The following is a 57,054-nucleotide window of genomic DNA, read 5'->3' on the forward strand; positions in this document are numbered from 1 at the left end:
TGACAGGCCGTCCAGGCCGGGCAGCATCAGGTCGAGCACGACCAGGGAAGGCGGCGCATGGCGGATCGCCGCCAGCGCCTCCAGGCCGTCGCCGCACACGGCGGGGACATAGCCCGCGGCGCGCGCATAGTCGGCAATGACGCTGGCCAGCTCCGCTTCGTCCTCGACGATCAGGATCGTGGTGCTCATGCGGCATCCTTTTCCGCCGATGGCATCGACACGGTGACGCGCAGGCCGCCGAGCGGCGAGTGGGCGAAGGCGAGGGTGGCGCCTTGCGCCTCCAGCAGGCGCCGGCACAGCGCGAGGCCGAGTCCGGCGCCGCCGTGGTCGCGGCTGCGCGAGGCGTCGACCCGGTAGAAACGCTCGGCCAGCCGCGCCAGCGCCGCATCCGGCACGCCCGGCGCGCTGTCGTCCAGCACCAGGTCGATCTTGCCGGCATCGCGCTGCGCATGCAGGCACACCGCGCCGCCGGCCGCGGTGTAGCGCAGGCTGTTTTCGAGCAGGTTGGCGACGACCTGGCGCATGCGGTCGGGGTCGGCCATGACGGTCGCCGGCGCGTCGGCAGGCTGGAGTTCGAGCGCGATCCCCGCCGCCTGGAAGCGCGCCGCGAAGGCGCCGGCCTCGGTGGCCGCCAGCGTCCACAGGTCGAGCGGCTCGCGCCGGCAGGCGAGTTCGCCCACGTCGGCGCGCGCCAGCGCGTACAGCTCGTCGATCAGCTTGCTCAACGCCAGCACCTGGCGCCCCATGGCGTCGATGGTTTCCGGCGTCGCCTGGCGCACGCCGTCCTGGATCGCTTCCAGCTGCGCGCGCAGCACGGCCAGCGGGGTGCGCAGCTCGTGCGAGGTATCGGCCACCCATTGGCGGCGCGCCGCTTCCGCCTGGTCGAGGCGTTCGGCCAGCACGTTGAAGTGACGCGCGAGGTCGCCCAGCTCGTCGCTGCGCCCGAGCGGCAGGCGCACGCCGTAATCGCCCGCGGCCAGCGTGGCGGCGCCGCGCGCAAGGCGATCGATCGGGCGCCGGAAGTGGCGCGCCAGCAGGATCGCGGCCAGTGCGCTCAGCGCCACGGCCACGGCGCCGATCAGCCACAGGCTGTGCTGCAGCCGGGACAGGAAGGCATAGGCCATCGCATCGCTCGGCCGCTGGCTGCGCGCCACGCCGAGAAAGCCGACGGTGTCGCCGTCCACCGCGATCGGACGGCGCGCCAGCGGCAACGTGCCGGGCATGCGTCCGGCCAGGTAGCGGCCATCGGCATCGAGCAGGGTGATGCGTGCATGCAGGTCCTGGGTGAATCCTTCCTGGCCGGCGGGCGTGCCGGGAGGGGAAATGACAGGCGGCGGCAGCGGTGGCGCCGGCGGTGCGGGTGGCGCCGGTGGGGCGGGTGGGAGCGCCCCTCGGGCGGTGCGGCGGGTGCGGCCGGCGCTGCGGGCGCGACCGGTGCGACTGGCGGCACAGGCACGCTGCGCGCGGCTTGCAGGCGCGCCAGCTCGGCCGATATCCAGGCGCGCCGCCCGAAGGCCGGGATGAACGTCCAGTCGCCGCGCCGCCCATATTGGCGCGCGAGCGACGCCGACAACTCGTCCAGGCGGTCGAGTTCGATGGCTTGCGCATAGTCGCCAAAGTGCTGCATGACGTTTTGCCGCAGCAACAGAACTCCCGCTCCCGCCACTGTCAGAATGGCCAGCAGGACGGCGCCGAACAAGCGGTACCCGATACCAATGTTCATGTATTCGAGTGGAAATTCGACTCGACTAAAGTAGCCGATTCATACTGTTCAAGTTCTATTTTCATAATTATTATTCTATAAATTGATCGATTTATAATAGATTTTTCTTTCAGGATGACGGCCGATGCCGGTAGTCCGGCAAGGCCCGGTCCTACAAGCCGACTGCCGTATTTTGGTGTTCAGACCGATATTGGCGGCCTACCATGAAGTCCTTCGAGTCAGCTTACTGCTGGCACTTTTTCATCATGTAAGGAGGCAATCATGGCAAACAAGTCGCAAAACAACAACCCGCAAGGTAACAACCAGTTCACCAAGCAAGGTAGCCAGCAGAGCGGCAACCAGGGTAATCAGGGCAACCAGGGTGGCAGCGGCAACCAGGGTTTCGCATCGATGGACCCGCAGCGCCAGCGTGAAATCGCCAGCGAAGGCGGCCGCGCGGCGCACGCATCGGGCAATGCGCACGAGTTCAATTCGCAGGAAGCACGCGAGGCCGGTTCGATGAGCCACAAGAACGACGGCAACAAGCAGAGCGGCAATCAGGGTGGCGGCAACCAGGGCAGCAACCAGCAGAGCGGCCAACGCGGCGGCTCGTCCGAGCAGCATGCCCAGGCCGGCCGTCAAAGCCACAAGAACGACAACCGCTGACCGCCTTGAGGCGCCAGCTTGATCGATCCGCCGGCATTGCCGGCGGTTCTGTTTTACGTCTAGTAGACGTCGCGCCGGTAGCGGCCATCCGCTACCATGGCGTCGACCGTGTCGAGCCCGAGCGCCGACACGAGCGCATCGTGCACGCCGCCGGCCATGCCTTGCAGGCTGCCGCAGACATAGACCGCCGCACCATCCGCGACCCAGCGGCGCAATTCTTCCTGATGCGCATCCACCAGGTGCTGCACGTAGCGCGCCTTGCCCTCGTCGCGTGAAAACGCCAGGTCGAGCCGCGCCAGCATGCCGCCACCGCGCCATGCTTCCAGTTCCTCCCGGCACAGGAAATCGTGGGCCGCATTGCGTTCGCCGAACAGCAGCCAGTTGCGGTGCATGCCGGCATCGATGCGCGCCTTGAGCAGCGAACGCAACCCTGCCAGGCCGCTGCCGTTGCCGATCGCAATCAGGGGCCGCCCCGCATTCGTGCCCAGCCGGAAGCGCGCATGCGCGCGTACGCGCAGGCGGATCGTGTCGTCCTGGTCCGCGCACACGCACAGCCAGCCGGATGCCGCGCCAGGCGTGCCGTCCGCGCGCGTCTGCAGACGCACCAGCAGTTCGAGCCGGCCTTCGCCCGGCACCGACGCGATCGAATATTCGCGCGGATGGCTCGGGTCGAGCGGCGCGCTGACCTGGGCCAGGTCGCCCGCTTCCCAGGCGGGCAGCGCGCCGGCGCGCGGCGTCAGGGCGATGCGGTACAGCGGCGCGCCGGCGCTGCCGGGATTGAGGTGGATGCGGCTGGCGATGCGCCATTCGCCGTAGGCCGGCGCTTCCCAGTCGGGCGCATCGCTGGTGCCGGCCAGGTGGCTCAGGTGGTGCTGCCATGCGGCCAGCGCCTCGGGCGCGCCGCGGTCGACGTCGATCCGGTCGAACAGCGCCGTAGCGCCGCGCTCGCGCAGCCAGGCATCCAGCGCGCGGCCGAAGCCGCAATAATGGGAATACGTCGCATCGCCCAGCGCCAGCACGCCGTAGTGCAGGTGCGACAGCGCTAGCGCCTGGCCCATCGTGTGGCCGGCGAAGCGCGCGGCCGTGTCGGGCGCATCGCCTTCGCCGTAGGTGCTGCAGATGAACAGCACGCGCGAGGCGGCCGCCAGCTGGGCGCCGTCCAGGGTCGACATGCAGACGGCGCGTGCGTCAAGGCCGCCCAGGGCCAGGGTGGCGGCGGTGCGTTCGGCCAGGAATTCGGCGCTGCCGGTCTGGCTGGCGTGGACCACGAGCCAGTCGGCCGCGCCACCGGCCGCCCGGGTGCGCACCAGGCGGCTGCGCCAGATGCCGAGGCACATCGCCAGATAGACGCAGGACAGCGCGAGCGCGCCGCCCAGGCGCAGAGGGTCGATCGTCAACATCATTGCAGCAGGGCGCGCCAGTCGCTGGACGTGGTTTCGAGCAGGCCGCCAGGTGCGCGCACCAGGAAGCGCGCCGCGATGCCGCGCGCCTCGGCGAAGGCCAGGCCGTCTTGCGGGCCCAGCACGGTGAGCGCGGTGGACAGCGCATCGGCCGCCATACAGGTCGGCGCCAGCACCGTCACCGAAGCGACGCCATTGGCAACCGGATAGCCGCTGCGCGGATCGAGGGTGTGCGCGGCGCGCCGGGCGCGGTGTTGAAAGTAGCGGCGGTAGTCGCCCGAGGTGGCGATCGCCAGGCCATGCAGGGCGACCACGGCCTGGGTGGCGCCAGCGTCGGCATTGTCGGCATCCGGAACCCCTTCGATCTCCACCCACCACGGTTCGCCATTGGCCTTGGCGCCGGCGCCGCGCAGCTCGCCGCCGGCTTCGACCACATAATGGCGCACGCTGCGCTGTTCGAGGCAGCGTGCCATGCAGTCGACCGCATAGCCTTTGGCGACGGAAGAGAAATCGAGGAGGGCGCCGCCCGGCTGCAGCAGGCGGCGCGTGGCGCGGTCCAGCAGCGGTTGACTGGCGCCGCGCTGCGCCAGCGCGGCCCCGATCGCTGCCGCATCCGGTGCGTAGAAGCCGGCCTGGTCGTAGCGCCGGGTGGCGCCGAAGCCCCACAGGTTCACCAGCTGGCCGCCGGCCGGGTCGTAGGCGCCGCCGCTGTCTTCATGCACCCGCAGCGCGTAGTCGGCGACGTCGAAGAAGTGCGGCGGCAGCGCATGCCAGCTGCCGGCCGGGGCCTGGTTGTAGCGCGACAGCAGGGAATCGGGCTCCCAGTGACTCATCTGCGCGACGATCTCATCCAGTTCACGCTGCAGGGCAAGCGTCAAGGCAGCGCCGTCGGCGCCGGGCGGCAGCATCAGCCGCGCCGACCAGCCGGTGCCCATCGCCGTGCCCGACGTCGTGTACAGGGTGCTGCCGCCGGGCGGCAGCGCCATGTCGACTTCCAGCGGAACGAGAACGTCGCGCATCCGGATTACTGCGGCAGGACTTCGAGCGTGGCCGCGTAGCTGTAGCGCTTGGCGCCCGGCTGCGGTTTTCCTTCGCCGAACGGGAAGCCGGCGCTGAGCCAGTACATATTCGCCGCCGGCACGGTGAACGACGCTTCGCCCTTGGCGTCGGTCGTCAAGCGCTGCTCGCCGGAGGCGCCGCGGTATTTGACGGTCCCCTGCACGATGCTGAACGGCAGGTTGGCGACCGGCTTGCCGTCGAGGAGGAAACGCACGCGGATCGGCTCGCCGACGCGCAGGTCGGAAGGATTGGTCAGCGGGATCATTTCCAGGCCTTCGCCGGTCGGCTTGAGGGCCGTGTCGCTGAGCTTGTTGGCCGAGACGAAAGTCTCGTTGCGCGAGTGGACCGCGGTCGTCTGCACCTCGCTGGCGCCGGCGGGAATCGCGACCGCCGGGCTGCCGGCGGCGCCGCGGAAGCGCTTGGTCTCGCCGCCCAGCTTGTAGCTGCCCATCACGTTGTTGTTGACGATCGACAGGCGATAGGTGCCGTCCTTGGGCAGGCGCAGGTCGAGCGTGCTGCGGTACTTGCCGACCACGGCGCCTTCGGCCTTGGCTTGCACGCCGTCCGGATCGGTGACCACCAGGTTGTCCAGGCGCAGCGGATGGTGGTTGAACTCGAACACCTCGTTCGAGATCGCGGCATCGATCGTGACCCAGGCTTCCTTCGAATCGACCATGGCGGTATTCGGCAGGATCCAGGCGCGGTGGGCCTGGGCGGTCAGCGAGGCGCCGGCGAGCAGCAGGCCGACGATGGCGGCTTTGTAGAATGTGTTCTGTTGCATGGGTTTCTCCTGATGGTGGTTGTCGTTATTGGATCTGGAGCGACACGGCGCCCAGTTCGTCCTTGCCGGCCGCGTTCGCCGCCAGCTTGCCCTTGCCGGCCCAGGTGAACGGCACCTTGACCACTTCGCGTCCGCCGGCTTCGCGCGCCGCCTCCACCACCAGCTTGTATTCACCGGGCGGCAGCTTGTCGATGCCATACCTGGCGCCGGCGAACTTCATGGTGTGGGTGCCGGGCGCGCGGGTGGCGCCGCTGACGCCGTCGATCGGCAGGGCGGCGTCGCGCCCCGCCTTGCGCCACCAGGTGCGCAAGTCCTTGACCCATTTCTCGCCGCCCTTGTCCTTCATCTTGACGTCGTACAGCACGGCCAGGTTGGAGGCGATGTTCTGGTCGGCATTCTCGATCCAGATCGCCACATAGGGCTTGTGATATTCGGCCACGTTCAGCTGCGGCACGTCGAACTTGACGGACAGGTCGGCGCCCATGGCCCAGCTGGACGCGAGCGGGAGGGTGAGGGCGAGCGAATGGGACAGTTTCATTCTTGGTCTTCTCTCGGTAGGTGGATCAGTGGACGAACAGGAGGGCCAGCACGATCGGCAGCACGATGCCGAAGCCGACCACCGGCCAGGTCGACGGCCGCTTGGCCGCGTGGTACTTCAGGATCAGGAAACCGGTAATGCAGAACACCACGCAGGCCACGGCGAAGAGGTCGATGAACCAGCTCCAGACCACGCCCGTGTTGCGGCCCTTGTGCATGTCGTTGAGCCACGAGATCCAGCCGCGGTCGGTCTTCTCGAATTCGGCGCTGCCGTCGACCGCGATGCGCAGCCAGGCGTCGCCGCCGGGACGGGGCAGGGCGACATACGCGTCTTCCTCGCTCCATTCGGCGCGCTTGCCGCGCACGTCGACCGGGAAGGCGCCATTGGTCCAGTCCGCGATCTCGCTCGGCAGCGGCACTTCGGCGTCGACGTGGTCTTCGGCAAAGGCCTGCAGCTGGACGCGCAGCGGCTCGGGGAGCGTCGCCTTCAGGCGCGTGACGACGGGCCTGGCCTCGATCAGCGTGGCGTTGTTCAGGGTCAGGCCGGTAAAACTGAACAGCAGCATGGCCATCAGGCAGATGGCCGAGCTGATCCAATGCCATTGATGCAACTGCTTGAGCCACATGGCGCGGCGAGCGCCGGGCAGGGCGGTCCCAGCCGCGGCGCCGGCAGGCGCGGACTCGGCCGCGATGGCCGGCTCGGTTGTATTCTTGAGAGGAGTTGCGGAAGAAGGCATCATTAAATGATAACGATTATCATTTACATGGTCAACTCAGCAATGGGCGCAATGCGGGTTTCGTGCCAAAAGTGCGACTCAGAAATACACATTTTGTAATAAATAATTTCTTGGAAGGGAGTCTGCCCTGGCCGAGATCATGCGTTACAATAATGTGCGCAAATTGGCAGGATTTTGCACACGTATTTTTTAGTACCGAACAGTCCTTCCCCCACAACTTGATGTCTTGAAGTGCAATCCGCTAACCGGTCAGGCCGTGTCGCGGAAGGTTTTAAACAACCCGCCCAAACCTCGCGAAGCGCGAAAAGAAAGGTGAGCAAGAATGATGCAACAATATAACGCCAACTCCTACCTGTTCGGCGGCAATGCCCCGTACGTGGAAGAGTTGTACGAGGCCTATCTGGATAATCCGACCTCGGTGCCCGAAAACTGGCGCGCCTACTTCGACCAGATGCAACACGTGCCGGCAGTCGACGGCTCGAACCGCCCCGATGTGGTGCATTCCTCGGTGGTGGCCTCGTTCGCGGAACGCGCCAAGCAGGGCCCGATCCGTACCGTCGTCGCTTCGGCCGACTCCGAACTGGGCCGCAAGCGCGTCGCCGTCACCCAGATCACCGCCGCCTACCGCTACCTCGGTTCGCGCTGGGCCAACCTGGACCCGCTGCAGCGCCAGGAACGCCCACCCCTCCCAGAGCTCGACCCCGCCTTCTACGGCTTCACCGAAGCCGACCTCGACACCGTTTTCAATATCAGCAACACCTATTTTGGCCAGGAAACCGCGCCGCTGCGCGACATCCTGAACATGTTGCGTGATACGTACACCCGTTCGATCGGCGCCGAGTTCATGTACATCAGCGATCCGACCGAAAAGCGCTGGCTGCAAGAGCGTCTGGAATCGATCCGCTCGACCCCGACTTTCAGCGGCGAGAAGAAAAAGCACATCCTCGAGCGCCTGACCGCGGCCGAAGGCCTGGAACGCTACCTGCACACCAAGTACGTTGGCGCCAAGCGCTTCTCGCTGGAAGGCGGCGAATCGTTCATCGCCTCGATCGACGAAGTGATCCAGCGCGCCGGTGAAAAAGGCATCCAGGAAATCGTGATCGGCATGGCCCACCGCGGCCGCCTGAACGTCCTGGTCAACACCCTGGGCAAGAGCCCGGCCGACCTGTTCGAAGAATTCGAAGGCAAGCACGCCGACGACCTGCCGGCAGGCGACGTGAAATACCACCAGGGCTTCTCGAGCGATATCTCGACCCCGGGCGGCCCGGTCCACCTGTCGCTGGCGTTCAACCCGTCCCACCTCGAGATCGTCAACCCGGTCGTCGAAGGCTCGGTCAAGGCGCGCATGATGCGTCGCGGCGACAAGAAGGGCAAGGAAGTGCTGCCGATCCTGGTGCACGGCGACGCCGCGTTCGCCGGCCAGGGCGTGGTCATGGAAACCCTGAACCTGGCGCAGACCCGCGGCTACGGCACCGGCGGCACCGTGCACATCGTCATCAACAACCAGATCGGCTTTACCACCTCGGATCCACGCGACGCGCGCTCGACCCTGTACTGCTCGGACGTCGTCAAGATGATCGAAGCGCCGGTGCTGCACGTCAATGCGGACGATCCTGAAGCTGTTGTGCTTGCAAGCCAGATCGCCCTCGACTACCGCGCCGAGTTCGGCAAGGACGTCGTGGTCGACATCATCTGCTACCGCAAACTGGGCCACAACGAGCAGGACACCCCGGCGCTGACCCAGCCGCTGATGTACAAGAAGATCGCCAAGCATCCGGGCACCCGCAAGCTGTACGCCGAGAAGCTGGCCGCGCAGGGCACCATCGAAGCCGACGGCGGCGACAAGCTGGTCGCGGCCTACCGCGACGCCATGGACGCCGGCAAGCACACGGTCGATCCGGTGCTGACCAACTTCAAGGGCAAGTACGCGGTCGACTGGGCGCCGTTCCTGAACAAGAAGTGGACCGACGCCGCCGACACCGCCGTGCCGGTCACCGAACTGAAGCGCCTGGCCGAACGCATCACCAAGGTCCCTGAAGGTTTCAAACCACACTCGCTGGTCGAAAAAGTGCTGGCCGACCGCGCCGCCATGGGCCGCGGCGAAGTGAACCTCGACTGGGGCATGGGCGAGCACCTGGCGTTCGCCTCGCTGCTGTCGTCGGGCTATGCGATCCGCCTGTCGGGCCAGGACGCCGGCCGTGGCACCTTCGTGCACCGCCACGCCGTGCTGCACGACCAGAATCGCGAGCGCTGGGACCAGGGCATCTACCTGCCGCTGGCCAATATCTCCGACAACCAGGCCGACTTCACCGTGATCGATTCGGTGCTGTCCGAAGAAGCGGTGCTGGGCTTCGAATACGGCTTCTCGACCGCCGAACCGAACACCCTGACCATCTGGGAAGCCCAGTTCGGCGACTTCGTCAACGGCGCGCAAGTCGTCATCGACCAGTTCATCGCCTCCGGCGAAGTGAAGTGGGGCCGCGCCTCGGGCCTGGTCATGATGCTGCCGCACGGCTATGAAGGCCAGGGTCCGGAGCACTCGTCGGCCCGTATCGAGCGCTTCCTGCAACTGTGCGCCGACAACAATATGCAAGTGGTGCAGCCGACCACGGCCGCCCAGATCTTCCACCTGCTGCGCCGCCAGATGGTGCGCCAGTTCCGCAAGCCGCTGGTGATCTTCACGCCGAAGTCGCTGCTGCGTAACAAGGATGCCGGCTCGCCGCTGACCGACCTGACCAAGGGCGGTTTCCAGACCGTCATCGGCGAATGCGACGACAAGATCGACGCAGGCAAGGTCAAGCGTGTGATCGTGTGCTCGGGCAAGGTCTATTACGACCTGGTCAATGCACGCAAGACGCGCAACAGCGCCGACACCGCGATCATCCGTATCGAGCAGATGTACCCGTTCCCGCACAAGTCGTTCGCCGCCGAACTGAAAAAGTTCCCGAACGCGACCGAAGTGGTGTGGGCACAGGACGAGCCGCAGAACCAGGGTCCATGGTTCCAGATCCAGCACAACATCTTCGAAGGCATGGAAGATGGCCAGCGCCTGGCTTACGCCGGTCGCGCCGCGTCGGCATCGCCGGCCGTGGGTTATGCGGACAAGCACATCGCACAGCAAAAAGAACTGCTGGAGACCGCGTTCTCGAAACTCAAGGGTTTCATCCTGACTAAGTAATTAGTCACATCAGGTAAAACCACGCCCCCCGCGTCCCGTGCGCGGGGGCACTTGCAAAGAATAATTACTGGAGTTTTAAAAAATGGCACAAATCGAAGTCAAGGTACCTGTTCTGTCGGAATCCGTTGCTGAAGCAACCCTGCTGTCGTGGCACAAGAAAGTCGGCGAATCCGTCTCGCGCGACGAAAACATGATCGACATCGAGACCGACAAGGTGGTCCTGGAACTGCCGGCGCCGAGCGCAGGCGTGATCGTGCAACTGCTGAAAGCCGACGGCGATACCGTCGTCGCAAACGAAGTCATCGCGATCATCGATACCGAAGCATCGGCGCAGACCAGCCCGATCGCCGTCAAGGCCGTTCCATCGGCAGCGCCGAACGCATCGATCGCTGCGCCGGCCGCCGCGCCAGCCGCTGATCAGTCGAAAGCCGGCGTCGCCATGCCGGCCGCCGCCAAGATCCTGGCCGACAACAATATGAGCGCTTCGAACGTCGAAGGCTCGGGCCGCGATGGCCGCGTGACCAAGGGCGATGCCCTGGCTGCCGTCGCCGGCAAGCCAGCCGCCGCAGCTGCCGCTGCACCGGCCGCCGCGCCGAAGGCAGCCCTGCAGCAAGTCGCTGCCCCTGCACCAGCCAACCTGGGCGACCGTCCGGAAGAGCGCGTGCCGATGAGCCGCCTGCGCGCCCGTATCGCCGAGCGCCTGCTGCAATCGCAGTCGACCAACGCCATCCTGACCACCTTCAACGAAGTGAACATGGCTCCGGTCATGGAACTGCGTAACAAGTACAAGGACAAGTTCGAGAAAGAACACGGCGTCAAGCTGGGCTTCATGTCCTTCTTCGTCAAGGCCGCCGTCGCCGCGCTGAAGAAGTACCCGATCCTGAACGCCTCGGTCGACGGCAACGACATCATCTACCACGGCTACTTCGACATCGGCATCGCCGTCGGTTCGCCACGTGGCCTGGTGGTGCCGATCCTGCGCAACGCCGACCAGATGTCGATCGCCGAAATCGAGAAGAAGATCGGTGAGTTCGGCCAGAAAGCCAAGGACGGCAAGCTGACCCTGGACGACCTGTCGGGCGGCACCTTCTCGATCTCGAACGGCGGCGTGTTCGGCTCGATGCTGTCGACCCCGATCATCAACCCACCGCAGTCGGCGATCCTGGGCGTGCACGCGACCAAGGACCGCGCCGTCGTCGAGAACGGCCAGATCGTCATCCGTCCGATGAACTACCTGGCAATGTCGTACGACCACCGCATCATCGACGGCCGCGAAGCCGTGCTGGGCCTGGTCGCGATGAAGGACGCGCTGGAAGATCCGGCCCGCCTGCTGCTGGACCTGTAATTCTCGTCACGTGCCGGCGCCGCCATGGCGGCGCCGGCTTGCTGTTTGCCGGAGAACGCGATGTTGTCAGACGAAATCAAGCGGCTGCACGAGTTGCACCAGGCCGGCGCGCTGTCGGATGCCGAGTTCGAGCAGGCCAAGGCGCGCATCCTGTCGGGTGCGTCGACCGTGAGCCTCAATAAGGAACCGCCGGCCACCGAGCGGATCTCCTTCGACCAGCACCGCGACGACCTGCTGAGCGGCCTGCGCCGCTCGCGGCTCGACCGCTGGCTGGGCGGCGTGTGCGGCGGCCTGGCGCGCACCTACGGTCTCGAATCGTGGGTCTGGCGCCTGATCTTCGTGCTGTTCGTCCTGACGTTCGGCTTCGGCATCCTGATATACCTGCTGCTGTGGGTATTCATTCCGGAAGAATAAAAAGGAATCAAAGTAATGAGCGATAAACAATTTGACGTCGTCGTGATCGGCGGCGGTCCTGGCGGCTACATCGCCGCCATCCGCGCAGCCCAGCTGGGCTTCAAGACCGCCTGCATCGACGAGTGGAGCAACGCCGCCGGCAAGCCTGCCCCGGGCGGCACCTGCACCAACGTCGGCTGCATCCCGTCGAAGGCGCTGCTGCAATCGTCGGAACACTTCGAACACGCCGGCCACGCCTTCGCCGACCACGGCATCAAGGTCTCGGGCCTGGAGCTCGACCTGGGCACCATGCTCAAGCGCAAGGACACCATCGTCAAGCAGAACAACGACGGCATCCTGTTCCTGTTCAAGAAGAACAAGGTCACCTTCTTCCACGGCCGCGGCGCCTTCGCCGGCAAGGCGGAAGGCGACGCTGGCTACACCATCAACGTCAGCGGCCCGACCACCGACACCATCAGCGCCAAGAACGTGGTCGTCGCGACCGGTTCGAACGCACGCCAGCTGCCGGGCGCGGAATTCGACGAGAAACTGATCCTGTCGAACACCGGCGCCCTGGCGATCGACGCCGTGCCGGGTAAACTCGGCGTGATCGGCGCCGGCGTCATCGGCCTGGAAATGGGCAGCGTGTGGCGCCGTGTCGGCGCCGACGTCACGGTGCTCGAAGGCCTGCCGACCTTCCTGGGCGCGGTCGACGAGCAGATCGCCAAGGAAGCGCACAAGCTGTTCACCAAGCAGGGCCTGAAGATCAACCTGGGCTGCAAGATCGGCGCGATCACCAAGGGCGCCAACGACGTCACCGTGGAATACGCCGACAGCACCGGCGCGGAGCAGAAAGCGACCTTCGACCGCCTGATCATCTCGATCGGCCGCGTGCCGAACACCAACGGCCTCGGCATCGAGACCGTGGGCCTGCAGCTCGATGAGCGCGGCTTCGTGGTGGTCGACGACGAATGCCGCACCAGCCTGCCGGGCGTGTGGGCGGTGGGCGACGTCGTGCGCGGCCCGATGCTGGCGCACAAGGCCGAGGAAGAAGGCGTGGCGGTTGCCGAGCGCATCGCCGGCCAGCATGGCCACGTCAACTTCAACACGATTCCATGGGTGATCTACACCTCGCCGGAAATCGCGTGGGTCGGCAAGACCGAACAGCAGCTGAAGGCCGACGGCGTGCAGTACAAGGCCGGCACCTTCCCGTTCATGGCCAACGGCCGTGCGCGTGCGCTGGGCGACACCTCGGGCATGGTCAAGTTCCTGGCCGATGCCACGACCGATGAAATCCTGGGCGTGCACATCGTCGGCCCGATGGCCTCCGAGCTGATCTCGGAAGCCGTGGTCGCGATGGAGTTCAAGGCATCGTCGGAAGACATCGCCCGCATCTGCCACGCGCACCCGTCGCTGTCGGAAGCGACCAAGGAAGCCGCGCTGGCAGTCGACAAGCGTTCGCTGAACTTCTAAGCAAACAGGAGCATTCGTCGGCGCCGTGGACGCGGCGCCGGGGAACGGTATCCCGTAATGTGGGCGGGTTTCCCCGCCCACATTACGTTTACAGCGGTAAGAATATGAATGTTCAAGAGTATTACCAGCACGCGCTGAACGAGCGCGGCTTCAAGTCAGACCCGGCGCAACAGATGGCGGTGGACCGCCTGCAACAGGCGTACGACGACTGGGTCCACTACAAGGCCCAGCGGTCGTCCGCTTTCAAGCGCCTGATCAACCGGCCCGACGTGCCCAGGGGCGTGTACATGTGGGGCGGGGTGGGGCGCGGCAAGTCCTTCCTGATGGATTCGTTCTACCTGGTGGTGCCGGTGGTGCGCAAGACGCGCCTGCACTTCCACGAGTTCATGCGCGCCGTGCACGGCCAGCTGGATGAGCTGAAGGGCGTCGCCGATCCGCTCGACGAAGTGGCCAAGCGCATCGCCAGGAAGTATCGCCTGATCTGCTTCGACGAATTCCACGTTTCGGACATCGCCGACGCGATGATCCTGTACAACCTGCTCAAGGCCCTGTTCGACAACGGCGTGAGCTTCGTGATGACCTCGAACTATGAGCCGTCGACCCTGTATCCGGACGGCCTGCACCGCGACCGCATGCTGCCCACCATCGCGCTGCTGCAGGAGAAACTCGACGTCTTGAACGTCGACGCCGGCAACGACTACCGCAAGCGCGCGCTGGAGCAGGTGGAAGCTTATTACATGCCGCTCGACGCGGCGTCCGACAAGGCGCTGCGCGACGCCTATGCCAGGGTGGCCGACACCGCCGACGAAGCGCCGGTGGTGACCATCGAAAAGCGCGAGATCCGCGCGCTGCGCCGCGCCGGCGGCGTGATCTGGTTCGACTTCGCCACGCTGTGCGGCGGGCCGCGCTCGCAGAACGACTACCTGGAACTGGCCAGCCAGTTCCATACCGTGATCCTGTCCGGCATCCCGGCGATGTCGGCGGCCCAGTCGTCCGAGGCGCGCCGCTTTACCTGGCTGATCGACGTGTTCTACGACCACAAGGTCAAGCTGATCATGTCGGCCGCGGTCGAACCGGAAGAGCTGTACACCACGGGCCAGCTGGCGAACGAATTCCACCGGACCGTATCGCGTATCATCGAGATGCAGTCGCGCGAGTACCTGCTGGCCGAACGGCGCGGCGCGGCCGACGCCATTGCATGATCGAAAGGAACACCATGACAAGACAACCGATGCTGCGCGCTACCGCAGCCGCCGCATTCACCCTGTTGCTGGCGGCTTGCTCGAGCACCGAGCTGGCGCAGCAGGAGGCGCCGTCGGCGCCCACCACGTCGCCCGAACAGGCCGAACAGCGCCTGGCCGCGGTCGCGGCCGAGCGCGCCGCGATCGAGGCCCGTTTTGCCGAGCGCGAAGTGGTTTGCTACGACAAATTCTTCGTCAACCGCTGCCTGGACGAAGCCCGCGAAGTGCGGCGCGCGGCCCTGGTGACGCAGCGCGCGATCGAGATCGAGGCCTCGCACTACCTGCGCCGCCTCAAGGTCGAGGAGCGTGACAAGGCGATCGCCGAAGCCGATGCCGCCTATGCGGAACAAGAAGCCAGGCTGGCCGCCGATCCGGCGCCGGCGAAGGATTCGGCCGCCGCGGCGCTGCCGCCGCCACGCACCAAGCCGGGCGAATCGCGCGTGGTGCGCAACCAGCAGCGGGCCCAGGAAAGCGCGGCGAACGCCGAGAAGGAAGCCGCCGAGCGCGCGGCCAATGTCGCGGCCTATGAAGAGCGCCGTCGCAAGTCGGAAGAACGCCAGAAGGAAGTGGCGCGCCGCGTGGCCGAGCGCGAAGCCAAGGCGGCCCAGCGCGCGGCCGAGGAAGCCAAGCGGACGGGCGGCAATCAGCCGGCGCCAACGAACTAGCGCTGACCGGCGAACGACCCGTCCTGGGCCGGCTTGACCAGCTTCACGATGGCCATGGTGCAATTGCCGCCTTTGCCTTGCGAACGCTCCGTGGCTTTGTTGATGAGCATTTCGGAGGCCTGGCGCGGCGTCGTCCTGGCGGTCACGGCCGCCAGCTCGGCGTCGGTGAAGAAATGCCACAGGCCGTCCGAGCACAGCAGGAAGCTGTCGCCCGCGGCCAGCCCGGTATGGCTGCCGGTCGTGACGAACGGTTCCTTGCGGCTGTTTCCCAATACATTGAGCAAGAGCTTGGAGCGGCGGTGGTTGCGCGCCGCCTCCGGCGGCAGGCGGTCGCTGGCGACCAGGTGCTCGACATAGGCGGCGTCGCTGGTGCGCACCGCGCACTTGCCGTGCTCGAAGCGGTACAGGCGCGAATCGCCCACGTGGGCCCAGACCGCCTCGCCGTGCGGGCTGATCACCAGGCCGACGAAGCTGGCGTGGATCTCGGCCTGCGTGGCCACGGCATTCATCTTGATCACCGTGTGGGTCTCGCTGATCATCTCGTGCAGCAGCTGGGCCAGGCGCTCGATGCCGGGACGGTCGCCGGGCTTGAATTCGTCGAAGACCTGGCGCGCCGTGTGCAGCACCTGGTCGGCCCCGGCCGGACTGGCGACCCCGTCCGACAGCACCGCCAGCACGTAGCCGGGGGCGCGGGCGCCGGTGAACAGGGCGGCGCGGTCGTTCTGCTGGGGGCGGTTCCCGATGTGTTGCGCGGTGCCCGCTTCGATCTTGTAAGAAGTCATAAATCCGTGTTTTCCAGGACGCTAACGCCAATCTTTGTTGGCGGCAACCTCCGCCTCGATTAAACTATGCACTGAGAAGCCACCAGCTTGCAAGTTAATCTTGTAGCAACAAGATAGCATAATCCGGAGCGCCCGCCCTGGCCGGCGCTTTTCGCCATTCTTTCCCGTAACTGCATCCAACATGACTGACGTACAGGACATCCAGCGCCGTATTATCGAACTCGATGTGGAGCACCGCGACCTCGACGCCGTCATCTCCCTGTTGACGGCGGACGGTCATGCTGACCAGTTACAACTGCGCCGCCTCAAGAAGCGTAAACTGCAGCTCAAAGATCATATTACGCTGCTGAAGATGCAGCTGGTACCCGATATCCCGGCCTGATTCAATCCCAGGCCCAACGAAACCACGTATTTTGACCGACCAACTTTCTGCTTCTCCGGATGCGGTAGAGACTATTGCTCCCGCAACACCGGAATCCCAGGCTCCCGCCGGCAAGTACGACGCCGATGTCGATCGCCTGTTCGGCGCCGGCGGCCCGCTCGCACCCGCCGTCGGCACGTTCAAGCCGCGCCAGTCGCAGACCGAGATGGCCAAGGCCGTGGCCCAGGCCATCGCCGACCAGCAAGTGCTCATGGCCGAGGCCGGCACTGGCACGGGCAAGACCTTCGCCTACCTGGTGCCGGCGCTGCTGTGGGGCGGCAAGACCATCGTCTCGACCGGCACCAAGAACTTGCAAGATCAATTGTTCCTGCGCGATATCCCGACCGTGCGCGCCGCCCTGCGCGCGCCGGTCTCGGTCGCCCTGCTCAAGGGCCGCTCGAACTACGTCTGCCATTTCCACCTCGAGCGCACCCTGCAGAACGGACGGCTGACCTCGCGCGACGACGTCGGCCACCTGCGCGAGATCTCGCGCTTCATCAAGATGACGAGCTCGGGCGACAAGGCCGAGCTGGCCAAGGTGCCCGAGACCGCCACCGTCTGGAACCTGGTTACCTCCACGCGCGACACCTGCATGGGCGCCGAATGCCAGTACTACCAGGATTGCTTCGTGATGAAGGCGCGCAGGGAAGCGCAGCAGGCGGATGTCGTGGTGGTCAACCACCACCTGTTCTTCGCCGACGTGGCGCTGAAGGATACCGGCATGGCCGAGCTGCTGCCGTCGGCCAATACCATCATCTTCGACGAGGCGCACCAGCTGCCCGACGTCGCGACCCTGTTCTTCGGCCAGTCGGTCTCGACCTCGCAAGTGCTGGAACTGTGCCGCGACGTGCTGGCCGAGGGCCTGGCCCATGCGCGCGGCGGCCCGGACTGGGCCAAGGTGGTGACCGTGGTCGAGAAGGCCGCGCGCGACCTGCGCCTGTCGTTTGGCGACGGCAACCTGCGCCTGTCGCTGCCGCAGATCATGCCCACTTCACAGTTTTTCCCGGCACTTGAAAATCTCAAAGAACAAATCGCCGGCATGATCACGGTGCTGGAAGAAAATTCCGCGCGCGCCGAGACGATCGAAGCCTGCCGCGTGCGCGCGCACGAGCTGGCCGCCGCCTTCGACGCCTGGAAGCCGGACCACAAGGCGCCGGCCAACGAGCAGGCGGTGTTGTGGGCCGAGGCTTTCTCGTCTTCGCTGCAACTGCACAAGACGCCGCTGTCGATCGCGCCGATCTTCGCCAGCCAGAGAGAAGGCACGCCGCGCAGCTGGATCTTCACTTCGGCGACGCTGGCGGTGAAGAACGACTTCAAGCATTTTTCCGACCAGCTGGGACTGACCGGCGAGCCGGCCAAGACCTGGCCCAGCCCGTTCGACTACCAGAACCAGGGCATCCTGTACGTGCCGACCGGCCTGCCCGAGCCGCAGGCGGCCGTGTACACCGACGCCGTGGTCGATGCCGCCTTGCCGGTGATCGAGGCGGCCGGCGGCCGCACCTTCTTCCTGTGCACGACGATCCGCGCCGTCAACAAGGTGGCCGAGCGCCTGCGCGCTGAGTTCGCCGAGCGCGGCTGGGATTTCCCATTGTTCGTGCAGGGCGAGCGCGGCCGCACCGAACTGCTCGATTCCTTCCGCAATGCCGGCAATGCGGTGCTGGTCGGCAGCCAGAGCTTCTGGGAAGGCGTCGACGTGCGTGGCGATGCGCTGTCGCTGGTGATCATCGACAAGCTGCCGTTCGCGCCGCCCGACGATCCGGTGCTGGCCGCGCGCATCGAGGTGATGGAAAAGCAGGGCATGAACGGCTTCATGCACCACCAGTTGCCCGAGGCGATCATCACCCTGAAGCAGGGCGCCGGACGCCTGATCCGCGACGTCGAGGACCGCGGCGTGCTGATGATCTGCGATCCGCGCATCATCACCAAGCCGTATGGCCGCCGCATCTGGCAGAGCCTGCCGTCGTTCAAGCGCACCCGGGTGCAGGAAGAGGTGATCCAGTTCTTCCGGCCGGTCGAAGAGGCGGACCAGAGCGCGGCCTGAGCGCGGCCTGAGCGGCGTCAGGGCACGATGATCACCTTGCCGATGACCTTGCGCGCCGCCATGTCGTTCAGGGCCTGCGCGGTGTCGGCCAGCGCATAGCGCCGCGACACCAGCGGCCGCAGTTTCCCTTGCGCGATCCAGCCGGTGATGCGCGCCATCGCCGCCAGGTGCGCATCCTGCTCCTTGCGCGTGAAGTCGCCCCAGAACACGCCTACCACCGACGCCCCTTTCAGCAGCATCAGGTTCCACGGCAGGCGCGGGATCTCGCCGGCCGCGAAGCCCACCACCAGGTGGCGTCCGCGCCAGGCGATCGAGCGCAGCGCCGGTTCGCTGTACTTGCCGCCGACCGGATCGTAGATGACGTCCGGGCCGCGGCCATCGGTGGCGGCGCGCAGCGCTTCGCGCAAGTCCGCGGTTTCATAATTGATCAGCACGTCGGCGCCGTGCGCCTTGCACGCCGCCAGTTTCTCGTCGCTGGACGCGGCCGCGATCACGCGCGCGCCGAGGGCCTTGCCGATCTCGATCGCCGCCAGGCCCACGCCGCCGGCCGCGCCCAGCACCAGCATCGTTTCGCCCGGCTGCAAGGCAGCGCGGTCGGCGACCGCGTGGTACGAGGTGCCGTAGGTGAGCGTGATCGCGGCGGCGACGTCGAGGTCCATGTCGTCCGGCATCGGGAGGAAGGCGCTGCCCGGGGCTACGGCCTGCTCGGCGAAGGCGCCGGTGCGGGTGAAACCGATCACGCGCTGGCCGGGGACGAAGCCGCGGACGTCGGCGCCGACGGCGCGCACTACGCCCGCGAACTCGTTGCCCGGCGTGAAGGGAAGGGGAGGACGCACCTGGTATTTGCCCTGGACCGTCAGCACGTCGGGGAAGTTGACGCCGGCCGCCTTCACGTCCACCACGACGTCGCCCGGACCGGCGACCGGTTCCGGCAAGTCTTCCAGCACCAGGCTGTCTGGTGGTCCCCAAGCGGTGCAGCGTACGGCTTTCATTGCTTCCTCACAGTTTTATTAGCGGGGTTATTGGCGGGGCGAATTATGCCTTAAGAAACAGAGCGAATCTTCGTCCGCAAGGCCTGTGTCTGCTTGTCCGCCCGCAAAGCCGGCAAGGGACTGCGCGCTAGAGTCTTGGGATGCGGGCGCCACGCGCGCCGGGACCAGAGGACAAGCATGGCAATCCGTTACGGTTGTTTCTTCAGTTATGCCCACGGCCGACACGCGCTGATGCAGCGCTTCAAGTCGGCCCTGGCCGACGCCCTGCGCTGCTATCTCGAACCCTACTTCGACAACGAAGACGAACTGTTTGTCGATACCGAGCAGTTGGGCGGCGGCGACGATCTCGACCGCAAGATCGCACGCGCCATGTGCGAGAGCGTCTGCATGATCCTCATCTACACGCCCAAGTACGAGGCCCACGCCTATACGCGGCGCGAGTACGAGGCCATGCGCCTGATCGAGGCCGAGCGCGGCAAGTGGTACACGCTGCCGAGCCGCCTGATCATCCCGGTCGTCATGACGCGCCACCCCGAATCCCTGCCGCCCCAGATCAGCGACGCGCGCTTCTATGTCGACTTCTCGCACTACACGATGGCCACGCCCGATCTGATGTCGAATCCAGACTTCTTGCCGGACATTGACAAGATGGTCAAGCGGATTGCAGCCCATTATGCATGTCAAAAAAAGCATACGCCGCTCGACCACGACTGCAACCAATTCGTGCTTCCCGCTGTCCCACCCGAATGGCGCGATGTTCCAGAACTGACGTTTCCAAAAGAATGAGGAGCCATATGGACCAACAAGGTATCTCGCTCCAGCCGCTGGCCATGCCAGGCGCGGTGACGAGCTTCTATGCCTACGAGGGCGGCGCGGCGCGCAATGCCGTGCTCGCGGCGCTGGCGCTGCAGCTGGCGGGTGGGGACGCCGGGGCGCCGGTGCTGGTGATCGACTGGGATCTCGAGGCGCCGGCGCTGCATCGCCATTTCGCAGTGCCGGCCGATGAACCGTTTGCCGACCTGGCTGTTTCCCTGCATGGCGCCGGGCCGGCGCCCGCGCACCCGGCGGCGCCTGCGGGCGCGCATGCCACCGACGACGACGCCGGCGACGCGGCCCGGCCCGGGCTGCTCGAATTCCTCGAGGCCTGCCGCGCCCGGCTGCGCAACACCGCCGGCCGCGGCGAGGAGCTGGCCGACCGCGTGATCGACGGCGTCGGCTGGCAGGCCTATCTCGAGCGCGCCGACGGCCGCCGTCCGCTCTACCTGCTGCGCGCCGGCCGCTTCGACGGCAGCTATGCCGAACGCGCGGGCCGGCTCGACTACCCAGCCCTGTTCGACGCCTGCCCGGCGCTGTTCCGCCGCTTCGCGGCGCGCCTGGCGCAGCATTTCGGCCACGTGCTGGTCGCCAGCGCCGCCGGGCGCTCGGCCGCCGTCAGCGTGTGCTCGACCCTGGTGCCCGACCGCCTGGTAGGCCTGTTCACGCCGGCGCCGGGCAGCATCGAAGGCATCGAAGGCGTGCTGCGGCGCGCCATCGATTACCGCTGCACCCACGAAGAAGAACAGCGTCCGCTGCTGCTCTACCCGCTGGCCTGCACGGCCGACGGCGCGCGCAGCGATCCGCATGCGCGCTGGCGGCGCGGCGATGCGCGCCATGGCCCGGGTTACCAGCCGCGCATCGAGGCGCTGCTGCGCGCCAGCTATGGCTGGTCGCGCGTCAACCTCGACAGCTGGTTCGACGAGACCCAGCTGGCGCTGGCCGACGCCTTGTCCACCGCCGGCCCGGGCGGCGACCGCCGTGCGCTGGGGCGCCATGCCGCGCTGCTGGCCGAATGGCTGGCGCCAGGCCGCTTCCCCTGGCAGTCGCTGACCGAAGTGCGCCTGCGCGCGGCGGTCGCGCAGGCCCGCCGCCAGACCGGCGGCGACGACATCGGCTCACCGTCGCTTGCCGATCACCTCGGCCGCTTGGGCGAGCTGTGCCGACGCGAGCGGCGCCGCGACGAAGCCCGCGCCTGCCTCGAAGAAAGCCTGACCGTGCGCGAACGCCTGCTTGGCGACGACCACGCGGCCACGCGCCAGGCCCGCGTCGCGCTGGCCGCGCTCCTGCTCGACAGCGGCGTCGTGCAAGAGGCGCGCCGCCATTACGACCTGCTGGTCCAGGCCTGCGCGCGCACGGCCGGCCCTGATGCGCCCGAGACGCTGGCGGCGCGCTCGCAGCTGGCGCGGGCGCTGGCCGCGCTGGGCGAGGGCGAGCGCGCGCTGGCGCTGCACGAGCAGGTGGTGTCCACCTGCGAACGCGCGCTCGGCGCCGAACACCTGGTCACGCTCGACTGCCTCGAAGACCTGGCGCATAGCCTGGTGCAGCAGCGCGAATTCGAACGCGCCCGCATCGTGGTCGAACGGGTGCTCGACGCCCGTCGCCGGCGCCAGGGCAGCGAGCATGCCGATACCCTGCGTTGCGGCCAGCAGCTGGCGCTGCTGCTGGGCGAGACGGGCGAACTGGGCAACGCGCGGCGCATGCTCGAATCGGTGTTGCGGGCCCATGAACGTCACGACGGCCTGGACGCCGCCGGCACACTGTCGGTGCGCGAAGCGCTGGCCGAGATCCTGGCGGCGCAGGGCGACCTGGCGGCGGTGCGCAGCATCCAGGAATCGCTGGCGCGCACGCGCGAGCGGCACCTGGGAGCCGGCCATCCCGAAACGCTCAATATGCAGCTGCGGCTGGCCTCCACCCTGGGCCAGCAGGGCGAGACCGAAGCCGCGCGCCGCCTGCGCGAACAGGTGGCCGAGCTGCGCCAGCACTTGCGCGAAGTCGAAGGCGCGCCGCCGCCCGGCGGCGCCCTGGACGATGCCGTGCAGGCGCAGCTGACACACCAGATGCGGGACCAGATGCGGGCGCACAGCGGGGCATCCGGTTCCAGCCTGTCGCCGGGCGGCGTGGCGCCCGGCCTGTCATCGTCGCCGCCTGCGGCGGACGGCGTTGCAGCGCACGGCCAGCATGAACTTGCGGCGCCGCGCGAGCATGCCGAAACCAGTCATGCGGCCGACAGCCTGGGTCACAAGCTTACCGAGTTGCAGAACCTGATCGACAGCCGCAGTCCTGAAGAAGCCAGGGCGCTGGCCGACAGCCTGCGCACCTCGGTGCTCAGGCCCAGCGCCGCCCATCCGCTGCGCCGGCGCGGCGCCGCCATGATCAAGCAGGTCTATCTGCAAGAGGGCGACAAGGATGCGCTGTTGTCCTTCACCCAGGACGAAGTGTCGCTGCTCGAAGGGGCCTTGATCGAGGCGGCGCGCGACAATCCGATGGCGATGCGCTGAAAGCGCGTGCGGGCGCTGCGCCAGCCTCGACGCCCGGCATGGTCCGGGCAAGTGCTTGCGCCGGCGCCCGTATGCCGGCGCCCGTATGCCCGATCGCCGGAGCGCCGAACCGCCAGCCGGCCCGCTTGCCCGCAGACGACCAGTCACCAGTCCACCAGTCCACCAGTCCACCAGTCCAACGGGCCGCCGTCCCGCCGAGCCCTTGCCGCGCCAACTTGTCGACTTGCCAGCCGGGTTCACCGGCCCCGGCTCGCCGGCATCGACCCGACATCCATTGCGGCGCCAGTCCATAGCAGCCTGGCCGGCTTCGCATCGCGCCGCGCCGACTTGCCATCGCTACCGCACCACGCCCCGCATTAACTGCGCGACAAGCAACTTGACAGGACGGCATCGCGTGGTTATCTCCGAGCTTGTCAGCCTGTCCAGTAAACTGTCGCACGGCCGCCGCACTGTTATCAGGCGGTTCATCGGCCGTCCCGGATTGTGAAATCCGGGCGTGAATTTCTGCTGCCGGGCGTCGATACAGGCGTTGCTTCGGGTAAAATCTCCGCCATGCGAATCTTGATCAGTAACGATGACGGTTATCTGGCGCCTGGGCTGCAGGCGCTGGCGGACGCGCTCGCGCCGATCGCCGACATCGTCGTCGTCGCCCCCGACAGCAATCGCTCGGGCGCCTCGAATTCGCTGACCCTGGACCGGCCGCTGTCGGTCTACAAATCGGCCAACGGCTTCTATTTCACGAATGGCACGCCGACCGACTGCGTGCACATCGCCCTGACCGGCATGACCGATGCGCCGCCCGACCTGGTGGTTTCCGGCATCAATAATGGCCAGAATATGGGCGACGACACCCTGTACTCAGGCACCGTCGCCGCCGCCACCGAAGCCTTCCTGTTCGGCCTGCCGGCGATCGCGTTTTCGCAGGTGCACGGCGGCTGGGCCCACGTCGATTCGGCCGCCCGCGTCGCGCGCGACATCGTCGAGCGTTTCGCCGCCGGCGGTTTCGACATGCTGCCCAAGCCTTTCCTGCTGAACGTGAACATCCCGAACCTGCCGTACGAGGACATCGGCCCGCTGACGCCGACCCGCCTCGGACGCCGCCACCAGGCCGAGCCCGTGATCCGCGCGCAGGATCCGCGCGGCCGCGAGATCTTCTGGATCGGCGCCCCCGGCGCCTGCCGCGACGCCGGCGAGGGCACCGACTTCCACGCGACCGCGCAGGGGCGGGTGTCGATCACGCCGCTGCAGATCGACCTGACCCACAAGACCCAGCTGGCCCTGCTGGCGGGAGGGTTCGCATGAAGGATGCGCGCCCGAATTTTCCGCTGCCGCTGTCGTCGGTGACGAGCGGCGTGCGCAAGCCCGGCACGCCGGCGCCGGTGCAGACGCCGCAGACCGCCACCCGCAACGCCACCACCTATACCGGCGCCAGGACGCCGCCGTCCCCGGGTCCGGCGCCACGCACGCCTGGCTATGTGCAGGCGGCCAGCAGCGCGCCGGCCGCCCAACGTTCCGACCTGGCGGCCACCGAGGCGGTGCGCCGTGCGATGGTGGGCCGCGTCGCGCGCCAGGGAGTGAGCGATCCGCAGGTCCTGATGGCGATGGAAACCGTGCCGCGGCACCTGTTCATCGAACCGGCCATGTCCGGCCAGGCATATGTCGACGCCTCGCTGCCGATCGGCCATAACCAGACGATCTCCCAGCCCTATATCGTCGCCCGCATGATCGAAGTCATGAATGGATCAAGGCAGGCCGGCGGCGCGCTGGGGAAGGTGCTCGAGATCGGCACCGGCTGCGGCTACCAGGCCGCGGTCCTGTCCTTCGTCGCGAAAGAGGTGTATTCGATCGAGCGCATCAAGCCCTTGCACGAGCTCGCGAAGACCAATCTGCGGCCGCTGCGGATATCGAACCTGCGTTTGCAGTATGGGGATGGTATGCTAGGCTTGCCGCAGGTCGCGCCTTTCGATGGCATCATCCTCGCCGCCGCCGGGCTCGAGGTGCCGCGGGCCCTGCTCGAGCAGCTGGCCATCGGCGCGCATCTCGTGGCGCCGGTCGGCGCCCAGGTGCAGCACCTGCACCGTATTACCCGCACCGGCAAATCCGAGTGGACCAGCGAAACGCTGGAAGCGTGCCACTTCGTGCCGCTGCGCCCAGGCACCATCTGAAACCCAATAAGGGCCGCCAGGCCCGCCGTACGCCGATAAGACAATAGAATGCCAATGACACAAGCACCGCGTTTAGCCCTCCTGACGATCCTCATCGGCCTCGTGGCCGGTTGTTCCACCACCACCCGCCAGGCGCCGGTCGTCGAGCGCCCCGTCACCGCCGCGCCAAGCCGGCCAGCGCCCGCGCGCGTGGAAGAAGCGCCGAAACAGGACGAGCGCGGCATGTACACCGTGCGCAAGGGCGACACCCTGCTGCGCATCGCGCTCGACTTCGGCCAGAACTACCGCGACCTGGTGACCTGGAACAACCTGGCCAATCCGGACGACATCAAGGTCGGCCAGGTATTGCGCGTGACCCAGCCGGAAGGCGAACGCAGCGCCAATGTGCAGACCCAGCCGGTGCCGATGCCGCCGTCGGCCAGCGTGCCGCGCAAGACCGAACCGCGCGCCGACAAGACCCCTTACAGCGAAGGCAAGGTGGCTACCGCCACGCCGCCGGCCACCACCGCGCCGGCCACACCTGCCGCCCCGGCCGCCAGCGACGAAGCGCGCCTGAGCTGGATGTGGCCTTCGGAAGGTCGCGTCATCGCCACCTTCGACGATGGCCGCAACAAGGGCATCGACATCGCCGGCAAGATGGGCCAGCCGGTGGTCGCCGCCGGCTCGGGCAAGGTAATGTATGCTGGCAGCGGCATCCGCGGTTATGGTAATCTCGTCATCGTCAAGCACAGCAACAGCCTGTTGTCCGCCTATGCCCACAACCGCAAGATCGTGGTCAAGGAGGGCGACAACGTCAGCCGTGGTCAGGTGATCGCCGAGATGGGCGACTCCGACGCCGACGCGGTCAAGTTGCACTTCGAGATTCGTCAGCAGGGCAAGCCGGTCGACCCGACGAGGTTCTTGCCCGTTCGTTAGGAACGGTATGACGCAGCCGCCGCACCCGCTGGACCAGGAGGAGACGGACGAGTTTCCGGATGAGCCGGAAAGCGGGCGCGCGCATGCCGATGACGATCTCGACCATGCCGACCGCGTCGACGGCGCGGCCGGCGCGGCGGGCGAGGATGCCCTCGCGCGCCACGCCAGCATCGACACGGTCGACGAGCTGCGCAAGGTCTTGCAGGCCGAGCTCGCGACCGACACCACCCAGCACTACCTGAACCAGATCGGCGCCAGGCCGCTCCTCACGGCCGTCGAAGAAGTCCACTTCGCCACCCTGGCCAAGGCCGGCGACTTCGGCGCGCGCCAGAAGATGATCGAGCATAACCTGCGCCTGGTCGTCTCGATCGCCAAGCACTACATCAACCGCGGCGTGGTCCTGCTCGACCTGATCGAGGAGGGCAACATCGGCCTGATGCGCGCCATCGACAAGTTCGAGCCCGAACGCGGCTTTCGCTTTTCGACCTATGCCACCTGGTGGATCCGCCAGAGCATCGAGCGCGCCATCATGAACCAGGCCCGCACCGTGCGCCTGCCGGTGCACATGGTGCGTGAGCTCAACGGGGTGCTGCGCGCCAAATACCATCTCGAGGCCCAGAAGCACGACGGCAAGGAAGCCTCGAGCGAGGACATCGCCAGCCTGGTCGGCCGCCCGGTCGAGGAAGTGCAAGACATCCTGACCCTGTCCGAGCACGCGACCTCGCTCGATGCGCCGCTCGACAACGATCCGCAATCGAGCCTGATGGACATGTTGCCCGACGACGGCGAAGGCAGCCCCGACGCCCACGCCGAGCAGCAGGAGGTGGCGCTGCTGGTGCGCGACTGGCTGACCCGGCTGCCGGACAAGCAGCGCCTGGTCGTCACCCGCCGTTTCGGCCTCGACAACGACGACCCGGCCACCCTGGAAACCTTGGCCGAAGAGATGGGCGTGACGCGCGAGCGGGTGCGCCAGATCCAGCAGGAAGCGCTGGTCAAGCTCAAGCGCGCGATGGCGGCGCGCGGCGTGGTGCGCGATTCATTGTTGTAACGGCAACCCTACCAGGTAGCGTCCACTTCGATTCCTTGCTATCATGCCCGCCGGGCCGTTTCGGCCATTTTTCTTTTATGCGCGGCCTTTGAAGCATGCGCCGCCGGCCGGGGCCGGCTCCTGCCTTCACTCCACTTTCTCATCACCATGCAAGAAATCTTCATCGACATCAAATCCCTCGACATGGACGGGCGCGGCGTTGGCCACCTCGAGAACGAGGACGGCTCGCCAGGCAAGGTGATCTTCGTCGAAGGCGCGCTGCCGGGCGAACGCGTCAGCTTCGAGACGACGCGCAAGAAAAAGAACTGGGAAGCGGGCCGCATGGTCACCCTGCAGCGCGCCTCGTCGATGCGGGTCGAGCCGAAATGCCAGCATTTCGGCTACTGCGGCGGCTGCTCGATGCAGCACCTGGAGCCGAGCGCGCAGGTGGCGATGAAGGGCCGCGTGCTGGAAGACAACCTGTGGCACCTCGGTAAAGTGAAGGCCGAGATGATCATGCGCCCGATGTATGGCCCGACCTGGGATTACCGCTATCGCGCGCGCCTGTCGGTGCGCCACGTGGCGAAGAAGGGCGGGGTCCTGGTGGGCTTTCACGAGCGCGCCTCGTCCTATGTGGCCGACATCACCACCTGCGAGATCCTGCCGGACCACGTCGCGCGCCTGCTGGTGCCGCTGCGCGAGCTGGTCGGCGCCCTGTCGATCTACAACCAGATGCCGCAGATCGAGGTGGCGATCGGCGAAGAGACCACGGTGCTGGTGCTGCGCATCATGGCGCCGCTCACGCCGGCCGACGAGTTGCTGGTCAAGGCCTTCGCCGACAAATGGGAGATCCAGTGGTGGCTGCAGCCGAAGGGCCCGGACACCGCCTATCCGTTCTACCCATTGGGCAAGGAGCTGTATTACACGCTGCCCGAGTTCGGCATCCGCATGCCGTTCAAGCCGACCGACTTCACCCAGGTGAACCATCACATCAACCGCGTGCTGGTGTCGAAGGCGCTGCGCCTGCTCGACGTGCAGCAGGACGACCGCGTGGCTGACCTGTTCTGCGGCCTGGGCAACTTCACCCTGCCGCTGGCGACCCAGGCGCGCGAGGTGGTCGGCATCGAGGGCAGCACGGCGCTCACCACGCGCGCGCTGGACAATGCGAAGGCGAACGGCCTGGCGGAAAAGACCTCGTTCTCGACCCGCAACCTGTTCGAAGTCACCAAGGACGACCTGGTGGCGCTGGGCAAATTCGATCGCATGCTGATCGACCCGCCGCGCGACGGCGCCATGGCCCTGGCGCTGGCGCTGGCCGAACTGCGCGAAACCCACGAAGAGCTGATGCCGCAGCGCATCGTCTACGTCTCGTGCAGCCCGTCGACCTTGGCGCGCGACGCCGGCATCCTGGTGCACAAGGCCGGCTATGTGATGAAGAAGGCGGGCGTGGTGAACATGTTCCCGCATACCTCGCACGTCGAGTCGATCGGCGTGTTCGAGCTGGGAGACAAGCCGGCGCGGCCCGCCGATGGCGCACACTATGTGCCGGCCGACGTGCCCGCGACGCCGGACGCCGCCTGAGGTCCGCAAGCTGCCGCGTTTTGGTAAGCAGCTGTAACGGATGAGCGACACCGTACAGACCGCGCTATCCATCTCGGTTTTACTGTTGGGAAACAGAGGTGCGTATGGACACTACCAAACACGGCAATAACGACGAGCATCATGGCGGACGCTTCTGGCGCTTTTCCCAGGAGCTGCTGGTCGTCGCCGCATCGGATGGGACGATCGAGGCGGTCAATCCGGCATGGAGCAAGCTGCTGGGCTATGCCGACGACGAGATCGTCGGCCGGAAGTTCATCGAGTTCACCCATCCGGCCGACCTCGATGCGACGCTCGCCGTGTTCGCGGGCATCCTCGAACAGCCATTGGCGACGCCCTACGAATACCGCTTCCGCCACCAGGACGGCTCGTGGCGCTGGTTCGGCTGGACCGGCGCCTTCGAAGAGGGCAAGGTGTATGCCGCCGGGCGCGACCTGACGCACGAGCGCCGGCGCGAGAAGGCCTTGCAGGACGCCGAGGACTTCACCCGCCTGGCCCTGCATTCGGTGGGCGGCGTCGGCATCTGGACCGCCGACCTGCAGGCGCGCACCTATGTCTGCGACGCCGCGATCGCCGACCTGTACGGCGTGGATCCGGTGCGCGCCGCCGGCGGCTTGCCGGCCGAGGAACTCATGGCCAACATCCATCCGGACGATCGCCCGGCGCTGATGGCCGAGATCGCGGGCAGCCTCACCTCGGGCAAGGACGCGAACTTCGAATACCGCCTGCGGCATCCGAACGGCGTCGTGCGCTGGGTGCATTCGCGCTGGCGCACCTATCTCGACGAACACGGGCAGCCGCTGCGCCGCACCGGCGTCGGGATCGAGACGACCGCCCAGCGCCACCTCGAAGAGCAGCTGCGCCAGGCCCAGAAAATGGAGGCCGTGGGGCAGCTCACCGGCGGCCTGGCCCACGACTTCAACAACCTGCTGGCCGGGATCACCGGCGCGCTCGACCTGATGCAGATCCGGATGCGCCAGGGGCGCTTCGGCGACTTCGAGCGCTACGTCGCGGTGGCGCAGGGCGCCGCCCGGCGCGCCGCCGCGCTCACGCATCGCCTGCTGGCCTTCTCGCGGCGCCAGACGCTGGCGCCGACGCCGATCGACGTCAATGCGCTGGTGGCCGGCATGGAAGAGCTGATCCGGCGCACCATCGGGCCCCAGATCGCGCTCGAGGTGGTCGGCGCGGTAGGACTGTGGCCGACGCTGGTCGATGCCGGCCAGCTCGAGAACGCCTTGCTGAACCTGTGCATCAACGCGCGCGACGCCATGCCCGACGGCGGCCGCATCACGATCGAGACCGCCAATAAATGGCTCGACTATTCGGCTTCCAGGGCGCACGACATCCCGGAAGGCCAGTACCTGTCGCTGTGCGTGACCGATACCGGCACCGGCATGACGCCGGAGATCGTGGCCAAGGTGTTCGAACCCTTCTTCACCACCAAGCCGATGGGTGAGGGCACGGGCCTGGGCCTGTCGATGATTCACGGTTTCGCGCGCCAGTCGGGCGGCCAGGTGCGCATCTATTCCGAGGTGGGGAAGGGCACCACGGTCTGCATCTACCTGCCGCGCTATTATGGCGAACTCAAGCCCGAAGACATCGGCCTGCCGCCGGCGCCGCAAGCGCCGGCCGGCCAGGGCGAGACGGTGCTGGTGGTCGACGACGAGCCGTCGGTGCGCATGCTGGTGACCGAGGTGCTGGAAGACCTGGGCTACGTGGCGCTCGAAGCGGCCGACAGCGTGGCCGGACTCAAGCTGCTGCAGTCCGATACGCGCATCGACCTGCTGGTGACCGATGTCGGCCTGCCTGGCGGCATGAACGGTCGCCAGATGGCGGAAGCCGGCATCGAGCGCAGGCCGGAGCTGAAGGTGTTGTTCATCACCGGCTATGCCGAGAACAGCCTGATCGGCAACGGCCACCTGATGCCGGGCATGCAGGTGCTGACCAAGCCGTTCGCGGTGGACGCGCTGGCGGTGCGGATCAAGGAGCTGGTCGAGTCGCGCTGACGCGTCCGGCCGCCGAGACATCGGAAGGAATGAAATGAAGGAATTCACCCGGCTGCTCGCCGCCTGGCTGGCCGCCGCGGTGGCGACCGCGGCCGTCGCCAGCGTCGTGCAGACGCAGATCAATCTCGGCGAGCTCAGCGCCCTCGGCGCGTCGATCGGCCCGGCGGACCGGCTTCGGGTCACATTGGGCGACCTGGCCGGCTTTGGCGCGGTCATGACCGGCATCGCGCTGGTCGCGCTGTTGCCGGCGTTCGGCGCCGGGCGCCTGCTGGCGCGGCGCGCGCCGCCCCCATGGCGCGCCGCCATCTTCGCGCTGGTGGCGGTCGTCGCCCTGTGGGTGGCGTTCTGGCTGATGCTGCACGTGATTCCCATGCCGGCCATCGCCGCGACCCGCGGCGGCATCGATCACGCCTTGATGGCCGCGACGGGTATCGTCGGCGGCCTGCTGTACGCCCGCATGAGCGCGCCGGCGCGCGGCCCGGGCGATCCGCGGCGCCACGCCGCGCTGGCGGCCATGCTGGCGCTGGTCCCGGCCTTGCTGTTCCTGGCGACGTCGCCCGGCGCCGCCGGGCGGCTCGATGCGGTCGATCCGGCCAGCTACCGCGTCGAGACGGTCGCGCTGGGACTCGAGCGGCCATGGTCGCTGGCCTTCCTGCCGGACGGCCGCATGCTGGTCACCGAGATGGGCGGTCGCCTGCTGGCGATCGGCGCCGACGGCGCATCGACGCCGATCGCGACGGACGGCCTGCCGCCCGTGTTCCAGCGCGGCGGCACCATCGGCCTGATGGACGTCGCCCCCGACCCTGCATTCGCACGCAATGGCTTGCTGTACCTGACGATGGGCCATGGCGAGGAGGGCGCCAATGGCACGCGCCTGGTGCGGGCCAGGCTGCAGAATGACCGGCTGGAAGACGTCCGGATCCTGTTCAGTTCCACGCCCAAGCCGCGCGCCGGCAATAACGGCGGCCGCATCGCTTTCCTGCCCGACGGCACGCTGGCGCTGACGGTCGGCGACGGCAACTGGCGCCGCGAAGAGGCGCAGAACCCCGCCAACCACCTGGGTACCGTCGTACGGCTCGACCGCGACGGCAGGGCGCCGCCCGACAATCCTTTCCTCAAGCGCCCCGGCGCCGCGCCCGAGGTCTACAGCCTCGGTCACCGCAACCCGCAGGGCATCGCCGTCGACCCGGGCACAGGCGAATTGCTGCTCACCGAGCATGGCGCGCGCGGCGGCGACGAGATCAACCGCATCGTGGGGGGCAAGAACTACGGCTGGCCGCTGGTCACGGCCGGCATCGATTACCCGTCCGGCCGCGTCACGCCGTTCAGCCGCCTGGCCGGCTTCGAGGCGCCGCTGCTGGAGTGGACGCCGTCGATCGCACCGAGCGGCCTGGCTGTCTACGATGGCGCATTGTTCCCGGAATGGCGCGGCGACCTGCTGGTGCCGGCGCTGCGAGGCCGCGCCCTGCACCGCGTCGTGCGCGACGGCGGCAGGATCGTCGAGCAGCAGACGTTGTTGGCAGAATTGAATCAACGCCTGCGCGACGTCAAGGTTGGTCGGGATGGCGCGATCTACGTCCTGACGGATGGCCTGGACGCCAGCCTGCTGCGTTTGAGTCCACCATAAAAAAACCGGCCGCGAAGGCCGGTTTTCTTTTGGGGATGCGACCGATCAGTCGTCGCCGCCCACGATGCCCAGCAGGCGCAGCAGGCTGGTGAAGATGTTGAACACGTTCAGGTAGATCGACAGGGTGGCGGTGACGTAGTTGGTCTCGCCGCCGTTGACGATGCGCTGCACGTCATACAGGATGAAGGCCGAGAAGATGCCGATCGCCAGGACCGAGATCACGATCGACAGCACCGACATCTGCAGGAAGATGTTGGCGACGACCGCCAGCAGCAGCACGACGACACCGGCCATCAGCCAGCTGCCCATGCCCGAGAAGTCGCGCTTGGTGGTGGTGGCGATGCTGGCCATCACGGCGAACACGGCCGCGGTGCCGCCGAAGGCGGTCATGATCAGGCTGGCGCCGTTCGAGTAGTTGAGCGTGTGGGTCAGCAGCGGGGCCAGCATCATGCCCATGAAGAAGGTGAAGCCGAGCAGCAGGGCGACGCCCAGGCCGGAATCCTTGTTCTTTTCGATGGCCCACATGAAGCCGAAGGCAACCGCGAGGAAGATCACGAAGCCCATGATGCCGGTGAAGGCGATGCCGAAAGACATGCCGGCGACCGCGCCGAGCACGGTAGGAATCATCGACAGCGCCAGCAGCCAATACGTGTTGCGTAACACTTTGTTACGCGTGGCCTGACCACCTTTGCTCAGGTCGATGGTACTTTGCTGTTGGGTACTAGGGTACATATAGTGCCTCCGGTTAGATAAATGGTACGTGCGAGTGCTACGCAAGGTACGTCAGCTTGATCCTATCGCATCTTTCTTAACTGAAGATGAAGAAAGGCTCACATCGGACGGACTTTTCCGCCACTGTAACACCATGCTTGCCACGACCGCAATATCGGATATCTGGGGCAGGTATGGTAAAATTAAAGGTTGATTGAGTCCCAAAGTTCAAACGAATTTCTCAGTTCAAAACCTTTCTTTTATTGGAGTTTTCTCATGGCAATCGAACGCACCCTGTCCATCATCAAGCCGGACGCAGTTGCAAAAAACGTGATCGGCAAAATCTATAGCCGTTTCGAAGAAGCCGGCCTGAAGATCGTGGCTGCCCGCATGGTGCAATTGTCGCGCGCTGAAGCCGAAGGCTTCTACGCAGTGCACGCTGCGCGTCCGTTCTTCAAGGACCTGGTCGACTTCATGATCTCGGGTCCGGTGATGATCCAGGTGCTGGAAGGCGAAGGCGCGATCCTGAAAAACCGCGACCTGATGGGCGCTACCGATCCGAAGAAAGCCGACGCCGGCACCATCCGCGCCGACTTCGCCGACTCGATCGACGCCAACGCCGTTCACGGTTCGGACGCTGCCGAAACCGCCGCTGTGGAAATCGCTTACTACTTCCCGGCGCTGAACGTCTACTCGCGTTAATTAGTAAGGGGGAGCGCAGTCCGGGCGTTCCCCGGATCGATTCCCCCGGACTAATTTAAATGAGTAACCTGCTCGCCTGCGCCCCCGGGGCGATGCGAGCGGGTTCGGAAATATAGGATTACATCATGACAACTCTCACCAATCTGCTGGACTTTGATCCCGCGCAACTCGTCGCCTACTGCGCCGACTTGGGTGAGAAACCGTTCCGCGCCAAGCAACTGCAGCGCTGGATACACCAGTTCGGCGCGTCGGATTTCGACAGCATGACCGACCTGGCCAAGTCGCTGCGCGAAAAGCTGAAGTCGCGCGCCGAAGTGCGTGCCCCTAGCATCGTGAGCGACAAGACGGCCAGCGACGGCACCCGCAAATGGCTGGTCGACGTCGGCAACGGCAACGCGGTCGAGACCGTGTTCATCCCGGAAGAAAACCGCGGCACGCTGTGCATTTCCACGCAAGCCGGCTGCGCCGTCAACTGCCGCTTCTGCTCGACCGGCAAGCAGGGCTTCAACCGCAACCTGACGGTCGCCGAGATCATCGGCCAGCTGTGGATGGCCGAGTTCGAACTGCGCCGTACCAAGGGCATCGAACCGGGTCCGAAAGGCGAGCGCCAGATCACCAACGTGGTGATGATGGGCATGGGCGAGCCGCTGCTCAATTACGAGCCGACCGTCACCGCGCTCAAGATGATGCTCGACGATAACGCCTACGGCCTGTCGCGCCGCCGCGTGACCCTGTCGACCTCGGGCGTGGTGCCGAATATCGACAAGCTGTCGCAAGACGTGCCGGTGGCCATGGCCGTGTCGCTGCACGCCTCGAACGATGCGCTGCGCGACATCCTGGTGCCGCTGAATAAAAAATATCCGCTGCGCGAGCTGATGGCCGCCTGCAAGCGCTATCTCGAATTCGCGCCGCGCGACTTCATCACCTTCGAGTACTGCATGCTCGACGGCTTCAACGACAGCGACGAGCACGCGCGCGAACTGATCGCGCTGGTGAACGATCCGGTGGTGGGCGTGAACTGCAAGTTCAACCTGATCCCGTTCAACCCGTTCCCCGAGTCGGGCCTGACCCGCTCCAAGAACCCGCGCATCAAGGCCTTCGCCGAAGTCCTGATGAACGCCGGCATCGTGACCACCGTGCGCAAGACGCGCGGCGACGACATCGACGCCGCCTGCGGCCAGCTGGCGGGCGAGGTCAAGGACCGCACCCGCGTGGCCGAGCGCATGGAAAAGATGGCCGAGTACCAGAAGAAATTCGGCGCCGATTTCGGCCGCATCGTGGAGATCCCGACCTGATGAAATTCGCCGCCGCCTGGCTCGCATTCGCATCGACCCTGTCCCTCGCTTTGCTGGCCGGTTGCGCCGGCACGGGGGCGGGCGGCGCGACGACCATGCGCGACGGCGAAATCAAGACCGCCTCGGACCAGACCGCGCTGGAAAAGCGCGCCTCGATCCGGGTGCAGCTGGCGGTCGGCTACTACCAGGAGGGCAAGCACGAGATCGCCCTCGACGAAGTCAAGCAGGCGCTGGCGGCCGATCCGAACTACGCCGACGCCTATGGCCTGCGGGCCCTGATCTATACCTCGATGGGTCAGTTCCCGCTGGCCGACGAAAACCATCGCCACGCGCTGCGCCTCGAACCGGGCAATCCCGAGTTCGCGAACAACTATGGCACCTTCCTGTGCCAGTCGGTGAACAAGCCGCTTGATGCCTTGCGTTATTTCGATGCCGCGCTCAAGAATCCCGCCTACCAGACGCCGCTCTCCGCGCTGGTCAATGCGGGCGCGTGCAGCATCAAGAACCGGAATATCGACGCGGCCGAGCGCTACCTGCTCGAGGCCCTGCGTTTGAGCCCGGCGCTGCCGGCCGTGAATGCCGGCCTGGCGCGGGTGTACTACGAGCGGCGCGACATGCAGCGCGCCGGTTTTTTCGTGAATCGCCTGATCGAGACGGCCAGCATCGAGACACTGCCGGCCGACGCGCTCTGGCTTGCGCTGCGCGTGCAGCGCAAGCTCGGAGACCGGACCCATGAAGCGACGCTTGCGGCCCAGTTGCGGCGGCGTTTCCCCGGTTCGCCCGAATACGCGGCGTTCGAGCGCGGCGCTTTCGACGAGTAAGCAATAAGACAAGCTCAACTAGAAGCTCAGTTACACGGACAAGGACGAGGACAATGAACGAGCAAGCAGATCAGCCGGCTACGCCAGGCAACCAGCCCGGCATCCCTGGCAAGACCCTGCAATCCCAGCGCGAAGCGATGGGCTGGAGTGTGGAACAGGTGGCGGACCAGCTGAAGCTGGCCCCGCGCCAGGTGGTGGCCCTGGAAGCCGGCGATTACGCTTCACTGCCGAGCCCGGCCGTGACACGCGGCTTCGTGCGCGTCTATGCCAAGCTGCTCAAGATCGACGCCGCGCCGCTGGTGTCGATGATCGAACTGAACATGCCGCCGGAAGCCCAGGCCGGCGCGCCCATCAACACCGGCGCCGTGCGCCGCGAACAGCGTCCGGCCACGTTCTCCGAGACCCGCTTTCCGATCGCCGGCCGCCGCAACCGCCTGCCGCTGGGCTGGATCGCCGCCGCCGTGGTGGTGGCCGGCGCCGCCGTTGCGGCCTGGCAGTTCGACCTGATTCCGAACTTGCAGCGCGACGGCCAGGCGGGCGACGCCACGGTGCTCGAGAACCCGGCCGCCGGCGTCGTCGCGCCAGGCTCGGCGCCCGCGGCCGGCGCCCAGCAAGGCCTGATCAATCCATCGGTGCCGTTGATCTCGGTGCCGGCGCCGGCTGGCGAAACTGCGCCGCCAGCGGCAGCGCCCGGTTCGGCCCCGGGCGCGGCGCCGGCCACCCCGACCGCACCGGTGCCGGCCGTGCCGCCGCCGGCCAATGCGCCGGCCAATGCGCCGGCCAACGCACCGGCGGCGGGAACGCCGAGCGCGGCCGCGCCTGGCGTGACGCCGGCCCCGAACATCTCGACCGCTGCCGCACCGGTCACCGCCGTGGCCCCCGCCGCCGGCGCCAACACCCTGGTGCTGAACGTGCGCGAGGATTCCTGGATCGAAGTGCGTCCGAGCGCCGGCGGCCGTCCGCTGATCTCGCGCCTGGTCAAGGGCGGCAGCACCGAGTCGGTCGAGCTGAGCGGCCCGGCGACCCTGGTGGTCGGGGCCCCTGGCGGCGTGACCGCGACCCTGCGCGGCGCCAACGTCGCGCTGCCGCAGCAGTCGGGCCGCACCATCGCGCGCGTGGCGCTGAAATAAGCTGAAGCTGGAATACACCAAATGAATTCGTTGAACGAAGCCTGCACTCCTGAAGCCATACCGTCCGGCCCGCTGGCGCGCCGCACCAGCCGCAAGGTGGCCGTCTCGCACGGCCAGCGCACGGTCTGGGTGGGCGGCGACGCCCCGGTGGTGGTGCAGTCGATGACCAATACCGATACCGCCGACGCGATCGGCACCGCGATCCAGGTCAAGGAGCTGGCGCGCGCCGGTTCCGAGATCGTGCGCATCACGGTCGACACCCCGGCGGCAGCCGCCGCCGTGCCGGCGATCCGCGAACAGCTCGACCGCATGGAAGTCGACGTGCCGCTGGTGGGCGACTTCCACTACAACGGCCACCTGCTGCTGCGCGACTATCCGGAATGCGCGCAGGCGCTGTCGAAATACCGCATCAATCCGGGCAATGTGGGGCAGGGCGCCAAGCGCGACACCCAGTTCGCCCAGATGATCGAGATCGCCGCCAGGTACGACAAGCCGGTCCGCATCGGCGTCAACTGGGGCAGTCTGGATCAAACGCTGCTGGCCCGCATCATGGACGAGAACGCCGCGCGCGCCAATCCGTGGAGCGCCCAGGCGGTGATGTACGAAGCGCTGATCACGTCGGCGATCGAGAACGCGGTACGCGCCGAAGAAGTCGGCCTGGCGCGCGACAAGATCATCCTGTCGTGCAAGGTGTCGGGCGTGCAAGACCTGATCGCGGTCTACCGCGAACTGGCGCGCCGCTGCGATTATCCGCTGCACCTGGGACTGACCGAGGCCGGCATGGGCAGCAAGGGCATCGTCGCCTCGACCGCGGCGCTGTCGGTGCTGCTGCAAGAGGGCATCGGCGACACCATCCGCATCTCGCTGACGCCGGAACCGGGCGGCGACCGCACCAGGGAGGTCGTGGTTGGCCAGGAAATCCTGCAGACCATGGGCCTGCGCAAGTTCACCCCGATGGTGATCGCCTGCCCGGGCTGCGGCCGCACGACCTCGACCGTGTTCCAGGAGCTGGCCGACAACATCCAGAGCTTCTTGCGCGAGCAGATGCCCGAATGGAAGAAAACGTATCCGGGCGTGGAGGCGATGAACGTGGCCGTGATGGGCTGCATCGTCAACGGTCCGGGCGAATCGAAGCACGCGAACATCGGCATCAGCCTGCCGGGCACCGGCGAATCGCCGGCCGCGCCGGTGTTCGTCGACGGCCAGAAATTCGCGACCCTGCGCGGCGAGCGCATCGTCGATGAGTTCAAGACCATCGTGCTTGATTATGTGAAGAAGAATTACGGGCGAGCCGGGGTTTCGAGCGACATGTCGCTCGCCGGCGCAGCGACCCAGGCGTAAGCCTGGGGCTGGGAGAGCTGGCCGACCTGCGCCCACGAGCAGCGCCAAGAATTGAGAAAGAAAACCATGTCCAAACCAGAAAAAATCGTCGCCATCAAAGGCATGAACGACATCCTGCCGCAAGACGCGCCGCTGTGGGAGCTGTTCGAGAACACCACCGAAACGATCCTCAAAAGCTACGGCTACCAGAAGATCGTGACCCCGATCGTCGAGCAGACCGCTTTGTTCTCGCGCGCCATCGGCGCCGTCACCGACATCGTCGAGAAGGAGATGTATTCCTTCGAAGACTCGATGAACGGCGACCAGCTGACCCTGCGTCCGGAAGGCACGGCCAGCGTCGTGCGCGCCGTGCTCGAGCACAACCTGGTCTACGACGGCCCGCGCCGCCTGTGGTACAAGGGCCCGATGTTCCGCCACGAGCGTCCGCAGCGCGGCCGCTACCGCCAGTTCTTCCAGTTCGGCGCCGAAGCGATCGGCTTCTCGGGCCCGGATATCGACGCCGAGATGATCATGATGTCGCGCCGCCTGTGGGATGACCTGGGCCTGCAGAACGTGCGCCTCGAGCTGAACTCGATCGGCAACGCCGAGGAGCGCAACCGCCACCGCGCCGACCTGATCGCCTATCTCGAAAAACACGAAGACATCCTCGATGCCGAGGCCAAGCGCCGCCTGCACAGCAACCCGCTGCGCATCCTGGACACCAAGAACCCGGCGATGCAGGAGATGGTCAACGCCGCCCCGCGCCTGCTGGACTACCTGGGCGAAGAGTCGCTGGCCCACTTCAACGGCGTCAAGGCGCTGCTGGACAAGAACGCGGTGCAGTACACCGTCAACCCGCGCCTGGTGCGCGGCCTGGATTACTACAACCGCACCGTGTTCGAATGGGTCACCGACGAGCTGGGCGCCCAGGGCACGATCTGCGCCGGCGGCCGCTACGATCCGCTGATCGAAACCTTCGGCGGCAAGCCGACCCCGGCGGTCGGTTTCGCGATGGGCATGGAACGCATCATCGAGCTCATGAAAGGGTTGGGCGAACCGGCCGAGCCGAACGTGTGCGACGTCTACATGGTCCACCAGGGAGAAGAGGCCCAGCTGCAGTCCTTCATCCTGGCCGAGCGGATTCGGGATGCCGGCCTGGATGTTGTGTTACATTGCGCAACGCCAACAGGTGCTGGCAGCTTCAAGAGCCAGATGAAGAAGGCCGATGGCAGCGGCGCCGCCTTTGCCGTCATCATCGGCCAGGACGAGATCGCGAACAATGCCGCGCAAGTGAAGACCATGCGCGGCGAAGTGGGCGAGCAGCAGCAGGCCGCCGTGCCGTTCGAGGAAGTGGTCGACTACCTGGTCGACCAGATCGTCGGCAGTCACGACCACGGCCACGACCACGATCACGTGCACTACCACCCGTAACCGGCGTTCGGCACCACCAATCAACCATTTAATACAAGAATACGCACATGGCATACGATCACCAGGAACAGGAACAGCTTGATTCCTTCAAGGCGTTCTGGTCGCAGTACGGCAACATCATCATCTGGGTCCTGATTCTCGCGCTCGGCTCCTACGCCGGCTGGAATTACTGGAAAACCCACCAGCGCAACAAGTCGGTCGAGGCGTCGGCGCTGTATGACGAGCTGCAGACCTCGCTGCTGGCGAACGACAATGCCAAGGTGCAGCGCGTGGCGGGCGACATCCGCGCCAAGTACGAATCGTCGGCCTATGCCCCGATGGCGGCGCTGGCGGCGGCCAAGACCGCCTTCGAAGCGAACGACCTCAAGACCGCCAAGGCGCAGCTGCAGTGGGCGGCCGAGCACGGCAATGACGAATACAAGTCGATCGCCAACCTGCGCCTGGCCGGCGTGCTGCTCGACGAGAAGGCATTCGACGAAGCGCTGAAGGTCTTGAACGGCAAATTCCTGCCGCAGTTCACCTCGGAAGTGAACGACCGCAAGGGCGACGTGCTGGTCGCGCAGAACAAGCTGAACGAAGCGCGCGCGGCCTATGTCGCGGCGATCGCCGCCATGGATCCGACCGCGCCGGGCCGCCAGCTGGTGCAGATCAAGCTCGAAGCGATCGGCGGCACGGTGCCGGCCGACAAGAAATCGGAACAAGAAAAAGCTGCCGAGCAAAAGGCAGCCGCGTAATCCTCCCCCATGAGAGGGCCCGCGCACGCCTGACGGCGGCGCGGGCCTTGCGTCCTCTATAGTCCAGGAACAAGGTAGAACAAAATGCGTATTTGCAGCAAGCTTGTTGGTGTCGGCGTACTGGCCCTGATGACGGGTTGCTCGACCCTCAATTCGCTCAATCCATTCGCGTCGGATAAGAAGGGCGACCAGCCGGCCAAGCTGGTCGAGCTGAAAGGCAGCATGGCCGTGCGTACCGCATGGAAACTTGATATCGGCAAGGCGCGCGGCTACACCTTCTCGCCTGCGCTGACCGGCAACACCGTGGTCGTGGCCGGCGCCGACGGCGCCATCGCGCGCGTCGAAGCCGGGAGCGGCAAGCAGCTGTGGCGCATCAAGGCCGACACCGAACTGTCGGCCGGCGTCGGCACCGACGGTAACCTGATCGTGGTCGGCGGCGACAAGGGCCAGCTGCTGGCCTTCGACATGGATGGCAAGAAATTGTGGACGAGCCAGCTGTCGAGCGAGATCCTGTCGGCGCCGGTGGTGTCGCAAGGCATCGTGGTGGCGCGCTCGATCGACAACCGCATCGTCGGCATCGATGCCGCCAACGGCAACAAGAAATGGACCGTGCAAAAAGTCGCGCCGCCGCTCACCCTGCGCAATGCGCCGGGCATGATCGTGGCCGGGACCGACGTCATCGTGGCCCAGCCGGGCGGCAAGCTGTCGTCGATGATCCTGGCCACCGGCGCGCCGCGCTGGGACGTCGAGGTCGGCGTCTCGCGCGGCGCCACCGAACTGGAACGCGTGACCGACATCGGCGGCGCGCCGGTGCTGTTCGAGAACGAGGTGTGCGCCGCGTCCTACCAGGGCCGCGTAGGCTGCTTCGACCTGGTCACCGGTTCGGCCAAGTGGACGCGCGACCTGTCGTCCGATGCCGGCGTCGCCGTCGACCAGCTGTACGTGTTCGCACCGGACGACAAGGGCGCCCTGCATGCCTTCACCCGCGACACGGGTTCTTCCAGCTGGAAGAACGACAAGCTGGCCTTCCGCCGCCTGTCGACCCCGCTGTCGTATGGCCGCGCCGTCGCGGTCGGCGACTTCGAAGGCTATGTGCACTTCCTGTCGCGCGAGGACGGATCTTTCCTGGCGCGCGCAGCGACCGATGGCAGCCCAATCATGGGTACGCCGCTGGTGGCCGGCACGAACCTGATTTTTCAAACACAAAATGGAACTGTGACCGCCATCGCGGTCGAATAGAATAAAACATGAAGCCGGTAATCGCACTCGTAGGTCGTCCCAACGTCGGGAAATCGACCTTATTTAACCGCCTGACCCGTTCGCGTGACGCGCTGGTGGCCGACCTCCCTGGCCTGACGCGCGACCGCCACTATGGCGAAGGCCGGATTGGCGAACGGCCATTCCTGGTCATCGACACGGGCGGTTTCGAGCCGGTCGCCAAAGAAGGCATCATGCATGAAATGGCGCTGCAGACGCGCCAGGCCGTGGCCGAGGCCGACGTGGTCGTATTCATCGTGGACGGCCGCCAGGGCCTGACCCCGCACGACAAGACCATCACCGACTACCTGCGCAAGAGCGGCCGCAAGGTCATGCTGGTGGTGAACAAGTCGGAAGGCATGAAGTACACCTCCGTCACCGCCGACTTCTATGAACTCGGCATGGGCGACCCGTACGTGATCTCCGCCGCCCATGGCGACGGTGTGCACGACCTGGTCAACGAGGCGCTCGACATCGCCTTCGCCCAGCGTCCCGACGAACCGGAAGAGCTGGAAGCGGCCGATCACGGCTTCAAGATCGCCATCGTCGGCCGACCGAACGTCGGCAAGTCGACCCTGATCAATACCCTGGTCGGCGAGCAGCGCGTGATCGCCTTCGACATGCCGGGCACCACCCGCGATGCGATCGAAGTGCCGTTCGAGCGCGACGGCAAGAAGTACACGCTGATCGACACCGCCGGCATCCGCCGCCGCGGCAAGATTTTCGAGGCCATCGAGAAATTCTCGGTGGTCAAGACCATGCAGTCGATCTCGGATGCCAACGTCGTGATCCTGCTGCTCGACGCCCAGCAAGATATTTCCGAGCAAGATGCCCATATCGCCGGCTTCATCCTGGAATCGGGCAGGGCGCTGGTGGTGGCCGTCAACAAGTGGGACGGCCTGCAAACCGACCAGCGCGACCAGGTCAAGAACGACCTCGACCGCAAGCTGGACTTCCTGGGCTTCGCCAAGACCCATTTCGTCTCGGCGCTGCGCGGCACCGGCATCAGCCAGCTGCTCAAGTCGGTGGAATCGGCCTACGCCGCCGCCACCGCCAACCTGTCGACGCCGCGCCTGACGCGCGCGCTGCAGGAGGCGGTCGAGAAGCAGGAGCCGAAGCGCAAGGGCACCTCGCGTCCGAAGATGCGCTACGCCCACCAGGGCGGCCAGAATCCGCCGATCATCGTCATCCACGGCAATGCGCTGGAGGGGATCACCGAGCCTTATAAACGCTATCTGGAAAAGCATTTCCGTGACACGTTCAACCTGGTCGGCACCCCGCTGAGGATCGAGCTGCGCAGCGGGAAAAATCCGTTCGCAAAAGACTGAATTGTTTAGGCTGAAAGTCGTAGCAGTACGACAAAAAGCGGCAAAACAGGTTACAGTAGGCTTAGGGCTGCATTCGCTTACGCAGAATATGGCTCTAACTACTTGAAAACCGGCAAATCGCCTCAAACTTTTAACTACAACAACATTACGGAGCTGTTATGAGCAACAAAGGGCAACTGTTACAAGACCCATTCCTCAACGCCTTGCGCAAGGAACACGTCCCTGTCTCGATCTACCTCGTCAACGGTATCAAACTCCAGGGTCATATCGAATCCTTCGACCAATACGTCGTTTTGCTTCGTAATACCGTGACCCAGATGGTCTACAAGCATGCCATTTCCACTGTCGTGCCGGCCCGTGCCGTCAACCTTAACCTCGACTCCAACGAAGCCGAGTAAGGCCGATGGCTGACGCCCCCGGCACTCCAACCCTGCGCGCAGCGCTGGTCGGCATCGACTTCGGGACTGGCGACTTCGCCGCCAGTCTCGATGAGCTGTCGCTGCTTGCGCGCTCCGCCGGCGCCGATCCGATCACCACGATCACGGCGAAGCGCAGCAGCCCGGACCCCGCGCATTTCGTCGGCAGCGGCAAGGCCGACGAAATCGCCCTCGACGCCAAGGCCCTTGGCGCCGAGATCGTCATCTTCAACCACGCTCTCTCTCCCGCCCAGCAGCGCAACCTGGAGCGTCGCCTCCAGCTGCGCGTGATCGACCGCACCAGCCTGATCCTCGACATCTTCGCCCAGCGCGCCAAGAGCCACGAAGGTAAGCTCCAGGTCGAGCTGGCCCAGTTGCAGCACCTGGCCACGCGCCTGATCCGCGGCTGGACCCACCTGGAACGTCAAAAGGGCGGTATCGGCCTGCGCGGTCCGGGTGAAACCCAGCTCGAGACCGACCGCCGCCTGATCGGCGAGCGGGTCAAGATGCTGCGCGCGCGCCTCGGCAAATTGCGCAAGCAGCACGAGACCCAGCGCCGCCAGCGCGGACGCAACAAGACCTTCTCGGTGTCGCTCGTCGGTTATACCAATGCCGGCAAGTCGACCCTGTTCAACACGCTGACGAAAGCCGGCGTGTATGTGGCGAACCAGCTGTTCGCGACCCTCGACACCACCAGCCGCCGCATGTACCTGGGCGACGAGGTGGGCAGCGTCGTGATCTCGGACACCGTCGGTTTCGTGCGCGAGCTGCCGCACCAGCTGGTGGCCGCGTTCCGCGCCACGCTGGAAGAAACCATCCATGCCGACCTCTTGCTGCACGTGGTCGACAGCGCCTCCCCGACGCGCATGGAGCAGGTCGAACAGGTCAATGAAGTCTTGCGCGAGATTGGCGCAGATCATGTTCCGCAAATTTTGGTGTGGAACAAGATCGATGCCGCCGGGCTGGAACCTGGGGTCGAGCGTGATGAGTATGATAAGATCAACCGGGTTTTCATCAGCGCCCACAGTGGCGCCGGCCTGGATCTGCTGCGTTCGGCAATCGCCGAGGCGGCCAAGTCCGCGCCGGGCCCAGGCGGGTACAGCAACCCAGAAAACGAAGAGCACGACGAAGCCTTCGGGCTCGCCGAGGAAGACGCGTCGGTGGACGCGCACCCCGGCGGTCTTGCCGACAATATGCCAACTTCCACCCATGTCAGGCCCAACTAGCCTATGCTTGTTTCTCTACTAAAAAGATTCGGCGTCAAATTGTCGCTGAACGACCCACGCTGGGGACGCAACCCCGAAGACGACCGCAAGGCCCAGGATGGTCGCCGCCCCGGTGACGGTCCTCCCGACCTCGACCAGATGTGGCGCGATTTCAATGCGCGCCTGAACCGCATGTTCGGCGGCCGCGGCAATAACAATGGCGGCGGCGACAACGGCGGCCCGCGCGGCGAAATGCGCGGCGCCGGCATCGGCGCCGGCGTCATCGCCATCATCGTCGGCTTCATCTGGCTCGCCAGCGGCGCCTTCATCGTGCAAGAGGGCCAGGTCGGCGTCGTGACCACCTTCGGCAAGTACAGCCACTCGACCACGCCGGGTTTCAACTGGCGCTGGCCGTATCCGTTCCAGGCCCACGAGACCGTCAACACCTCGCAGATCCGTACCGCCGAGATCGGCTACCGGGCGAACGTGCGCAACAAGCAGCCGCAAGAATCGCTGATGCTGACCGATGACGAAAACATCATCGACATCCAGTTCGCGGTGCAGTACACGCTGAAGGACCCGGTCGCCTGGCTGTTCAACAACCGCGACCAGGACGACAGCGTGCGCCAGATCGCCGAGACGGCGATCCGCGAAGTGGTCGGCCGCAACAAGATGGACTTCGTCCTGTACGAAGGCCGCGAGAAGGTCGCCGCCGACGTGCATTCGATGATGCAGGCGATCGGCGACCGCTACGCGCTCGGCGCCCTGATCACCAACGTGACGATGCAGGGCGTGCAGCCGCCGGAACAGGTGCAGAGCGCCTTCGACGACGCCGTGCGCGCAGGCCAGGACCGCGCCCGCGCCCGCAACGAGGGCGAAGCGTATGCGAACCAGATCATCCCGCAGGCGCGCGGCCAGGCCTTCCGCCTGCAGCAGGACGCCGAAGCCTACCGTTCGATGGTGGTCGAGAACGCGACCGGTAACGCCGCCCGCTTCGACCAGGTGGTGGCCGCCTATTCGCGCGCCCCGGCCGTGACCCGCGACCGCATGTACATCGACACCATGCAGCAGATCTTCACCAGCACCACCAAGGTGATGGTCGACTCGCGCGCCAACAACAATATGCTGTACCTGCCGCTCGACAAGCTGATGCAGCAGCAGGCAGCCAACGATGCCCAGGTCGGCAGCAAATCGGGTCCGGTGCAACTGCCGCAGTCCGGCCAGCCTGCCGAAGTGAGCCAGGCCATGGAAGCGGTGCGCCAGCGAGACGAGCGCAGCCGCGATTCCTCACGTGACAGGGAGACCCGCTGATGAACCGCCTCGTAACTCTTTTCGTCGCGGGCTTCATCGCACTGATGCTGCTGTCGTCCACGATCTTCGTCGTCGACCAGCGCCGCTTCGCGATCGTGTTCGCGCTCGGCCAGGTCAAGGAAGTGATTTCGACGCCGGGCCTGCACTTCAAGCTGCCGCCGCCGTTCCAGAACGTGATCTACCTGGACAAGCGCATCCTGACGCTGGACACGCCCGACGCCGACCGCTTCATCACGGCCGAGAAGAAGAACATCCTGGTGGATGCCTTCATGAAATGGCGTATCGAAGATCCGCGCCTGTACTACGTCAGCTTCGGTGGTGACGAAAGCCGTGCGCGCGACCGCATGTCGCAGATCATCAAGGCGGCCCTGAACGACGAGATCACCAAGCGCACCGTGCGCGAAGTGATTTCCGGCGAGCGTGCCGCGGTGATGGCGGCGGTGCAGGCCAAGGTCGTGGCCGAAGCGAAGGAAATCGGCGTCGGCATCGTCGACGTGCGCCTCAAGCGCGTGGATTACATCGAGCAGATCAACAACTCGGTGTACGAACGCATGCGCGCCGAGCGCGTCCGCGTCGCCAACGAGCTGCGTTCGACCGGCGCCGCCGAGTCCGAGCAGATCCGCGCCGATGCCGACCGCCAGCGCACCGTGATCATCGCCGAAGCCTTCCGCGACGCCGAGAAGGTCAAGGGTGACGGCGACGCGAAGGCCTCGGCCATCTACGCCGAAGCTTTCGGCAAGAACCCGGAATTCGCCCGCTACTACCGTTCGCTCGAAGCCTACCGCGCCAGCTTCAAGGACCGCAGCGACGTGCTGGTGGTCGATCCGAACTCGGAGTTCTTCAAGTACTTCAAGCAGCCGGCGGCGTCGGGTCGCTGAGCCGCGCTCCCAGGCCTTGCCCAGGACGGGCTCCCGCACAACGGGAGCCCGTTTTTCATGGGATTTGCTAGCTTGTATAGGCATCCGTGACGTGGCAGATTGTTAACCAGACAAGGTGTCGAACCAGCATTCCCTGCCTCACCCGCGCGGTTTTCGGGTAAAATCACCGATTCGGCGTTCGCGCCATGCGTTGGCACGTCTATCGTCGTCCCTGCCAGTCGCAGCTAATTATCCCAACTCCCATCTGTTGCCCATGCCGAACTGGCTATTGCCTGAGAATATTGCCGATGTCTTGCCGTCCGAAGCGCGCAAGATCGAGGAGCTGCGCCGCCTGATGCTCGATAACTTCCGGCTCTACGGCTACGAGCTCGTGATGCCGCCGCTGCTCGAATATACCGAGTCGCTGCTGGCAGGCGCCGGCGAAGACACCGACCTCAAGACCTTCAAGGTCATCGATCCGCTGTCGGGCCGCCTGCTCGGCCTGCGCGCCGACATGACCACGCAGGTGGCGCGCATCGACGCGCACCTGCTGAACCGTGAATCGATCACCCGCCTGTGCTACGCCGGCAGCGTGCTGCACACCCGTCCGTCGGGCCTGCACGCCACCCGCGAGCCGGTGCAGATCGGCGCCGAGATCTACGGCCATGCCGGCCTGGAAGCCGACGCCGAGATCCAGGAACTCGCCCTCGGCTCGCTGGCCCTGGCCGGCTTCGCCAACGTGCGCCTGGACCTGGCCCACGTCGGCGTGCTGCGCGCGCTGCTGAACGAAGACCCGGCCGCCAAGCGTGACGAAACCCAGATCTACTGCCTGCTGCGCGCCAAGGATGCGCCGGGCCTGGACGCCATCTCGACGAACTACTATCCGCAGACCCGCCAGGCGCTGCTGGCGCTGCCGCACCTGTACGGCGACGTCGAGGTGCTGGCCAAGGCGCGCGAACAGCTGCCGGCGCTGCCGGGCATACAGCGCGCGCTGGCCGAACTGGCCGCGCTGGCGGCGGGCGCCATCGGTCGCGCCGAGGTGGCGATCGACCTGGCCGACCTGCGCGGCTACCAGTACGAAAGCGGCGCCATGTTCGCGCTGTACGTGCCGGGCCTGCCGAACGCGGTCGCCAGGGGCGGGCGCTACGATCACGTCGGCGAAGCCTTCGGACGCGCGCGTCCGGCGACCGGCTTCTCGCTCGACCTGCGCGAACTGGCCCGGCTGCTGCCGACGGCCGAGCGCAAGCATTCCATCCGCGCGCCGTGGGGCAATGCCCCCGAGCTGAAGGAAAAAATCGCTGACCTGCGCAAGGCAGGCGAAGTCGTGATCCAGAGCATGCCTGGTCACGACAATGTTCAGGACGAGTTCGAGTGCGACCGCGTGCTCGTCCTCGAAAACGGAAATTGGATTCTCAAAAACTTAGGTTAAGTGATGTCAAATACTAACGTGGCAAAGAACGTCGTTGTCATCGGCACCCAGTGGGGCGATGAAGGCAAAGGGAAGATCGTCGACTGGCTCACCGACCACGCCGCCGGCGTGGTGCGTTTCCAGGGCGGCCATAACGCCGGTCACACCCTGGTCATCAAGGGCCAGAAGACCGCGCTGCAGCTGATCCCTTCGGGCATCATGCGCGAAGGCGTGGCCTGCTACATCGGCAACGGCGTCGTGGTCTCGGTGCCCGACGTGATGCGCGAGATCGACAAGCTGCAGGCCGCCGGCATCGAAGTGGTGTCGCGCCTGAAGATCTCCGAGGCTTGCCCGATCATCCTGCCTTACCACGTCGCCATCGACAAGGCGCGCGAAGCCAAGCGCGGCGAGAACAAGATCGGCACCACCTGCAAGGGCATCGGCCCGGCCTACGAAGACAAGGTCGCGCGCCGCGCGATCCGTATCGCCGACCTGCTCAACGCCGAGCGCTTCGCCGAGAAGCTCAAGGAAAACCTGGACTACCACAACCACGTGCTGGTCAACTACCTGGGCGGCGAAGCGATCGACTTCCAGACCACCTATGATGACGCGATGGCCCTGGTGCCGCGCCTGCGTCCGATGGTCGCCGACGTGTCGTCGCTGCTGTACGCGGCCCACAAGCAAGGCGGCAAGCTGCTGTTCGAAGGCGCGCAGGGTTCGCTGCTCGACGTCGACCACGGCACCTATCCGTTCGTCACCTCGTCGAACTGCGTGGCGGGCAATGCCGCCGCCGGCGCCGGCGTCGGCCCGAACATGCTGCACTACATCCTGGGCATCACCAAGGCCTACACCACCCGCGTCGGTTCGGGCCCGTTCCCGGCCGAACTGCCGACCGAAGAAGGCGTGGGCGAGCACCTGTCGCGCATCGGCCATGAGTTCGGCACCGTGACCGGCCGCGCCCGCCGTTGCGGCTGGTTCGACGCCGCGCTGCTGCGCCGCTCGGTCCAGATCAACGGCGTGTCGGGCATGTGCCTGACCAAGCTGGACGTGCTGGACGGCATCGAATCGCTGAAGCTGTGCACCGGCTACAAGATCGACGGCCGCGACGTCGACATCTTCCCGGTCGGCGCCGAAGAAGCCGCCCTGTGCGAGCCGGTGTACGAAGAAATGCCGGGCTGGACTGAAAGCACCGTCGGCGCCAAGTCGATGGAAGAGCTGCCGGCCAATGCCCGCGCCTACATCAAGCGCATCGAAGAACTGGTTGGCGTGCCGATCGACATGGTGTCGACCGGTCCGGACCGTGAAGAAACCATCGTCCTGCGTCACCCGTTCGCAGCATAAATCAATAAGAATCTGGAGTAGAAGATGAATACCCCCGTATCGACCGACAAGGACCTGTGGGTCTCCTGGGATGAATACCACCGCCTGATCGAGCGCCTGGCGCTGCAGGTCTATGAATCGGGCTGGAAGTTCGATCAAGTGCTGTGCCTGGCGCGCGGCGGCGTGCGTCCTGGCGACGTGTTCTCGCGCATCTTCGACGTGCCGCTGGCGATCCTGTCGACCAGCTCGTACCGCGAAGAAGCCGGCACCAAGCAGGGCGACCTGGACATCTCGAAGTACATGACCATGACCAAGGGCCCGCTGGCCGGCCGCGTGCTGCTGGTCGACGACCTGGCCGATTCGGGCGTCACCCTGCGCAAGGTCAGCGAGCACCTGACCGAGAACTACAAGGACGTCACCGAAGTGAAATCGGCCGTCATCTGGGTCAAGGGCACGTCTTCGATCCGTCCTGATTACTACCTGGACGACCTGCCGCACAATCCGTGGATCCACCAGCCGTTCGAAGAATATGACGGCCTGCGTCCGCATCAGCTGGCGGCGTGGTTGAAGAAGTTCGAGAAGTAATACCGGTCCGCGCGATCGAATCGAAGCAGGGAAGGGTACAAGCCTTTCCCTGTTTTTTTTCGTCGGCCGAGGTGGCGGCTGCTAGTATTGCGCTACTAACATTTCTGGCAACCCAACAATAACAAGCCATGACCCAAAGCTTCTTCCAGACCTTCATTCTCCTCATCCTCGTCACCGACCCGTTTGGTAACGTCCCCCTGTTTGCTGCCGCCCTGAAAGACACCCCGATCGAGCGTCGCAACAAGATCGTGATCCGCGAATGCGGCATCGCCTTCCTGCTGTTGCTGGTGTTCATGTTCTTCGGCAAGCACTTCCTCGAGGCGCTGCACCTGAGCCCGGTCGCGCTGCGCATTGGCGGCGCCGTCATCCTCCTGATGATCGCGATCCGCATGATCTTCCCGCACCCCGACGGCGTGCTGGGCAAGAGCGAAGGCGGCGAGCCCTTCATCGTGCCGCTGGCGATTCCCGCGCTGGCCGGGCCGTCGGCGCTGGCCACCGTGCTGCTGTTCTCGTCCACCAGCTTCACCGACACGATGGTGCACGTCGCCGCGCTGGCGGCGGTGGGCGTGGTCTGGCTGGCAGTGTTCCTGAGCGCCGAAAAGCTGCAGCAGAAACTCGGCCCGCAAGTCATGACCGCCTTCGAGCGCCTGATGGGCCTGATCCTGACGGCGATGTCCATCGAGATGCTGCTGGGTGGTATCCGGGAGTTCGTGCAGACGCTGTAAGCGGGCGGCAGGGAACCCGCCACTACATTGACTCGCGTCAGATGGCGTTCCTTGACGTCGTTCCTGCGGCGATCAATCATCGTTTACTTCCGGATGTGCTCAGAGGAGGTCTCGATGAAACCCGTAATGCGTGTCGCCGCGGCAATCCTGCTTGCGGTGGCAGTCGCCGTGCCGGCAAGCGCCAATATTGTCCGCGACGGCGATTTTGAACTGAACGATGGCAGTTGGGAACTCACCGAAGGCTGGTTTCTGGGAGACGCCGGCCGCGGCGCGAGCAGCGGCGTCAACTCGCTCAGTACCGGCTGCTTCGGGCCCGAGTTTTCCTGCTTTGCCACCCAGGCCCTGCCGACGACGACCGGCCAGCGCTACGACCTGAGCTTCTGGCTGTATGCGGACGGCGTGATCGGCCCGGATGGCTTTCCGATCTTTCAGTTTGACAATGGAATCAGGGTGATGTTCGGGGACGCGATCGCGACGACCATCTACAATTTCCCGACCACGAACACGTCTACCGATATCGGGACGGGCGGCCCGTCCACGCAAATCATCGTCCGCAACCTGCTGGCGACATCGGCATCGACCATCCTGCAATTGTCCGGCTACCACGACCCTTCGGGAATCTTCTTCGACGACATCTCGGTCGAGCTGGCGGTCAGCCAGATCCCCGAGCCCGGAACCTTGTCGCTGTTCGGCATGGCGCTCGGCTGCCTTGGCCTCAGCAGGTGGCGGCGCGCACGCGCTGCCTGAGCCGCAAGCAGCCTGTGCCGGGCATCCGTGCGGGAGTCGTTGCCCCAAATCTGGCACACTGCAGTCGCGCAGATTGCGCGCGACTCCCGGACCATGAATGAAACAGGAACCAGCGACACCCTCCGAATGGCTGCCTTTCCTCAGCGGTGGCGGCATGATGGGCGCCATGATGCGCGCCCACGACTGGAGCGCGTCGCCCCTGGGTTCGCCACGCCAGTGGCCGCAGGCGCTGCGCACCGTGGTCGGCCTGATGCTCAACTCGAAGTTCCCGATGTTCGTCGCCTGGGGCGGCGAACTCGGGTTTCTCTATAACGACTCGTATATCTCGATCCTGGGCGACAAGCATCCGACCTCGCTCGGCAAGCGTTTCCACGACGTCTGGGCCGAGATCTGGCACGACATCCACCCGCTGATCGTACGCGCGCTCAGGGGCGAGGCCAGTTATATGGACCGCCTGCCGCTGCGCATGCGCCGTCACGGCTACGACGAGGACACCTGGTTCCGTTTCTCGTATTCGCCGGTGCGCGACGAAGACGGCACCGTGGCCGGCATGTTCTGCGCCTGCGTCGAGATGACGGGCGAGGTGCTGGCCCAGCGCTACCGCGAGGAGGAGAACGAGCGCCTGGTGACCCTGTTCGAGCAGGCGCCCGGCATCATCGCCGTGCTGCGCGGCCCGGACCACGTATTCGAGATCACCAACCGCTCCTACCTGCAGCTGGTCGGCCACCGCGCGCTGGTCGGCAAGGCCGTGCGCGACGCGCTGCCCGAGGTGCAGGGGCAGGGCTTCTTCGAGCTGCTCGACCACGTGTACCAGAGCGGCCAGCCTTTCGTGGGCCACGCGGTGCCGCTGCGCGTGCAGCGCGACCCCAATGCGCCGCTGGAAGAGCGCTTCATCGACTTCGTCTACCAGCCGATCCACGACCAGCACGGCAAGGTCTCGGGCATCTTCGTGGAGGGCAGCGACGTCACGGCGCGCAAGCGCATCGAGGACGAGCTGCGCGCCGCCAATCGCCAGAAGGACCAGTTCCTGGCGATGCTGGCGCACGAGCTGCGCAATCCGCTGGCGCCGATCACCACGGCGGCCCAGCTGCTGCAGCGCGGCCAGATGGACGCGCCCGGCATCCAGCGCGCCAGCGACATCATCGCGCGCCAGGCCCAGCACATGACGTCCCTGGTCAACGACCTGCTCGACGTCTCGCGCGTGACGCGCGGCCTGGTGACCATCTCGAAAGAGGCGCTGGAAATGCGCGAGATCGTGCACGAGGCGGTGGAGCAGGTGCGACCGTTGATCGATGCGCGCGGCCACGCACTGCAGTGCGAAATCACAGCGGGCCCCTTGCGCGTGGAGGGCGACCGCACGCGCCTGATCCAGGTGGTGTCGAACATCCTGAACAACGCCGCCAAGTACACGGCGCCGGGTGGAAGCCTCGTGCTCAGCGCACGCAGCGAGTCGGGCTGGGTGCGGGTTGCGGTGCGCGACAACGGGCAGGGCATCGATCCACCGATCCTGCCGTACATCTTCGACCTGTTCATCCAGGCCGAGCGCACGCCCGACCGTTCGCAGGGCGGCCTGGGGCTCGGGCTGGCGCTGGTCAAGAGCCTGGCCGTGCTGCATGGCGGACGGGTGGAGGCGCACAGCGCAGGGTTGGGCATGGGCAGCGAGTTCGTGGTGTATCTGCCGTGCCTGGCCGAGGCGCCGGAGACAAGCCCGCCGCGGCTTGACGCGCAGCCGCGCGGCGCGCGCGGGCTGAGGGTGCTGGTGGTCGACGACAACGTCGACGCGGCCCAGATGCTGGCGACGCTGCTCGAGATGAATGGGTATGAAGTCGACATCGAATACGACGGCCAGGGCGCGCTGGCGAGCGCGGTGCAGGCGCCGCCGGACGTGGCCTTGCTCGACATCGGCCTGCCCGACATCGATGGCCATGAACTGGCGCGCCGGCTACGCGCGATGCCCGAGACCACGCAGGCGGTGCTGGTGGCCCTGACCGGCTACGGGCAGGTCGAAGACCAGCAGCGCGCCTACAAGGCCGGGTTCGACCATCACATGGCCAAGCCGGCCGACCTGGCCAAGCTGCTCGAACTGCTGGCGGCAGTCGGGACGCCGCACGCCTGAACATCGTCCCCGGCGTGCGACGCGGCGCAGGCGTGCGCGGGCCGGCGCAAGGAGCGCGGTATGCTGCCGCTATCGTCAACGCGGCATGGAAGCTGGATGAGAGCCTGGAGAATCTGTATCAATGAGGTGGCGCTCGATCGCGCCTGCGAGGGAGCGCGCAAGAACGGCGGCCATTGGCACGAAGCGGGATGGCCCGCGCTGTATGCGGCGATGACGGTGGAGCTGGCGGTGCTGGAGAAGTTCGTGCACACCGAGGGCGATGAGCCGTCGCTGGTGCTGGTGGCGATCGACCTGCCGGACGACCCGGCGCTGGGCCTGGACATGCGGGCCGACCAGCTGCCCAAGGGCTGGGACGACCTGGAAGATGGCGGCAGCGCGGCGGCCTTCGGCACGCGCTTCCTGGAGGAGTGCGAACACCTTTACCTGCGCGTGCCGTCGGTGATCGTCGGCGAAGGCGTGAACCTGGTGATCAATCCGCAGCATCCGGCCTATGCGCAAGTGAAGCTGTCGGTGGCGCGGTCGTTCAGCTTCGATCCACGGATGTTCGGACGGCCGGATACTTAAGTGGGGTCGGCGGCGGAACCGCCAACCCCACGTGGAGATGCTACTTGCCGAGCATCGACACCACATTGTCCGCCCCCGGCGCCCCGAACGCCTGCTGCTTGAGCACATGCAGCTGGTCGCGCACCTGCGCCGCCTTCTCGAACTCGAGGTTCTTGGCATGGTCGACCATGAGCTTCTCGAGGCGCTTGATCTCCTTGCTGATCTGCTTCTCGCTCATCGACTCGACCTTGGCGGTGGCCGCATCCTCGTGCACGCCCTCGACCATGGCCTTCTGCGCGGCGCTGCTGTACACGCCGTCGATCATTTCCTTGATCTTCTTCTGCACACCCTTCGGCGTGATGCCATTGGCCTCGTTGAAGGCGATCTGCTTGGCGCGGCGGCGCTCGGTCTCGTCGATCGCGCGCCGCATCGAATCGGTGATCTGGTCGCCGTACAGGATCGCCACGCCGTTGAGGTTACGCGCGGCGCGGCCGATGGTCTGGATCAGCGAACGCTCGGAACGCAGGAAGCCCTCTTTATCCGCATCGAGCACCGCCACCAGCGACACTTCAGGCAAGTCCAGGCCCTCGCGCAGCAGGTTGATCCCGACCAGCACGTCGAAGGTGCCCAGGCGCAGGTCGCGCAGGATTTCCACGCGCTCGACCGTGTCGATGTCGCTGTGCAGGTAACGCACCTTGATGCCGTGGTCGCCAAGGTATTCGGTGAGCTGCTCGGCCATGCGCTTGGTCAGCGTGGTGACCAGCACGCGCTCGTCCTTGGCGATGCGGTCGTTGATTTCGCTCATCAGGTCGTCGACCTGCGACAGGGCGGGGCGCACGATGATCTGCGGATCGACCAGGCCGGTGGGGCGCACCACCTGTTCGACCACGTTGTCGGCGCGCTGCTGTTCGTATTCGGCCGGCGTGGCCGAGACGAAAATCGTCTGGCGCGCCTTGCCTTCGAACTCCTGGAACTTCAAGGGCCGGTTGTCCAGCGCCGACGGCAGGCGGAAACCATAGTCGACCAGGTTGGTCTTGCGCGAACGGTCGCCGTTGTACATCGCGTTGAGCTGGCCGATCATCACGTGCGACTCGTCCATGAACATCAGCGCGTCTTTCGGCAGATAGTCGATCAGCGTCGGCGGCGGCTCGCCCGGCATCGCGCCGGACAGGTGGCGCGAGTAGTTCTCGATGCCCTTGGTAAAGCCGATCTCGGCCAGCATCTCGAGGTCGAAGCGGGTGCGCTGTTCGAGGCGCTGTTCTTCGATCAACTTGTTTTGCTGGCGGAATTCCTCGAGGCGGTCGCGCAGCTCGGCCTTGATCGATTCGACCGCGCGCAGCACGGTGGAACGCGGCGTGACGTAGTGCGAGCCCGGATACACGGTAAAGCGCGGGATCTTCTGGCGCACGCGGCCGGTCAGCGGGTCGAACAGCTGCAGCGATTCGATCTCGTCGTCGAACATCTCGACGCGGATCGCCAGCTCGGCGTGCTCGGCCGGGAAGATGTCGATGGTGTCGCCGCGCACGCGGAAACTGCCGCGCGAGAAATCCATCTCGTTGCGGGTGTACTGCATCTGGATCAGGCGCGCGATGATGTCGCGCTGCGCCACCTTGTCCTTGTGGCGCAGGGTCAGGATCATCTTGTGGTATTCGTTCGGATTACCGATACCGTAGATTGCCGACACGGTGGCCACGATGACCACGTCGCGGCGTTCCATCAACGACTTGGTGCACGACAGGCGCATCTGCTCGATGTGCTCGTTGATCGACGAGTCCTTTTCGATGAACAGGTCGCGCTGCGGCACATAGGCTTCGGGCTGGTAGTAATCGTAGTAGGAAACGAAATACTCGACCGCGTTCTGCGGGAAGAATTCGCGGAACTCCGAATACAGCTGGGCCGCCAGCGTCTTGTTCGGCGCGAACACGATCGCCGGCCGGCCGGCGCGCGCGATCACGTTGGCCATCGTATAGGTCTTGCCCGAGCCCGTCACGCCGAGCAGCGTCTGGTACGACAGGCCGTCGTTGATGCCTTCGACCAGGCCCTCGATCGCGGTCGGCTGGTCGCCGGCCGGTGGGAAGGGCTGGTGCAGCTTGAACGGCGAATCGGGGAAGGTGAGGACCGTCGGTTCGGGTGAAGTTGCGATGGATAAATCAGCCATACTTACAGACCTTTGTTAGAATGAGAATCCGCTCGCGGCCTTGCAATATAAAGGCCGCTGTCTATACAACCGCTGTCAACCCAGCCGAAACAACTGAGTTTATCACGATGACTTCCACTGCCTCCGCCAGCCTTTTTGGCGCCATTGAGATGGCCCCGCGCGACCCGATCCTGGGTATTACCGAAGCCTTCAATGCCGACACCAATCCCGCCAAGATCAATCTTGGCGTGGGCGTCTATTATGACAATAACGGCAAGGTGCCACTGTTGGAGTGCGTACAGAAAGCGGAAGCGAAGCTGATGGAGCAGCCTGCGCCGCGCACCTACCTGCCGATCGACGGCCTGGCGGCTTACGACAAGGCCGTGCAAGGACTGGTATTTGGTGCCGACAGCGCGGTAATTCAAGAGAAGCGTGCGATCACCGTGCAAGCCCTGGGCGGTACCGGCGCGCTCAAGATCGGCGCCGACTTCCTCAAGCGCTTCCTGCCGCACGCCGACGTCTACATCAGCGATCCGAGCTGGGAAAACCACCGCGCGCTGTTCGAGAGCGCCGGCTTCACCGTCCACAACTACGCCTACTACGACCCTGCTACGCGTGGCGTGAACTTCGACGGCATGCTGGCCGCGCTGAAGGCGATGCCGGCCGGCTCGATCGTCGTGCTGCACGCCTGCTGCCACAACCCGACCGGCGCCGATCTGTCGCAAGCGCAGTGGGATGAGGTGATTGCCGCCGTGCAGGCGGGCGGCCTGGTGCCGTTCCTGGACATGGCCTACCAGGGCTTCGCCAACGGCATCGACGAAGACGGCGCCGTCGTGCGCCGCTTCGCCGAGACCGGCATGCCGCTCTTGGTGTCGAACTCGTTCTCGAA

General features: G+C 65.9%; 50 protein-coding genes and 1 pseudogene (2 of these 51 running past the window's edge). 39 read left to right on the forward strand and 12 right to left on the reverse strand.

What is annotated here, in order from left to right; all coding sequences use genetic code 11:
- The 3 genes and pseudogenes from LO55_RS13885 to LO55_RS27450 form a co-directional block, all read right to left on the reverse strand.
- Positions 1-189, reverse strand: the start of a protein-coding gene (locus LO55_RS13885) for a response regulator (RefSeq protein ID WP_071361900.1). 474 nt of this gene lie to the left of the window's left edge; only the first 189 of its 663 coding nucleotides appear in the window; the start codon lies at positions 187-189; its stop codon lies off the left edge, out of view.
- Positions 186-1,550, reverse strand: coding sequence for an ATP-binding protein (locus LO55_RS13890; RefSeq protein ID WP_502554286.1), 1,365 nt, complete (start codon positions 1,548-1,550; stop codon positions 186-188). Before LO55_RS13890 ends, LO55_RS13885 begins: the two co-directional genes overlap by 4 nt.
- Positions 1,445-1,723, reverse strand: a pseudogene (locus LO55_RS27450) (hypothetical protein); the annotation flags it as partial. The pseudogene LO55_RS27450 and the gene LO55_RS13890, both read right to left, overlap by 106 nt.
- Before the next feature lie 261 nt (positions 1,724-1,984).
- Between LO55_RS27450 and LO55_RS13895 the strand changes: the two are divergent.
- A complete protein-coding gene (locus LO55_RS13895; RefSeq protein WP_071361902.1) occupies positions 1,985-2,368 on the forward strand; it encodes a KGG domain-containing protein in 384 nt (127 codons plus the stop codon).
- A gap of 59 nt (positions 2,369-2,427) precedes the next feature.
- Here LO55_RS13895 and LO55_RS13900 read toward each other — a convergent pair whose 3' ends face one another.
- The 5 genes from LO55_RS13900 to LO55_RS13920 are packed head-to-tail and all read right to left on the reverse strand — an operon-like array spanning position 2,428 to position 6,882.
- Entirely contained in the window at positions 2,428-3,771 is a 1,344-nt protein-coding gene (locus LO55_RS13900; protein ID WP_071361903.1) for a sulfite reductase subunit alpha, read from the reverse strand.
- Positions 3,768-4,787, reverse strand: coding sequence for an FAD:protein FMN transferase (locus LO55_RS13905; RefSeq protein ID WP_071361904.1), 1,020 nt, complete (start codon positions 4,785-4,787; stop codon positions 3,768-3,770). The genes LO55_RS13900 and LO55_RS13905 overlap by 4 nt, the downstream gene beginning before the upstream one ends.
- Before the next feature lie 5 nt (positions 4,788-4,792).
- Positions 4,793-5,608 (reverse strand): DUF4198 domain-containing protein, encoded by an 816-nt coding sequence (locus tag LO55_RS13910; RefSeq protein ID WP_071361905.1) that lies wholly within the window; start codon positions 5,606-5,608, stop codon positions 4,793-4,795.
- A gap of 25 nt (positions 5,609-5,633) precedes the next feature.
- On the reverse strand, positions 5,634-6,146 hold the full coding sequence (locus tag LO55_RS13915; protein ID WP_071361906.1) for a DUF2271 domain-containing protein: 513 nt from the start codon (positions 6,144-6,146) through the stop codon (positions 5,634-5,636).
- Positions 6,147-6,171: 25 nt separating this feature from the next.
- The gene (locus tag LO55_RS13920; protein WP_177185598.1) at positions 6,172-6,882 is read right to left on the reverse strand and encodes a PepSY-associated TM helix domain-containing protein; all 711 of its coding nucleotides are present in this window, start codon (positions 6,880-6,882) and stop codon (positions 6,172-6,174) included.
- Positions 6,883-7,204: 322 nt separating this feature from the next.
- Here LO55_RS13920 and LO55_RS13925 point away from each other — a divergent pair, with 322 nt between their 5' ends.
- From LO55_RS13925 to LO55_RS13950, 6 genes are all read left to right on the forward strand, one after another.
- Positions 7,205-10,060, forward strand: coding sequence for a 2-oxoglutarate dehydrogenase E1 component (locus LO55_RS13925; RefSeq protein WP_040776094.1), 2,856 nt, complete (start codon positions 7,205-7,207; stop codon positions 10,058-10,060).
- Between the two features lie 82 nt (positions 10,061-10,142).
- A complete protein-coding gene (gene odhB, locus LO55_RS13930; protein WP_071361908.1) occupies positions 10,143-11,405 on the forward strand; it encodes a 2-oxoglutarate dehydrogenase complex dihydrolipoyllysine-residue succinyltransferase in 1,263 nt (420 codons plus the stop codon).
- A gap of 60 nt (positions 11,406-11,465) precedes the next feature.
- Positions 11,466-11,819 (forward strand): PspC domain-containing protein, encoded by a 354-nt coding sequence (locus LO55_RS13935; RefSeq protein WP_005666215.1) that lies wholly within the window; start codon positions 11,466-11,468, stop codon positions 11,817-11,819.
- 15 nt (positions 11,820-11,834) lie between these two features.
- Complete coding sequence (gene lpdA / locus LO55_RS13940; protein ID WP_071361909.1) at positions 11,835-13,271, forward strand: dihydrolipoyl dehydrogenase; 1,437 nt, start codon at positions 11,835-11,837, stop codon at positions 13,269-13,271.
- Between the two features lie 104 nt (positions 13,272-13,375).
- Entirely contained in the window at positions 13,376-14,473 is a 1,098-nt protein-coding gene (gene zapE, locus LO55_RS13945) for a cell division protein ZapE (RefSeq protein ID WP_071361910.1), read from the forward strand.
- A gap of 14 nt (positions 14,474-14,487) precedes the next feature.
- Positions 14,488-15,177 (forward strand): hypothetical protein, encoded by a 690-nt coding sequence (locus tag LO55_RS13950; RefSeq protein ID WP_071361911.1) that lies wholly within the window; start codon positions 14,488-14,490, stop codon positions 15,175-15,177.
- Here the strand turns inward: LO55_RS13950 and LO55_RS13955 are convergent.
- Positions 15,174-15,959, reverse strand: coding sequence for a PP2C family protein-serine/threonine phosphatase (locus tag LO55_RS13955; RefSeq protein ID WP_071361912.1), 786 nt, complete (start codon positions 15,957-15,959; stop codon positions 15,174-15,176). The genes LO55_RS13950 and LO55_RS13955 overlap by 4 nt on opposite strands.
- 181 nt (positions 15,960-16,140) lie before the next feature.
- Here LO55_RS13955 and LO55_RS13960 point away from each other — a divergent pair, with 181 nt between their 5' ends.
- Together LO55_RS13960 and yoaA are read left to right on the forward strand one after the other, a co-directional pair.
- Positions 16,141-16,341, forward strand: a complete 201-nt coding sequence (locus LO55_RS13960) for a YdcH family protein (RefSeq protein WP_005666222.1) — start codon at positions 16,141-16,143, stop codon at positions 16,339-16,341.
- 31 nt (positions 16,342-16,372) lie between these two features.
- Positions 16,373-18,421, forward strand: a complete 2,049-nt coding sequence (gene yoaA, locus LO55_RS13965) for a DNA repair helicase YoaA (RefSeq protein WP_071361913.1) — start codon at positions 16,373-16,375, stop codon at positions 18,419-18,421.
- Between the two features lie 17 nt (positions 18,422-18,438).
- Here the strand turns inward: yoaA and LO55_RS13970 are convergent, their stop codons facing one another.
- Positions 18,439-19,413 (reverse strand): NADPH:quinone oxidoreductase family protein, encoded by a 975-nt coding sequence (locus tag LO55_RS13970; RefSeq protein ID WP_071361914.1) that lies wholly within the window; start codon positions 19,411-19,413, stop codon positions 18,439-18,441.
- 177 nt (positions 19,414-19,590) lie between these two features.
- Between LO55_RS13970 and LO55_RS13975 the strand changes: the two genes are divergently transcribed.
- The 9 genes from LO55_RS13975 to LO55_RS14015 all read left to right on the forward strand — a co-directional run bounded on the left by LO55_RS13975 (position 19,591) and on the right by LO55_RS14015 (position 32,066).
- Complete coding sequence (locus LO55_RS13975; protein WP_005666225.1) at positions 19,591-20,199, forward strand: toll/interleukin-1 receptor domain-containing protein; 609 nt, start codon at positions 19,591-19,593, stop codon at positions 20,197-20,199.
- A gap of 8 nt (positions 20,200-20,207) precedes the next feature.
- A complete protein-coding gene (locus LO55_RS13980; RefSeq protein ID WP_071361915.1) occupies positions 20,208-22,727 on the forward strand; it encodes a tetratricopeptide repeat protein in 2,520 nt (839 codons plus the stop codon).
- 552 nt (positions 22,728-23,279) lie between these two features.
- The gene (gene surE, locus LO55_RS13985) at positions 23,280-24,029 is read left to right on the forward strand and encodes a 5'/3'-nucleotidase SurE (RefSeq protein WP_071361916.1); all 750 of its coding nucleotides are present in this window, start codon (positions 23,280-23,282) and stop codon (positions 24,027-24,029) included.
- Positions 24,026-24,892, forward strand: coding sequence for a protein-L-isoaspartate(D-aspartate) O-methyltransferase (locus LO55_RS13990; RefSeq protein ID WP_071361917.1), 867 nt, complete (start codon positions 24,026-24,028; stop codon positions 24,890-24,892). Before surE ends, LO55_RS13990 begins: the two co-directional genes overlap by 4 nt.
- 54 nt (positions 24,893-24,946) lie before the next feature.
- Positions 24,947-25,807 (forward strand): peptidoglycan DD-metalloendopeptidase family protein, encoded by an 861-nt coding sequence (locus LO55_RS13995; protein WP_005666231.1) that lies wholly within the window; start codon positions 24,947-24,949, stop codon positions 25,805-25,807.
- Positions 25,808-25,814: 7 nt separating this feature from the next.
- Positions 25,815-26,855, forward strand: coding sequence for an RNA polymerase sigma factor RpoS (rpoS, locus tag LO55_RS14000; protein WP_071361918.1), 1,041 nt, complete (start codon positions 25,815-25,817; stop codon positions 26,853-26,855).
- Between the two features lie 147 nt (positions 26,856-27,002).
- Positions 27,003-28,415, forward strand: coding sequence for a 23S rRNA (uracil(1939)-C(5))-methyltransferase RlmD (gene rlmD / locus LO55_RS14005; RefSeq protein WP_071361919.1), 1,413 nt, complete (start codon positions 27,003-27,005; stop codon positions 28,413-28,415).
- Between the two features lie 104 nt (positions 28,416-28,519).
- Positions 28,520-30,439, forward strand: a complete 1,920-nt coding sequence (locus LO55_RS14010; protein WP_071361920.1) for a hybrid sensor histidine kinase/response regulator — start codon at positions 28,520-28,522, stop codon at positions 30,437-30,439.
- 34 nt (positions 30,440-30,473) lie between these two features.
- On the forward strand, positions 30,474-32,066 hold the full coding sequence (locus LO55_RS14015; RefSeq protein WP_071361921.1) for a PQQ-dependent sugar dehydrogenase: 1,593 nt from the start codon (positions 30,474-30,476) through the stop codon (positions 32,064-32,066).
- Between the two features lie 45 nt (positions 32,067-32,111).
- Here the strand turns inward: LO55_RS14015 and LO55_RS14020 are convergent, their stop codons facing one another.
- Complete coding sequence (locus LO55_RS14020; protein ID WP_005666239.1) at positions 32,112-32,798, reverse strand: Bax inhibitor-1/YccA family protein; 687 nt, start codon at positions 32,796-32,798, stop codon at positions 32,112-32,114.
- Positions 32,799-33,053: 255 nt separating this feature from the next.
- Here LO55_RS14020 and ndk point away from each other — a divergent pair, with 255 nt between their 5' ends.
- The 20 genes from ndk (at position 33,054) to LO55_RS14120 (ending at position 54,049) form a co-directional block, all read left to right on the forward strand.
- Positions 33,054-33,479 carry a nucleoside-diphosphate kinase gene (gene ndk, locus LO55_RS14025; protein WP_005666240.1) on the forward strand — a complete coding sequence of 142 codons (426 nt, stop codon included), beginning with the start codon at positions 33,054-33,056 and terminating at the stop codon, positions 33,477-33,479.
- A gap of 125 nt (positions 33,480-33,604) precedes the next feature.
- The gene (gene rlmN, locus LO55_RS14030) at positions 33,605-34,774 is read left to right on the forward strand and encodes a dual-specificity RNA methyltransferase RlmN (protein ID WP_177185524.1); all 1,170 of its coding nucleotides are present in this window, start codon (positions 33,605-33,607) and stop codon (positions 34,772-34,774) included.
- The gene (gene pilW / locus LO55_RS14035; RefSeq protein ID WP_071361923.1) at positions 34,774-35,595 is read left to right on the forward strand and encodes a type IV pilus biogenesis/stability protein PilW; all 822 of its coding nucleotides are present in this window, start codon (positions 34,774-34,776) and stop codon (positions 35,593-35,595) included. The genes rlmN and pilW overlap by 1 nt, the downstream gene beginning before the upstream one ends.
- A gap of 53 nt (positions 35,596-35,648) precedes the next feature.
- The gene (locus LO55_RS14040) at positions 35,649-36,725 is read left to right on the forward strand and encodes a RodZ domain-containing protein (protein WP_071361924.1); all 1,077 of its coding nucleotides are present in this window, start codon (positions 35,649-35,651) and stop codon (positions 36,723-36,725) included.
- Positions 36,726-36,746: 21 nt separating this feature from the next.
- On the forward strand, positions 36,747-38,066 hold the full coding sequence (gene ispG, locus LO55_RS14045) for a flavodoxin-dependent (E)-4-hydroxy-3-methylbut-2-enyl-diphosphate synthase (protein ID WP_071361925.1): 1,320 nt from the start codon (positions 36,747-36,749) through the stop codon (positions 38,064-38,066).
- Between the two features lie 66 nt (positions 38,067-38,132).
- Positions 38,133-39,476 carry a histidine--tRNA ligase gene (hisS, locus tag LO55_RS14050; protein ID WP_005666249.1) on the forward strand — a complete coding sequence of 448 codons (1,344 nt, stop codon included), beginning with the start codon at positions 38,133-38,135 and terminating at the stop codon, positions 39,474-39,476.
- Positions 39,477-39,523: 47 nt separating this feature from the next.
- The gene (locus LO55_RS14055; protein WP_071361926.1) at positions 39,524-40,210 is read left to right on the forward strand and encodes a YfgM family protein; all 687 of its coding nucleotides are present in this window, start codon (positions 39,524-39,526) and stop codon (positions 40,208-40,210) included.
- Positions 40,211-40,294: 84 nt separating this feature from the next.
- Positions 40,295-41,449: an outer membrane protein assembly factor BamB gene (bamB, locus tag LO55_RS14060; RefSeq protein ID WP_071361927.1), complete on the forward strand. Its 1,155-nt coding sequence runs from the start codon at positions 40,295-40,297 to the stop codon at positions 41,447-41,449.
- Between the two features lie 8 nt (positions 41,450-41,457).
- Positions 41,458-42,795, forward strand: a complete 1,338-nt coding sequence (gene der / locus LO55_RS14065; protein ID WP_071361928.1) for a ribosome biogenesis GTPase Der — start codon at positions 41,458-41,460, stop codon at positions 42,793-42,795.
- A 158-nt stretch (positions 42,796-42,953) separates the two neighbouring features.
- The gene (gene hfq / locus LO55_RS14070) at positions 42,954-43,193 is read left to right on the forward strand and encodes an RNA chaperone Hfq (RefSeq protein ID WP_005666255.1); all 240 of its coding nucleotides are present in this window, start codon (positions 42,954-42,956) and stop codon (positions 43,191-43,193) included.
- Positions 43,194-43,198: 5 nt separating this feature from the next.
- A complete protein-coding gene (gene hflX, locus LO55_RS14075) occupies positions 43,199-44,437 on the forward strand; it encodes a GTPase HflX (protein ID WP_005666257.1) in 1,239 nt (412 codons plus the stop codon).
- A gap of 3 nt (positions 44,438-44,440) precedes the next feature.
- The gene (gene hflK, locus LO55_RS14080) at positions 44,441-45,727 is read left to right on the forward strand and encodes an FtsH protease activity modulator HflK (RefSeq protein WP_071361929.1); all 1,287 of its coding nucleotides are present in this window, start codon (positions 44,441-44,443) and stop codon (positions 45,725-45,727) included.
- The gene (gene hflC / locus LO55_RS14085; RefSeq protein ID WP_005666260.1) at positions 45,727-46,605 is read left to right on the forward strand and encodes a protease modulator HflC; all 879 of its coding nucleotides are present in this window, start codon (positions 45,727-45,729) and stop codon (positions 46,603-46,605) included. The genes hflK and hflC overlap by 1 nt, the downstream gene beginning before the upstream one ends.
- Positions 46,606-46,858: 253 nt before the next feature.
- Positions 46,859-48,013 carry an ATP phosphoribosyltransferase regulatory subunit gene (locus LO55_RS14090; protein ID WP_005666261.1) on the forward strand — a complete coding sequence of 385 codons (1,155 nt, stop codon included), beginning with the start codon at positions 46,859-46,861 and terminating at the stop codon, positions 48,011-48,013.
- 3 nt (positions 48,014-48,016) lie between these two features.
- Entirely contained in the window at positions 48,017-49,333 is a 1,317-nt protein-coding gene (locus LO55_RS14095) for an adenylosuccinate synthase (RefSeq protein ID WP_071361930.1), read from the forward strand.
- A 24-nt stretch (positions 49,334-49,357) separates the two neighbouring features.
- Entirely contained in the window at positions 49,358-49,897 is a 540-nt protein-coding gene (locus LO55_RS14100) for a phosphoribosyltransferase (RefSeq protein ID WP_005666264.1), read from the forward strand.
- 128 nt (positions 49,898-50,025) lie between these two features.
- The gene (locus tag LO55_RS14105; protein ID WP_071361931.1) at positions 50,026-50,622 is read left to right on the forward strand and encodes a MarC family protein; all 597 of its coding nucleotides are present in this window, start codon (positions 50,026-50,028) and stop codon (positions 50,620-50,622) included.
- 114 nt (positions 50,623-50,736) lie between these two features.
- A complete protein-coding gene (locus LO55_RS14110) occupies positions 50,737-51,369 on the forward strand; it encodes a PEP-CTERM sorting domain-containing protein (RefSeq protein WP_177185525.1) in 633 nt (210 codons plus the stop codon).
- Positions 51,370-51,466: 97 nt separating this feature from the next.
- Positions 51,467-53,485, forward strand: a complete 2,019-nt coding sequence (locus tag LO55_RS14115) for a hybrid sensor histidine kinase/response regulator (protein WP_071361933.1) — start codon at positions 51,467-51,469, stop codon at positions 53,483-53,485.
- A 96-nt stretch (positions 53,486-53,581) separates the two neighbouring features.
- Positions 53,582-54,049 (forward strand): RES family NAD+ phosphorylase, encoded by a 468-nt coding sequence (locus tag LO55_RS14120; RefSeq protein WP_071361934.1) that lies wholly within the window; start codon positions 53,582-53,584, stop codon positions 54,047-54,049.
- Positions 54,050-54,089: 40 nt separating this feature from the next.
- Here LO55_RS14120 and uvrB read toward each other — a convergent pair whose 3' ends face one another.
- Entirely contained in the window at positions 54,090-56,186 is a 2,097-nt protein-coding gene (gene uvrB, locus LO55_RS14125; protein WP_005666271.1) for an excinuclease ABC subunit UvrB, read from the reverse strand.
- Between the two features lie 107 nt (positions 56,187-56,293).
- Between uvrB and LO55_RS14130 the strand changes: the two genes are divergently transcribed.
- A protein-coding gene (locus tag LO55_RS14130) for an amino acid aminotransferase (RefSeq protein ID WP_071361935.1) crosses the window boundary here: on the forward strand, positions 56,294-57,054 show its 5' portion. The gene runs 451 nt beyond the window's last position; the window shows 761 of its 1,212 coding nt (coding positions 1-761); its start codon is at positions 56,294-56,296; its stop codon lies beyond the right edge, outside the window.

The sequence above is a fragment of the Massilia timonae genome, assembly GCF_001866515.1.
In the GTDB taxonomy this organism is placed as follows: Bacteria; Pseudomonadota; Gammaproteobacteria; order Burkholderiales; family Burkholderiaceae_D; genus Telluria; species Telluria timonae.

What these genes read in the sequence shown, in the direction of transcription:
- LO55_RS13895 (WP_071361902.1), top strand. Translation starts at nt 1,985, where the DNA reads ATGGCAAACAAGTCGCAAAACAACAACCCGCAAGGTAACAACCAGTTC.
- LO55_RS13900 (WP_071361903.1), bottom strand. Translation starts at nt 3,771, where the DNA reads ATGATGTTGACGATCGACCCTCTGCGCCTGGGCGGCGCGCTCGCGCTG.
- LO55_RS13905 (WP_071361904.1), bottom strand. Translation starts at nt 4,787, where the DNA reads ATGCGCGACGTTCTCGTTCCGCTGGAAGTCGACATGGCGCTGCCGCCC.
- LO55_RS13910 (WP_071361905.1), bottom strand. Translation starts at nt 5,608, where the DNA reads ATGCAACAGAACACATTCTACAAAGCCGCCATCGTCGGCCTGCTGCTC.
- LO55_RS13915 (WP_071361906.1), bottom strand. Translation starts at nt 6,146, where the DNA reads ATGAAACTGTCCCATTCGCTCGCCCTCACCCTCCCGCTCGCGTCCAGC.
- LO55_RS13920 (WP_177185598.1), bottom strand. Translation starts at nt 6,882, where the DNA reads ATGCCTTCTTCCGCAACTCCTCTCAAGAATACAACCGAGCCGGCCATC.
- LO55_RS13925 (WP_040776094.1), top strand. Translation starts at nt 7,205, where the DNA reads ATGATGCAACAATATAACGCCAACTCCTACCTGTTCGGCGGCAATGCC.
- odhB (WP_071361908.1), top strand. Translation starts at nt 10,143, where the DNA reads ATGGCACAAATCGAAGTCAAGGTACCTGTTCTGTCGGAATCCGTTGCT.
- LO55_RS13935 (WP_005666215.1), top strand. Translation starts at nt 11,466, where the DNA reads ATGTTGTCAGACGAAATCAAGCGGCTGCACGAGTTGCACCAGGCCGGC.
- lpdA (WP_071361909.1), top strand. Translation starts at nt 11,835, where the DNA reads ATGAGCGATAAACAATTTGACGTCGTCGTGATCGGCGGCGGTCCTGGC.
- zapE (WP_071361910.1), top strand. Translation starts at nt 13,376, where the DNA reads ATGAATGTTCAAGAGTATTACCAGCACGCGCTGAACGAGCGCGGCTTC.
- LO55_RS13950 (WP_071361911.1), top strand. Translation starts at nt 14,488, where the DNA reads ATGACAAGACAACCGATGCTGCGCGCTACCGCAGCCGCCGCATTCACC.
- LO55_RS13955 (WP_071361912.1), bottom strand. Translation starts at nt 15,959, where the DNA reads ATGACTTCTTACAAGATCGAAGCGGGCACCGCGCAACACATCGGGAAC.
- LO55_RS13960 (WP_005666222.1), top strand. Translation starts at nt 16,141, where the DNA reads ATGACTGACGTACAGGACATCCAGCGCCGTATTATCGAACTCGATGTG.
- LO55_RS13970 (WP_071361914.1), bottom strand. Translation starts at nt 19,413, where the DNA reads ATGAAAGCCGTACGCTGCACCGCTTGGGGACCACCAGACAGCCTGGTG.
- LO55_RS13975 (WP_005666225.1), top strand. Translation starts at nt 19,591, where the DNA reads ATGGCAATCCGTTACGGTTGTTTCTTCAGTTATGCCCACGGCCGACAC.
- LO55_RS13980 (WP_071361915.1), top strand. Translation starts at nt 20,208, where the DNA reads ATGGACCAACAAGGTATCTCGCTCCAGCCGCTGGCCATGCCAGGCGCG.
- surE (WP_071361916.1), top strand. Translation starts at nt 23,280, where the DNA reads ATGCGAATCTTGATCAGTAACGATGACGGTTATCTGGCGCCTGGGCTG.
- LO55_RS13990 (WP_071361917.1), top strand. Translation starts at nt 24,026, where the DNA reads ATGAAGGATGCGCGCCCGAATTTTCCGCTGCCGCTGTCGTCGGTGACG.
- LO55_RS13995 (WP_005666231.1), top strand. Translation starts at nt 24,947, where the DNA reads ATGACACAAGCACCGCGTTTAGCCCTCCTGACGATCCTCATCGGCCTC.
- rpoS (WP_071361918.1), top strand. Translation starts at nt 25,815, where the DNA reads ATGACGCAGCCGCCGCACCCGCTGGACCAGGAGGAGACGGACGAGTTT.
- rlmD (WP_071361919.1), top strand. Translation starts at nt 27,003, where the DNA reads ATGCAAGAAATCTTCATCGACATCAAATCCCTCGACATGGACGGGCGC.
- LO55_RS14010 (WP_071361920.1), top strand. Translation starts at nt 28,520, where the DNA reads ATGGACACTACCAAACACGGCAATAACGACGAGCATCATGGCGGACGC.
- LO55_RS14015 (WP_071361921.1), top strand. Translation starts at nt 30,474, where the DNA reads ATGAAGGAATTCACCCGGCTGCTCGCCGCCTGGCTGGCCGCCGCGGTG.
- LO55_RS14020 (WP_005666239.1), bottom strand. Translation starts at nt 32,798, where the DNA reads ATGTACCCTAGTACCCAACAGCAAAGTACCATCGACCTGAGCAAAGGT.
- ndk (WP_005666240.1), top strand. Translation starts at nt 33,054, where the DNA reads ATGGCAATCGAACGCACCCTGTCCATCATCAAGCCGGACGCAGTTGCA.
- rlmN (WP_177185524.1), top strand. Translation starts at nt 33,605, where the DNA reads ATGACAACTCTCACCAATCTGCTGGACTTTGATCCCGCGCAACTCGTC.
- pilW (WP_071361923.1), top strand. Translation starts at nt 34,774, where the DNA reads ATGAAATTCGCCGCCGCCTGGCTCGCATTCGCATCGACCCTGTCCCTC.
- LO55_RS14040 (WP_071361924.1), top strand. Translation starts at nt 35,649, where the DNA reads ATGAACGAGCAAGCAGATCAGCCGGCTACGCCAGGCAACCAGCCCGGC.
- ispG (WP_071361925.1), top strand. Translation starts at nt 36,747, where the DNA reads ATGAATTCGTTGAACGAAGCCTGCACTCCTGAAGCCATACCGTCCGGC.
- hisS (WP_005666249.1), top strand. Translation starts at nt 38,133, where the DNA reads ATGTCCAAACCAGAAAAAATCGTCGCCATCAAAGGCATGAACGACATC.
- LO55_RS14055 (WP_071361926.1), top strand. Translation starts at nt 39,524, where the DNA reads ATGGCATACGATCACCAGGAACAGGAACAGCTTGATTCCTTCAAGGCG.
- bamB (WP_071361927.1), top strand. Translation starts at nt 40,295, where the DNA reads ATGCGTATTTGCAGCAAGCTTGTTGGTGTCGGCGTACTGGCCCTGATG.
- der (WP_071361928.1), top strand. Translation starts at nt 41,458, where the DNA reads ATGAAGCCGGTAATCGCACTCGTAGGTCGTCCCAACGTCGGGAAATCG.
- hfq (WP_005666255.1), top strand. Translation starts at nt 42,954, where the DNA reads ATGAGCAACAAAGGGCAACTGTTACAAGACCCATTCCTCAACGCCTTG.
- hflX (WP_005666257.1), top strand. Translation starts at nt 43,199, where the DNA reads ATGGCTGACGCCCCCGGCACTCCAACCCTGCGCGCAGCGCTGGTCGGC.
- hflK (WP_071361929.1), top strand. Translation starts at nt 44,441, where the DNA reads ATGCTTGTTTCTCTACTAAAAAGATTCGGCGTCAAATTGTCGCTGAAC.
- hflC (WP_005666260.1), top strand. Translation starts at nt 45,727, where the DNA reads ATGAACCGCCTCGTAACTCTTTTCGTCGCGGGCTTCATCGCACTGATG.
- LO55_RS14090 (WP_005666261.1), top strand. Translation starts at nt 46,859, where the DNA reads ATGCCGAACTGGCTATTGCCTGAGAATATTGCCGATGTCTTGCCGTCC.
- LO55_RS14095 (WP_071361930.1), top strand. Translation starts at nt 48,017, where the DNA reads ATGTCAAATACTAACGTGGCAAAGAACGTCGTTGTCATCGGCACCCAG.
- LO55_RS14100 (WP_005666264.1), top strand. Translation starts at nt 49,358, where the DNA reads ATGAATACCCCCGTATCGACCGACAAGGACCTGTGGGTCTCCTGGGAT.
- LO55_RS14105 (WP_071361931.1), top strand. Translation starts at nt 50,026, where the DNA reads ATGACCCAAAGCTTCTTCCAGACCTTCATTCTCCTCATCCTCGTCACC.
- LO55_RS14110 (WP_177185525.1), top strand. Translation starts at nt 50,737, where the DNA reads ATGAAACCCGTAATGCGTGTCGCCGCGGCAATCCTGCTTGCGGTGGCA.
- LO55_RS14115 (WP_071361933.1), top strand. Translation starts at nt 51,467, where the DNA reads ATGAAACAGGAACCAGCGACACCCTCCGAATGGCTGCCTTTCCTCAGC.
- LO55_RS14120 (WP_071361934.1), top strand. Translation starts at nt 53,582, where the DNA reads ATGAGAGCCTGGAGAATCTGTATCAATGAGGTGGCGCTCGATCGCGCC.
- uvrB (WP_005666271.1), bottom strand. Translation starts at nt 56,186, where the DNA reads ATGGCTGATTTATCCATCGCAACTTCACCCGAACCGACGGTCCTCACC.